This is a genomic window from Streptomyces sp. NRRL S-378 (assembly GCF_000720645.1).
Lineage (GTDB): Bacteria > Actinomycetota > Actinomycetes > Streptomycetales > Streptomycetaceae > Streptomyces.
Genome location: NZ_JOBX01000029.1, coordinates 1 through 55,603 on the forward strand (window position 1 = coordinate 1; position 55,603 = coordinate 55,603).

Consider the following 55,603-nt stretch of genomic DNA (forward strand, 5'->3'; position numbering starts at 1 on the left):
CTCCGGGGCGGGGCCGGAGCGGTGACCGGGGTCCGGGGCGGGGCCGGAGCGGTGACCGGGGTGAGGGCGGGAGCGGGGCCGGGGGAAGGCGCGGGGGAAGGGGCGGGTTCCGTCCCGTCTCCGGCCCTGCCCGCGTCTCCGGCCCTGCCCGCGGCGTCGGCCCTGCCCGCGGCGTGGGCCCCGCCCGTGGCGCCGGCTGCGCCCACGCCCCCGGTGCGCCGGGCGGCGTGCGGCTGCCAGGCGAACATCAGGCCGCCGCCGAGGATGCCGAGGAGGGTGCCGATCAGGAACCCGCCCAGGTTCGACAGGACCAGCGCGGCCGTGGCGATCACGGTGGTGAGGACACCCGCGAGGCCGCGCTGGGGCGGCGAGAACCAGGCGGTGAGACCGAGGACGACCATCACGATGCCCATCAGGACGGACGGGATCCCCGCCACCCCCTGCTGGAGCATGATCTTCAACGGCGCCAGCGGGAGGACGCAGATCCACGCCCCGGCCAGGATCGCGAACAGCCCGCCCCAGAAGGGCCTGCTGCGCCGCCACCGACGCCACCGCTGACGGCGCTTCAGAAGCATTCCTTCTTGCCCTTGCTGACGTTCATGCTGAGGCCGGAGAGCTTGAAGGTGCCGGCGTTCGTCGCCCACGCCGTCTGCTGGAGACCGGTGATGCGGACCGTGTCGGCCTGCTGGGCGAAGAGGTCCTGCATGCCCTGCGCGTCGGCCGGCCCCTTGTCGAGGGTGGAGGCGTCGCGCCCGATCTCGATGTTGCTGAACACGGCGTCGCCGGCGAGCTGGGTCGCGTCGACGAAGAGGTTGCTCGCCTCCACCGGGGTCTTCTTGCCCGCGGTGAGGTTGAGCGAGATGTCCCCGATCACCGGCAGTGTGGTGACCACGGACTGGCAGAGGTTGCTGAGTTTCGCCTCCCGGATGGCGGTGACGGCCACCGGGATGAGCTCCTCGCGGGCGTTGACGTCGACGCCGCCGTACTGGGCGAAGCCCTCGCCCTCCAGGCTGCTCGCCGACACCTTGAACTGCTGTCCCGACACGGCGAACGAGGCGGCCAGCGCGCCCTGGGCGAGGGCGATGCCGAGGCCCGCGGTCACCGCGACGGCGGGGACGGTCAGGACGGCGAACCGGCGCCAGCGGACGCGGCCGGAGTCGCTGTGATCGTCGGATAAGTGGGGGGAACCGGTCATGGGATCGTCCCTAATGTTCGGCTGTGCACCGTTGTTACCGACGAGTTGAATGTAAGAGTGCCAATGGTGGTTGGCAAGGTTGTGCGAGTGCACCCTTTGAGCCGTCTCCTACTGCTCCGTACGCAGCAGTTCGGCGACCTCCGCATCGACCCGCCGGGCCATCGCCCGGGCGAACTCCGTGGCCACGACCTCGCCCGCCACCGGCCGCAGGGCCGTCACCGCCGCCGTGACGTGCTGGATCTGGGTGGCCGAAAGCAGTTCCAGTCCCTCCGCGCCGATCACGTGCCGCCGGAACAGTCCGACGAACCGGTCGGCGAGCGCGGCCGCCTGTGCCTGTACGAACTCCCCGGCGTCCAGGATCTCCGTCAGCGGCACCCCCTGCCGCACCAGCGCCAGCGTCGCCTCCAGCAGCCGCCGGCTCGGGTAGGTGACCAGCTCCCCGTCGACCGTGACGTAGCCGAGCTCCGCGGCCCGCCGGGTGTCCGCCGCGGTCGCGGTCGGGCCGAACAGCTCGCGCAACTCGGCCCGGGTCAGCGTCACCGGCTCCTCCTGCACCCAGTCACGGGTCATCTCTCGCTCCAGGCCGAGAAGTTGCGACAGGCCGCCGCCCTCCTCCCACGCGTTCAGCAGCTCCGCGATGCCGTTGACCGTGTAGCCGCGGCCCAACAGGTCGCTGATCAGCCGTAGCCGGGTCAGGTGGTCGTCGGAGTACCAGGCGATCCGGCCCTCCCGGCGCGGTGGCGGGAGCAGCCCGCGCTCCTGGTAGTAGCGCAGGTTGCGCACCTTGACGCCGGCCGCCCGGGCCACGTCCTCCCGGCGGTAGCGACCGCCACCGCTCGCGTCCTCCACCTGACCGCTTCCGTCCCCCACCTGGCTGCTCACGCGCCAGAGTGTAGGACGTACCGGCAGGTCACATGGGGCGCGTGCCGCGCGGACGATCCTGCTTGACCGCCCGCAGGACCACGAACTTCGGTTCGCTCGCGACGACTTCGCTGTTGCCGAAGAGCCGGCGCAGGTGGGTGTGGTAGCCCATGTGCCGGTTGGCGACCACCCACAGCTCGCCGTGGGGCCGCAGCGCCTTGCGGGACTGGGCGAACATGCGCAGCGCCGTGGCGTCCGTCGTGGCCTGGTGGGAGTGGAAGGGCGGGTTGCACAGGATCAGGTCGACCGAGCCCGGGTCCAGCATCGCGACGCCGTCGCCCACGAGGAAGTCGGCCCGCTCGCGCTCGCGGTGCACGTTGGCGCGGAACGTGGCCTTCGCCGAGGCGACCGCCTGGTACGACTCGTCGGTGAACACGACCTCCGCGCGCGGGTCCGCGACGGCGACGGCGGTGCCGACGATGCCGTTGCCGCACCCCAGGTCCACGACCCGGGCGCCGTTCGTATTGGTCGGGATGCTCTGCAGGAAGAAGCGCGTACCGACGTCGAGCCGGTCCGCGCAGAAGATCCCGGCGTGGTTGACGGCGGTCAGCCCGGCGCCCGAGCCCGCCTCCTGGTCCAGCTTGTACGTCACCGGCCACGGGTCCTCGCCCTCGCTCCGTGCCGCGGTGGCGCCGGGCGTGCAGAAGATCAGCCGGGCCTTCCGCTCGGCGAGCGAGGTCCTGGTCGGCCCGAGGATCTTCTCGAAGAGGTTCAGCGTGGAGGTGTGGATCTCCTTGACCATGCCCGTGCCGACGACGACGGTTCCCGCGTGCACGTGCGGGGCCAGCCGGTACAGCTGGTCCTCCAGCAGCGCCAGGCTCTTGGGCACCCGTACGAGGAGGACGTCGATCCGCTCGGGCGGCGGATCCTGCGTGGTCAGGAGCCGCACCGTCGACTTGGCCGTACCGATCCCGGCCCGGTCCAGGTTCGCCGCGGTACTGGCCCGGGAGAGGTAGGAATCGGTGATCTGCGTCGGGTGGTAGGCGGCCAGTGCCGTCGTCAGCGCACCCCAGCGGTCGCCGAGGATGGTGATCTGCCCGGCGCCGGCCAGGTCCACCGGACCGCGTTCCCCCGTACCGGAGTCGAGGTGGCGCAGCAGGTACTCGTCGGCGGCGTCCCAGGCGCGGAGCCGGTCGCGCGGGTCCTCGGGGAAGCGGGTGAGCTCGTAGGAGCCGAAAGGCGTGGTCAGACGGTTCATCGTGCCCCCAGGCTAACCGAGGCGGCCGCCCGGCCCCGCACGCGCGCGGCTACTCGGGGAACTCGCCCGCCATCGCGGCGGCCATCCGCAGATGGGGGCGGGCCTCGTCGGACCGCCCCAGGCGCTCCAGGGTGCGGCCGAGCATCAGCCGGGCGTAGTCCTCCACCGGCCAGCGCTCCAGCACGGCGCGCAGCTCGCGCTCGGCGCGGGAGAGCTGCGCGGAGTGGTAGTAGGAGCGGGCCAGCAGCAGCCGCGGAGCCAGCTGCTCGGGGACCTCGCCCGCCAGCGGTTCCAGGATCCGGGCGGCCGTCGCGTACTCCCGCGCCTCGAAGAAGAGCCGGGCACGCGCCCAGCGCTCGGCGGCCGTCCCGTGCTCGTAGTACTCCGTCGGCGCCTTCATCGTGCCCCTTCCGCCGTTCAGGTGGTCCCTCCGCCGGCTCCAACACGCTCGGCGGGTGGAACATTCCACTCAACACGGCCGCCCCTGCGGGGCTAGGTTGTGCGCATGAGCAATCTCGATCGCCAGCCCGCTCTCTCCGCCTGCGGCGGCCGCGGATTCGTCGTGGCCGAACCGGTGCGCGAGCTCCTCAGCCCGCGCACGGTCACGCTGGGGGAGTCCACCGAGGTACGCCGACTCCTGCCGAACCTGGGCCGCCGCATGGTGGGCGCCTGGTGCTTCGTGGACCACTACGGTCCGGACGACATCGCCGACGAGCCCGGCATGCAGGTCGCACCGCACCCCCACTCCGGACTCCAGACGGTGAGCTGGCTCCACGAGGGCGAGGTGCTGCACCGCGACAGTGTCGGCAGCCTGGAGACGATCCGTCCGCGCGAGCTGGGCCTGATGACCTCCGGCCGGGGCATCAGCCACTCCGAGGAGAGCCCGCGCCCGCACGCGCGCTTCCTGCACGGCGCCCAGCTGTGGGTGGCCCTGCCGGACGCCCACCGGAACGTGGAACCGCACTTCCAGCACCACGCCGACCTGCCGACGGTGACGGCCCCGGGCCTGACGGCGACGGTCATCCTGGGCACCCTGGACACGGCGACCTCGCCCGGCACCGCGTACACCCCGATCGTGGGCGCCGACCTGGCCCTGGCGGCGGGCACCGAGACCCGGCTCCCGCTCGACCCGGACTTCGAGTACGCCGTCCTGTCCATGTCCGGCGAGGCCCACGTCGACGGCGTCCCGGTCCTCCCGGGCTCGATGCTCTACCTGGGCTGCGGCCGCACGGAACTCCCCCTGCGCGCAGCCTCGGACGCGGGCCTGATGCTCCTGGGCGGCGAACCGTTCGAGGAGGAGATCGTGATGTTCTGGAACTGGATCGGCCGGAGCAACGAGGAGATCGTGCAAGCCCGCAAGGACTGGATGGAAGGCACGAGGTACGGCGAAGTGAAGGGCTACGACGGCCCTCCGATTCCTGCGCCGCAGCTCCCGCCGGGGCCGCTGAAGGCGCGCGGACGGGTGCGCTGACCTGCGGTTTTCTGGGGCAGGTCGACCAGTCGAGATCGGCCGAGGAGAGACCGCTTCCCGTGCGGAGGCCGTTGGTAGCGGAGCGAGGCACGGGGGCTCCCAGCGGCCCTCTCCGGGCTTGCGGCGATTCCCAGGTATGACCAGCTGGGGTCAGCTTTGCCAGGACCAATGCTGACCCAATGCTGACTTTGGTGACAGTTCGCCAGGTCTGTCGGTGCCTTACGGCGATCCTGAAGAAGGCGTGGACTGGGCTCACTGCGTCGGTGCGGCCGTCGAGCGGACCTTGGACCGCTGGATCCCCGGCCGCCTGATGACCGCCGTCCTCGCCCAGCTCGACACCGCCACCGGGCAGCTCTCCTGGTCACCTGCGGGCACCACCGCCGCTGCTGATCAGGGACGGCCACGTACTGCACCAGTACCTCGAGCGCACCCCGCAGCTGCCGCTCGGCCTCGGCTTCCACACCGACGCCCCGCCCGAGCCGAACCACGCCCGGCTACAGTCCGGGGAGCGCGTCCTCCTCTCCAGCGATGGGGTCACGGAAGCCCGCTCCCCCGACGGCGGCCTCTTCGGCGAACAGCGCCTGGGCGACGCCGTCATCCGCTCGCTGGCGGCCGGGGACAACACCCCCGAGGCCCTGCGCCGCCTGGTCCAGGAGGTGCTCACCCACCAGGACCGCCGGCTGAGCGGCGACGCCGCCATCCTCCTCACCGGATGGCACCCCTCCTGGGCCCTGCCGTGCGGCACGGCAGGGCCCACGGGACGCCGCGGGCGGCACCGCGGGGGCGGTGCCCTCCGCGATCGGGCGGTCAGTTGCCGCCCAGGGCCCCGACGTCGTGCGCGTAGCGGCCGGCCGCGTCGGCGATGACGTCGATGTTGACGTCGAAGGAACGCATGTCGATGTTGGCGAGGTCGTCGCCGGGCTTGTGGTGGTTCACGTCGTACGCGGTGCCCGCCTGGCCGCCGAACCTGGCCGCCTGGGCCTCGGTCTTGAGGCCGTCGGAGCCGGTGAAGGTGCCTCCCGAGGGGATGCCTGCCGCGAGGAAGGGCGCGTAGTCCGACAGGCCGACGAAGTCGGTGCCCTCGTGCGGGACGCCCTTCGCGTCGAGGAAGTCGGTGATGCCCTTCTCGAGCTGGGCGGAGCCCTCCGGGCCGGGGCCCGCGCCGACGCGGTCGGAGTCGTCCCCGTCGCTGACGAAGAACGCGCCGTTCGGCGAAGCGATCGTCTCGAAGTTCAGGTAGAGCCGGATCTGCGCGCGCTGCTCCGGCGTCAGGGCGGAGAGGTACGCCTGCGAGCCCGCGACGCCGAACTCCTGCGCCGACCACCAGGCGAACCGCACCTTGTTGCCCACCTTGTCCTGCGACGTGGCGAGTTTCAGCGCGACCTGGAGGAGCCCGGCCGAGCCGGAGCCGTTGCCGTTGATGCCGGGGGTGCCGTGCTGCGAGTCGAGGTAGGAGCCGAGGAGGACCGTGTTGGCGGCGTCCCCGCCGCGGGTCTCCGCGACCACGTTGAAGCTCCGGCGGTTCTCGCGCAGTTCGTGGATGTCGAGGGTGACCGTCACCGGCCCGGCGCCGGCCTCCGCGGTCAGCGCCGCGCCGTCCTCCTGGCTGATCCCGCCGGTGGGGACGCGGGCGAGGGAGGAGTCCCCGATGGTCCCGTTGATCTTGCCGGAGGTGTTGTTGTAGATGATCGCGCCGAGCGCGCCCGCCGCGTGGGCATTGCCCTGCTTGACGGCGAAGGAGCAGCCGCCACGCTTGACCAGGGCGATCCTGCCGGTGAACGCGCCCGCCGCGAAGTCGCCCGGCTCGCAGCCGTGGGTGTTGTCGGCGTCGACGGGGACCACGGCCAGCTCCCCGGTGACCCCGCCCTCGGGGCTGCGGGCGGTGAACGCCATGAGCTGGACGGTGACCTCGCGCGGGGTGGGCGAGTCGACGGTGAGGGATTCGGCGAGGTCCTCGGTGTAGACGAAGCCGAACTCCTGGCGGGAGGTCCGGTAGCCGGCGTTGCGCAGCACCCCCTCCACGTACGCGGCCGAGGCCTCGTGGCCCTTCGAACTCGCGACCCTGTTGCCGCCGTTGTAGTCCGCGGCCGACTGGAACGCCCGCAGGTGCCGGAGGGCGTCCTTGGCCGTGGACTCCCGGACGAGTTGCGCCGCCAGGGCCGCGCCGCGGGCGGCGGCGGCCCGGCCCGGGTCTTCGGCGCCCGCGGCGGCGGGGCCGGCGAGGAGCAGCGGGGAGACGAGTGCGGCGGCGGCCAGGGTGGCGGTCGCCGCGGCGGTACGACGTGCGGACATGGCTGGGGTGCCCTCTCGCGGCAGGTCGAACGGACCGGTCGGCAGGGCCGTGGTCGGCGGTCGACGATCGGGAAGAACGTGCGTGTCGGGAGGAGATCGAGGCACGCTAACCCTGCGGCGGGCCCCTGCCAAGGAGAGGATCCGAGCCGGGCCGGGCGCCCCGATTATTGGCCGAGATGCGGCGGGCATACGGCTGAGGACGGCTGCTGGTTCACAACTCATCTATCTTGATTGGAAGTTGGCCAGTTCGCGCCCCTGACACCCTCTCGCGTGATCCCGTATCCATTGTCGTGAGCGCCGGTGAGCCCCACCGCGTGCCGACAGGACAGTGCGCCCGAGGGCGCCGGTAGCGCGGGGGTGGCAGACCAGTGCTGGCCAGAACCGAAAGATCCTCGTCAGATCCCGTCCACGGTCCTCCGGCGGACCCCGACTTACCCGGTTGTCCCGGGCCCGCCCCAGACCCGACCGGCGGGGGCGGGCCGGCCGACGGGCCGACGTACCGGATCCTGGGGCCCCTGGAGGTCCGCCGGGGCGGGGTGCCGTGCACGCCCAGCTCCCTGAAGCGGCGCGCCCTGCTCACGCTGCTGCTGCTGCACGCCAACCGCCGCTTCCCGATCTGTACCCTGATCGGCGAGTTGTGGGACGACCGGCCGCCGCGCTCGGCCGTGGCGACCGTGCAGATGTACGTGTCCGGGCTGCGGCGTGTGCTCGCCCCCGAGCACAGCCGCGGGGGCGGCGACCCCCGCAGGCACCCGCTGCTGCTCACCTCCGGCAACGGCTACCTGCTGCGCGTACAGCCGGGGGAGCTGGACCTCGACCGGTTCCGCACGCTGGCCGCGCGCGGCCGGGAACTGCGGGCCGCGGGCCACTGCACCACGGCGGCAGAATCGTTTCGCCGGGCCCTGGCCCTCTGGCGGGGCACCCCCTTCGGGGACCTCGGACCGGCCTGCCTGCCCGCGCACTACACCGTCCGGCTCGAAGAGGAGCGGCTCGCCCTCGTCCACGACCGGATCGGCGCCGACATCTGCAGCGGCTGGGCCCGCGAGGTTGTCGGTGAGCTGGAGGAGCTGTGCGCGCGCCACCCGCTGCGCGAGGACTTCCACGAGCAGCTGATGCTCGCCCTGGCCGCCGCGGGCCGCCGCGCCGAGGCCCTGCACGCCTACACCCGGGCCCGGCGCGCCGTGGTGGAGGACACCGGAATCGAACCGGGACCGGGCCTGCGCGCGGCCCAGCAGGCCCTGCTCAGCGGGGCCCGGCCCGACAACACCCGGCACGACGGCTGCCGCCCGGCGGGTGCACTCCACCCCGCGGCGCTCGGCGGCTGAGGGCCGCACGGCCGCGCATCCGCAGGGCCACGGGTACGTACGGCTGCGGGTTCGCACGACCGTACCCGCAGGCAGCCGTACACCAGCTCGCGCAGACAGCAGTACGCCGGTACGCGCGCTCGGCGTACCGGCGTACTCACCCTGCTGACCCGCCTACCCCGCTCAGCCCCCGAGGCTCCAGTCGAGCCGCCGCCGGAAGTACACGAGGGGGTCGTCCTCCGCCACCGCGCAGCCGACCACCTCGCCCACCACGATCACGTGGTCGCCGTGCGGGAGCACCGCCCCCGCACGGCACTTCGCGTACACCGGGACGCCCGCCAGCCGCGGCACCGTCCCGTCCCAGTCCCAGAGCACGTCGGCGAACTTGTCCCCGGAGCTGCCCGCGAAGGTCCTCGCCAGCGCCGTGTGGCTGCGGGCCAGCAGGTGGACGCCGAAGTACGCGTCCGGCCCCGCCGTGATCTCCCGGCAGGTCCGGGAGGCGCGCGCCAGCGCGACGAGCACCGACGGCGGGTCCGCGCTGTACGAGCAGACGGAGGAGACGAGCAGCCCCGAGGGCCGGCCGTCGCCCCGCCGGGCGGAGACCACCGCCACCCCCGAGACCAGCCGCGACATGGCCTCGGTGAACGCGGCCCCGGACACGGCCCCGCCGGTCCCGCGCTCCCGCTGCACCTCCCGCTGGCGCTCCTGCTGCTTCCCCTGCTGACGGAGGTCCATCCCGGCCCCTACGGGTGCGCCCGCTCGGCCGCGCGCAGGCAGGTGTCCCGGCGGCTGCGGGCCTCTTCGTCGTCGGTGACGGCGAGGACCGCCTCGAAGTCGGCCACCGCCTGGACCAGGCTGCCCGCCGCCTCGTGGACCACGCCCCGGTTGAACCGGAACTCGGGCCGGGCCTCCAGCTCCACCGCCCGGTTGAAATCGGCCAGTGCGGCGGTCAGCTCGCCTTCCACATAGGCGAGTTCGCCCTTGATCGCCCAGGCCTCCGCCAGCTCCGGATCGTGGCGCAGGGCCGCGTCGAGGGAGTCGCGGGCCTCGGCCGTACGGCCCTCCTCCCCCCACAACCGGCCCTGGAGGCAGAGCAGATGGGGGTGCTCGGCATCGACCAGCAGTCCGGCCTCGACATCGGCCAGGGCCGCCTTGGCCTCGCCCTGGTCGGCCAGCAGGCCCGCGCGGGCCAGGAGGGCCTCCAGGTTGTCCGGCTCCAGTTCGAGGGCCCGGTCGAAGTCGGCCAGCGCGCCGTCGAGGTCGCCGAGTTCGAGCCGGGCCTCGCCGCGGTTGTAGTGCACCTCGGGGAAGGGCGATTCCAGGGTGATGGCCCGCTCGTAGTCGGCGATGGCCTCCTCGATGCGGCCGAGCCGGCGGAGCATGCTTCCGCGGTTGAAGTAGTGGTCGGCGAAGTCGTGGTCCAGGTCCATGATGGAGGCGTAGTCCTCCAGGGCGTCCTCCAGCCGGCCGCTCATGCCGTTGACCTGGGCGCGGTTGTAGCGCAGGCCGACGCGGTGCCAGGTCCGCTCGCCGATGCCGAGCTCTCGGTCGAGCCGCTCGATGCCCTCGTCCAGCAGCCGCAGGGCCTCGTCGGGGCGGCCGGCGCGGACCTCGACCAGGGCGAGGCCGTTGCGGTTGAACACGGAGAAGAAGGCGCGTTCCTTCAGGTCCGGCAGCAGGTCCGAGATCGCGATGGCCTGGTTGACGTACGCGCGGGCCCTGCGCTCGTCGCGCAGCTCCGGCGGGAAGTGGCGGGCGTACAGCATGCCCGTCTCGTAGGCGAGGCTCATGTGGTGCTTGGGCATGGTGGTCTGCGAGCGCGCCTCCTCCTGGACGGCGGCGGACTCCTCCGGCCGTCCGGCGGCGGCCAGGCACACGCCCGTCTCGCGGGTGAAAGGCCACCACAGGTCGGGCCGGACGTCGGGGCCCGTACGGTGGCGGCCCTCCTCGCCCATTTCGGCCGCCGCGTGATAGAGGCCCAGGTACTTGCAGCGGAGCTGGGCCCAGCGCAGGGCGTCGAGTCCGGCGCCGTCGCCGTCGCTGCCGCGCAGCAGGTGGTAGGGAAGGGTGCCCAGCCGGAGCGAGGGCTCCTCCTCGGCGCGGGCGGCGACCTCCTCGGCCCGGCGGTCGTGCAGGGCAGCGCGCTCGGGGCCGGTGAGTGCCTCGTACGCGGCGCGCAGTGCGGGCTCGTCGCTGATGCAGTCGCCGGCCACGTACCGGGCGGCGGCCTCGGCCAGGCTGCCGGACCCGGCGCCGTCGGGGGCCGGCCCGTCGGGCTCGGCGCCCGCGGGGGCCCCGGGGTGGTGGACGCGGGTGGTGCGCACGGCGAGTTCCGTGGGCAGGGACACGGAGACCATGCCCGGCGGATCTTCGAGCTCCGCGGTGTCGGTGGCGACGACCAGGGTCAGGAGCTCGGCGGGGATCCGGCGCAGGGCGGCGGCGAGGAACTCGTGGTCGGTGACGTCGGCGTGCTGCACGTTCTCCACGACGAGGGTGCGCGGGCCGTCCCCGGCTCCGGGGAGGGCCGCGAGCAGGAAGTCCACGATCCCGTGCGAGACGCGCAGCGAGTGCAGCCGGGCCGGGTAGCGGCTGGCCTCGCCGGGGGCATTGGCCATCTTCTCCAGGGCTCGGATCCTCTGCGGTACGAGGGGCGCCAGTTCCGGGGTGCTCTCCTGGAGCTCGATGTAGTGGCGGGCGGCCAGTTCGGGCATGCGGCGCAGCGCCTCGGGGGCGACCTGGCGCAGCAGGGCGCCCGCCGCGGAGTAGGGGCCGCGCAGCCGCCGGTGCGCGTCGACCACGGCCAGGGGGGCGGGCAGGCCGAGTCCGGCCCGCAGACGGTCGCGTTCGCGGCGCAGGGGCGCCGCGATCCAGTAGTGGCCGGTCATCAGGACTCCTTCGTGGATACCGCGGCCATCTGGCCGGGGAGGATACGGAGCTCCCGCGTTGCGGGACAGGGGGAGCCGGTTCGCCTGCTGGGCGGAGCGGCGTTGTCAGTGGCGGCCGGTAGCCTGCCTGTGCGCATGTGCGGTACTCGTTCCGGATCGATCCCACGCCGGGTCAGCGGGGCAGCGCATCGCGCTGGCCCGTACGTTCGGCTGCACACGGGTGGTCTACAACGACGCGCGCTGGCCGCCCGGAAGGCGGCGTGGCAGGCGGACCGGTCGAGGATCGCGGCCGGAGTCCTGGCGAAGCGGGTGGTCACCGACGCGAAGCGAACGCCCGGGCGGGCGTGGCTCGTCGAGGTGGGGGGCCGAGCCGACGGGGGGCGTCCGTCAGCCGATGACGTGTTGGGTGCGGGAGGTGCGGGCGCGCAGGCGCTCCCGGGCGGCGATCCAGATCGTGAGGGCGGTCTGCCAGAAGGCCATGATGAGGAAGGCCGAGGAGTCCAGCAGCTCGACCCAGCTGGAGCCCTCGCCGCCGAAGCGGCTGACGGCTCCGGAGACCATCTTCACGAAGACGGGGGCGAGGGCCAGCAGGAAGGTGCTGAGGCTGAAGGTGTAGCCGGCCACGATCAGCCAGGAGTACCAGCGGGCGGCCCGGCGGTCGACGGGGTGCCACAGGGATTCGTCCGCCAGCCCCTCGGTGCGCCCGCGCAGCCGCAGGAAGCGGTTGCGCAGCAGGCGTACGGACGTGGTGTGCAGGTCCACGCAGCCGAGCATGGTGGTGATCAGCACGTACACGTCGGTGCGCAGGTAGAGGAAGAACTGCCACAGCACCCGCAGCACGGCGGCGAAGGCCACCGCGAGGCAGACGCGGCTGGCGGTGGTTTCGGCACCGCCGGGGCCGCGGGCGGCGTCGGCGACGGTGATGAGGAGGGAGACGAGGACGACGTCGACGACCATCCCGGCGACGATCGGCAGGTAGCGCTTGCGGCGTTCCACGGCGACGAGCCCGTCCAGGGCCGTTTCGACCACGAGGAAGTAGAAGCGGTGCGACAGCCTGGTCTTGGAGCCGATGCCCAGACGCCGGGCGGCCAAGGCGTGGAAGGCCTCGTGGAGGGCGATCAGAGGTACGGCGGCGACCAGCATGACCAGGCTGATGACGGCGTAGTACTCGCTGAACAGCATGTCTTCCGCGGCCGGTACGAGGTCCGGGGAGCGGATCGTGCGCCAGAGCGCCCAGGCGGTGATCAGCCCGTAGCAGATCCAGGCGGGCGGGGAGAACAGGGCGCGGCCGAGCCGCTGCCAGCGCACCGGGCCCGTCGGCGCGGGCTCCTCGCCCTCCTCGCGGACGAAGCCGAGTTCGCGCAGGGCGCCGATGATGTCGTCGATGTCGACCTGTTCGCCGTACTCGGCGGAGTACCAGTGGGCGGCCTGCGACGGGGTGGCGCCGGCCTCGAGGCGGCGCACGAGGAGGGCGCCGTCGACCGGGAAGATCCCGTAGGAGTCCGTGTCGGGCCGCCCGATGGTGACCTCTTCGCCGTCCTCCAGGTAGACCAGCGGGTGGAACGGCAGGGGCGTGTCTGCCTCACTGCGGATGCCGTGCTCCGGCATGGGGCCTCCCTCGGCTTGCGGTCCGGACCGGCTGCGGGCGGGGCCCGCCGCCCGGGAGGCGCCGTCGTGCCGACGGACGGCCCGAGTCGCCTCGGGCGGTCCGGGGCACGACGGCGCCGGGCCCCGGCCGATCAGGTGCCGGGGCTCAACTGAGCCAGGATCAGCTGGGGTTGGTGTAGACGTCGCACGCCGAGGAGGTCAGACGGACCGGACCGGCCTTGCGGACCTGGATCTTCTTCATGGGAATCTCCTTCACATCAGTGGGTGATGCGGACGTGTCCATCCTGGCGAGGGCCGCCATCGTTTCCCCAAATCTCCGCCAAACGCTTCACGGGGCGCGCACGGGGCGGCGGGCCGGGGGCGCGGCGGGGTAGGCACCGGTCATGGACACCCCCGAACACTGACGTTGACTGCGGCGCCTCGCCGTTGCGCAGACCGCAGCCGCTCATGCGTTCCGCCACGAGCCGGAGCACGTCGTCCCCGGCGCTGCGTAGGGCCTGGAGCTGTGCAGACGCCGCCGTCGACCTCGTTGACGAACCATCCGCAGACGTCGCCGATCACCTGCCGTGCAGGCGGTTCAGGGCGCCTCGGGCGCCGGCGTCGCCGGCGCGGCAGGGACGCCGAGGACGATGCCGGTACCGGCGTGCGGGGCCGGAGCCGATGACGATGACGTCGCGGACGGTGTCGTTGGGGTCGCCTCGGGCGCCTCAGGTGCCTGAGGCCTTCGACTTGGCGTCGATCTCGGCGATCAGGCCCTCGATGAGGGACTTGATCTCGTCGCGGATGGGGCGGACGGCCTCGACGCCCTGGCCGGCCGGGTCTTCTAGCTGCCAGTCCAGGTAGGTCTTGCCCGGGAAGTACGGGCAGGCGTCGCCGCAGCCCATGGTGATGATGTAGTCGGACGCCTGGGCGGCCTCGGGCGTGAGGACCTTCGGCTTCTGGTCGGAGATGTCGATGCCCAGCTCGGCCATGGCGGCCACGGCGGAGGGGTTGATCTGCTCACCGGGCATGGAGCCGGCGGAGCGGACCTCGACGCGGTCGCCCGCGAGGTGCCGCAGGAACCCGGCCGCCATCTGGGAGCGGCCCGCGTTGTGGATGCAGACGAACAGGACGGAGGCGGCGGGAGTGGAGGACATCTGTTCTTCCTTGAGGTGAGGCGACTGCGGTGGGGATCTGCGGGGCTGGGGGGCGAGCCGGGTGAGCAGCTCAGTGGAGTCCGGCCCCGATTGCTACTTCCTGCTCGGTGTGGGCGTCGATGGCGTCGCGGATTTCGCGTACGACGGCGATCGGCGCCCCGTCGGGGTCGGTGACGGGCCGGCCGAGGTGGCGGCGGCCGGGCATGAGGGGGCAGGCGTCACCGCAGGCCGTCGTGATCACGACATCTGCGAGCTGGGGGACCTCTTCGGTCGGTGGCTCGGGGTGGGCGTCGGCCAGGTCCACTCCGGTCTCGGTGAGGGCCTGGGCGATGTGCGGCTCCGGTGCGGCTTCGTGCGTGCTCGGCGGGACGCGCGCAGGAGCCGGCGAGCAGGCCCCATGCGGTTTCCGGCGTGAAGTGGCCGGTACGCCGGGTGGCGAGACGGGCAGCGCCGACGGCCAGGCGTTCGTCCGGCAGGGCAGGCGAGGAAGGCGTGGGCATGGCCATCCCGTTCAAGGAGCCGATATGATCAGTGCAGGCTGGTGTCAGCCTCAGCTGATGTGACAATATCAGTCCATGATGACGTCAGTCGACACTGATCTGATCCGGGTTCTGGCCGACCCGCTCAGGCTCAAGATCGTGACCCTGCTCGCCCGCGAGACGCTCTGTACCACCCACCTGGTGGAGGAGACGGGCGCGAAGCAGACGAACCTCTCCAACCACATGAAGGTGCTGCGGGAGGCGGGGGTCGTGGAGACGGAGCCCTGCGGGAGGTACACCTACTACCGTCTGCGCCCGGAGGTCATCGAAGCCCTCGCCGGTCAGTTCGCCGACCTCGCCCGGACCGCGCGGGCCACCGCCGAAGCGAACCTCAAGCGGTCCTGCCCATAAGCCCTCGCGGCCTTGTCCGCCCTGCCTCACCTGCCCGAGGAGAACCTGCCTTGACCGCCACCGAGTCCGCAGCGGGCGACGCCCCGGCCGCCGACAAGGCGCCGCAGCCTGCGCCCGGCGCGACGCCGCCCCGTACCCCGCTGATCGCCCGCGCGGTCGCCGAGCTGGTCGGCACCGCCGCCCTGGTCGCGATCGTGGTCGGCTCCGGCATCCAGGCCACCGAGCTCACCGACGACGTCGCGCTGCAGCTGCTGGCCAACTCCACCGCAACCGTTTTCGGCCTCGGCGTCCTGATCGTCCTCCTCGGCCCGGTCTCCGGCGCCCACTTCAACCCCGCCGTGACGCTGGCCGAGTGGTGGACCGCCCGCCGCGGCGGCGCCGGGGTGAACGCCCGCGAGTTCGCCGTTTACGTGCCCTCCCAGATCGTCGGCGCCATCGCGGGCGCCGTCCTGGCGGACGCGATGTTCGGTGAGCCGCTGGTGAAGTGGTCCACCCACGACCGCTCCACCGGGAACCTGCTGCTGGGCGAGGTCGTGGCGACCGCCGGTCTGATCCTGCTGATCTTCGGTCTGGCGCGCACCGACCGCCTCCGCTTCGCCCCCGTTGCCGTCGCCTCGTACATCGGCGCCGCGTACTGGTTCACCTCTTCCACCTCCTTCGCCAACCCGGCGGTCACCATAGGCCGCGCCTTCACCGACACCTTCGCGGGCATCGCCCCGGCCTCGGTGCCCGGCTTCATCGCCGTGCAGCTCGTCGGCGCCGTGGTGGGCCTGGCCCTGGTGGCGATCATCTTCATGCGCGGCAAGACCGACTCCGACTCCGGGACGTCCGCAGCATGACGCAACGCACCGGCGTAGTGGTGATCGGCGGCGGCCAGTCCGGGCTCGCCGCCGGGTACCACCTGCGCCGCCTGGGCATCGAGCACGTCATCCTCGACGCCCAGTCGGCGCCCGGCGGAGCGTGGCAGCGGTCCGGCAGATCCGGGACCTGCTGCCCTGACCCCGCGCCGCTTCAGCGGGCAGAAAACAACCGAAGGCCCGGTGACGTCACTCGTGCCGGGCCAGCTTGTAGGCGGAGACGAGAAGGATCACGGCCAGCGCCGGTATCAGGACCAGGTCCGGGAACACCCCGAGGAGCGATCCGCCCAGTAGTGCACCGGCGGTCGAGCCGGTGGCCATGATCGTGGTGAAGCGGAGGCAGGCACCCAGGACGGCGAAGCTGTCGTCGCGGCTGTAGCGGGCGAAGGCGACGAGCATGGTCGGCAAGGACACCAACAGGGAGAGGCTGCCGGCGGTCTTGATGTCCTGTCCGAAGAGCAGCACGATCGTCGGGATCAGCAGTTCCCCGCCGGCGACGCCCATGATCGCTGCGACCACGCCGATACCGAAGCCGGCCGCAATACCCGCGGGAATCCGTGCCCACGGCGACAGGTCGAGCGTGCCGAGCGTGGTGGTGTGCGTGAGGACCAGAGCGGCCGCCATGAGCACCATGAGGGCGGACAGGACCTTGTAGAGGGTGGCGGACCGCATCCGGACGGCCCAGGAAGCGCCGGCCCACGCCCCGAGCAGGCTGCCGGCCAGGAGGTTGACCGCGACGGGCCATCGGGCGGCCACTTCGACGGCCGGGACCGGGGCCAGCCGGGCGGGGAGCGCGACCAGGACGACGACGAGGCTCATCGCCTTGTTCAGGATGACCGCCGAGAGCGCGGCGAACCCGAAGAGGCCGATCAGCAGCGGCAGGCGGAACTCCGCACCGCCCAGCCCGATCATCCCGCCCAGCACGCCGATCGCCGCACCCGTGGCGAACACCGCGGGTGCCGTGTGTGTCGGGCGGAGACCGCCGAGGCTCGGTTCGGTACGCCGGACCGTAGCTTCGGGGAATGCCACCGGTCCGCCGCCCAGGACTCGTCGAGACCTCCGAGCGACAGAACGCGCCGCCGTGCCCGGCCCCCCAGACCTCGGCGCTGCCTGACGAACCCGCGGCGGAGCAAGCCGGCTTACGTCAGGACGGGGCTGCGGCGCTCCAGCAGGATCACGTCCCGCCACACCCCGTGGTGGCGACCGATCCGTTCGCGCGTGCCGATGACACGGAACCCGGCTCGCGCGTGGAGGGCCAGGCTGGCGGTGTTCTCGGGGAAGATCCCGGACTGGATGGTCCAGATGCCCGCGGTCTCGGTCGAAGCGATCAGTGCGTCCAGCAGGGCGCGGGCGACCCCGCGGCCGCGCGCGTCGGGGTGGACGTACACGGAGTGCTCGACCACCCCTGCGTACGCGCACCGGTCCGAGACCGCGCTCGCCGCGACCCAGCCCGACACCCTGCCGTCGTCGACGGCGACGAAGCGGTGGTCGGGCAGCTTGGCCTTGTCGAACGCGGCCCAGTCGGGGGCCTGCGTCTCGAAGGTCGCGTCGCCCTCGTCGATCCCCGACTGGTAGATGCCCAGCACCTGTTCGGCGTGCTCGGGCAGAAGCGTCTCGATCCGCACCGCGCTCACGCCGCCTTCGCGGGGCCGGCCAGCAGTGCGCCCATGGCGGCGAGCACGGACGGCTCGACCCGGTAGTACACCCACGTCCCGCGGCGCTCGGAGGACAGCAGCCCGGCCTCTTTGAGCTTCTTGAGGTGGTGGGAGACGGTCGGCTGGGAGACGCCGACGTCGGAGATGTCGCACACGCACGCCTCCCCGCCCTCGTGGGAGGCGACGGCGGAGAACAGGCGCAGGCGGACGGGGTCACCGAGGGCCTTGAACATCTTCGCCGCGACTTCGGCCTCCTCGGCCGACATGGGGCGCTCGTTCAGCGGCGGACAGCAGGCCGCGACGCCGTCGGACTCCAGCAACGGCAGAACCTTCACATTCGACATACGTCTATGTTGACATACATCGAACTAAGAGGGCAGGGGGCGGCTTCGGGTCAGGTGGGCGGCCGGTCGGCGGGCCGGCCGCGACCCCGCCGCCCGGTCGGATGCCTCCAGTGCCGCCGGCTTCTGTCCTGCCCGGACCGGCGCATGCGCTACGGCCGCCCCGCCTGGGCGCCCATGACGGTGACGGCATCCATCTGCTCCACGCCCACTCCAAGAATTAGATGAACGTCTATGTTGACGTCTATCGATACAAGTGTCATTCTGATCACGCAAGCCATAGACAAACTTCGAAACACGAGGGAGTCGTCATGAACGAGCCGATCACCCCCACCCGCCCGGACCGCGCCGCGACGACGGTCTCCTGTTGCGGCACCACACCGGCTCAGCCCGCCGCCGAGGGTGCGCCCGCCCAGTCCTCACCCTGCTGCGGCACCAACGAGGACGCGGAAGCAGCCGGAGCCTGCTGCGCCCCGCAGGCCAAGCGCGAAGCCGTCGCCACGGGCGCCGGCTGCTGCTGACCACCCGAAGCCCCGCCCATCCGCCACCCGCACGAAGACCCGGAGACATGCCATGAGCGAGACCACCACCGAGCTGCCCGTCGTCGTCATCGGAGCCGGCCCCGCCGGACTCGCGGCCGCCGCCCACCTCCTCGACCGCGACATCACGCCCCTCGTCCTGGAAGCCGGCCCGCTCGCCGGGGCCGCGGTGCGCGAATGGGCTCACGTGCGGCTGTTCTCCCGCTGGGGCGAGCTCGTCGACCCGGCCGCCGAGAAGCTCCTGGCCCCGACCGGCTGGACCACGCCCGCCGAGGACACCTGTCCCTCCGGGGGTGACTGGGCCGAGCGCTACCTCCAGCCGCTGGCCGACGTGCTCGGCGAGCAGGTCCGCTACCGAACTCGCGTCACCGGCGTCTCCCGCACCGGCCGCGACCGCATCGTCGACGCCGACCGCGACACCCAGCCCTTCGTCGTCCACTACGAGAACGCCGACGGCCGGGAGCACCGCCTCTTCGCCCGCGCCGTCATCGACGCCTCCGGCACCTGGTCCACCCCCGGCCCAGCCGGCGGCAGCGGACTCGCCGCCCTCGGCGAGAAGGCAGCCACCGACCGCATCACCTACCGGGTCCCCGACCTGAAGGACCCCGCCGTCCGCGCCCGCTACGCGGGCAAGCGCACCGCGGTCGTCGGCTCAGGCGCCTCCGCCTTCACCGCCCTCGCCTACCTCGCCGATCTCGCCACGTCCGACGACGGCCAGGGGACCCACGCCACGTGGATCCTGCGCCGCGGGATCTCCGGCTCGACCTTCGGCGGCGGCGAGGCCGACCAGCTGCCCGCCCGCGGCGCCCTCGGCCTGGCGGCCAAGGCCGCCGTCGACGGCGGCTACGCCGACGCGGTCACCGGATTCCGCACCGACACCGTCGAGCGCACCGAAGACGGCCGCGTGATCCTCCTCGGTGAGGACGGCCGCCGTCTCGACCCGGTGGACGAGGTCATCGTCCTCACCGGCTTCCGCCCCGACCTGTCCTTCCTGGGCGAGCTGCGCCTCGGCCTCGACGAGCGCCTCCAGGCCCCGACCGCGCTCGCCCCGCTGATCGACCCCAACCAGCACTCCTGCGGCACCGTCTACCCGCACGGCGTGAACGAGCTCTCCCACCCCGAGAAGGACGTCTACCTCGTCGGCATGAAGTCCTACGGCCGCGCACCCACCTTCCTCGCCATGACCGGCTACGAGCAGGTCCGCTCCATCGCCGCCCACCTCGCAGGCGACCGGGAAGCCGCCGAGCGCGTCGAGCTCACCCTCCCGGAGACCGGGGTGTGCGGCGGTGCGGGTCTCTTCGACGAGCCGGAAGCCTCCGAGCAGAACGACGGTGGCGGCTGCTGCGCAGCCCCGGCCACCCTCACCATCGGCGCCGTTCCCACCTCCTCCGGCGGCTGCTGAAGTGAGCGACCTCCAAAGCGGCGTGGCCGCGACCGGGACGGGGATCCGGTCGCGGCCACGCGCCGTCCTGCCCGCCTTCTGCCTCACCCAGATCACGAGCTGGGGCATCGTCTACTACGCCTTCCCCGTCCTCAATCCCGCCATTACCGCCGACACCGGGTGGAGCGCGGGCGCGACCACCGCTGCGTTCTCCGCCGCCCTCGTCGTCTCCGCCATAGCCGGGGTCTACGTCGGCCGGGTACTGGACCACCGCGGGCCCCGCACCGTCATGACCGCAGGCTCGGTCCTGGCGACCCTGAGCCTGCTGGTCATCGCCGCGGCCCCCAACCTGGCCGTCTTCTTCGCCGGATGGCTGCTCGCCGGAGCGGCGATGGCCGCCATCCTCTACCAGCCGGCCTTCGCCGCCCTCACCCGCTGGTGGGGCCCCGAACACATCCGCGCACTCACGATCGTCACCCTCGCCGGCGGACTCGCCTCCACCGTCTTCGCCCCCCTGACCGCGGTCCTCGCCGACCACATGTCCTGGCGCGCCACCTACGTGGTCCTCGCAGGCATCCTCGCCATCCTGACCGTCCCGGCCCACGCGATCGCGCTGAAAGCCCCCTGGCCGCCGGCCCCGCCGAGCCCGCCGCACGTCACCAGCGGCCACGAGCACGTCGTGCGCAGCCGGGCGTTCTGGATGCTGGCCGTCACCTTCACCCTGTCCGCGTTCGCGATGTACGCCGTCGTCATCGGCCTCGTCCCCCTCCTTCTCGAACGCGGCTACACCACCACCCAAGCCGCATGGGCCCTCGGCCTCGGCGGCGCCGGCCAGACCCTCGGCCGCACCCTGTACGCGACCCTCGCCCGCCATCTCGGCGTCACCGCCCGCACCGTCGCCCTGATCGCCCTCGGCGCCCTCACCACCGCAGCCCTCGCCACCGTGGCCGGCCCCTATGCGCTCCTCGTCGCCGTATCCGTCCTCGCCGGCGTGATCCGCGGCAACCTCACCCTCCTCCAGGCCACCGCCGTCACCGACCGCTGGGGCACCACCCATTACGGCCGGCTCTCCGGACTCCTCGGCGCACCCGCCCACGCCGCAGCAGCCCTCGCCCCCTTCGCCGGCGCGGTCCTGGCCGGACCCCTCGGCGGCTACCCCGCACTGTTCGCACTGCTGGCCGCACTGTCGATCACCGCCGCTGCCACAGCATTCGGGACTCGTCCTCGCAACGGCCCGAGCGGCGGATGACCCGCGGATGACCTCCAGCGCTCCTCGGCCCGGCCGCGGGGACACCGGGTCGTCGTCGGGCACGTGCCCGCCCCCGCCTTCCGGGCAGCCCGCAGGGATCGAGCCATGGCCGACGGGCGCCCTTACTGACACGCGTCGCCGTGCCCAGACTGATCGGAGACGGGGAGGTACGGGGTGGCGGTACGCAAGAGGCGCCGGTCGGCATCACGGAAGCGCCGGGAGGCCCGGCTCAAGGCCGGCGCCTGGGCCGGCGTCGTCGTCCTGGCGCTGCTCCTGATGTTCTGGTCGGTCATCTGGCCTTACCTGGTCGCACTGTTGCTGCTCGGGGTCGTCGGCGGTGGCGTTTGGTGGCTGTGGAGGACGGACCGTCTCATCCGGGGCAGTGACCGCCAGTGGCGCCACGAAGACGCGGTTGACGTCGGCCATCGAACGCTTGCCGAGGTGGACCTGATGGACGGCACGCAGTTCGAGGACTTCGTCGCCGACCTCTGCAGGCGGGACGGCTGTACGGAAGTCCGCCGCGTCGGCCGCACGGGGGACGACGGCGCCGACGTACGCGGACGTCTGCCCGACGGCCGCACCATGGTGATCCAGTGCAAGCGCTACCACCCGAAGAGGAGGATCTCCAACGGGGAGGTCCGCAACCTCCTCGGCTCGCAGGTGCACTTCAAAGCCGAGGTCGCCGTCTTCGTCACCACCACGTACTTCAGCGGCCCCGCCGAACGCTGCGCCGTGCAGAACGGTGTCGTAGCCGTCCATCGTGATCACCTCGGCCTGTGGAACAACGGAGCGGCGCTCCCGTCCCTCACCGCGGTGAACGGAGCCGGCCAGGGCGACCGCCGGCACCGCGCCCTGCGCAAGAACACGTACGAGTAGCGCTGCCCGCGTTCCGCCGGCCGTGCCCGGTCTTCGAGACCTTCGACTCGTGCCGGCCGAGCGCCGCCGGCCCACAGAGCAGGGGCGCAGCAGGACGGGGCGAGGATCCAGCCGACGCGATCGGGTGTTGGATTGCCGTCTCGCGGGGGCAGGGTCACAGGTCCTGGCGCCGTGCATCGGTCTGGAACCGGGTCCTCACCTGGGAGCGGAGCGATCGGGCCGCGTCCAGGTCGAAGGGTTCGGTGCTGGGAGTGAGCATCGCTGCGGCGGCCACCGCAACCCCCAGCGCGCAGGCGCTGACGGGATCCACTCCGGAGGCCAACTGCGTGGTGATGGCGGCGACCATGCTGTCTCCCGCCCCGGCATCGCTCAGGGCCTCGCCGGGCAGCGGCGGCGCGTAGAGCTCGGTGTGGCCGTGGCCGGTCGAGCACAGTGCACCCAGCTCTCCGAGGGTGGTGACGGCGATCTCGGCGGCCCCCGTGCCGAGCAGGTGCTCGTTGAGGGCCCGGGCGTCGTCGAAGCCGCATACCGGTTGGCCGGTCAGGCTCTCGGCCTCCGTCCGGTTGCATCTGAACAGGAACACGCCCTCCGCGAGTGCTCCGCGAAGCGCAGGCCCGGAGGTGTCCAGGACCAGTCGGGATCCGGCCTCCCTGATACGGCGGGCGACGGCCGCGTAGAAGTCGTCGGGCAGGCCGCCGGGCAGGCTGCCGCTGGCCACGACGTACGGGCAGCTGCCGACGGCCCTCGCCAGCGCATCCAGACACTGCTGCCCCTCGTGGTCGTGCAGGTGCGGCCCGGGTGGCACGATGTGGTAGCTGCGGCGCGACTGGGCTTCGAACAGCACGAGTGCTTCGCGGGTCTGGTCCTCGATGTCGACTGCGACGTGGTCGATGCCCTCTTCGTCCAGCAGCCGGTTCAGGCGCAGGCCGACCTCGCCTCCGGCGGTGTGGAAGGCAGTGGCTCGTCCTCCGAGCCGCACGACATGGCGGGCGACGTTGATCCCTCCGCCGCCGGCAGCCACCGACCTGACCCGGGCACGGTTCTTGCCGATGTCCTCCAAGAGCCCGACCTCCCAGCAGAGATCGACCGTGGGGTTCATCGTCAAGGTGAGGATCGACTGCCTCGACTGCCCGCCGGCACTCCCCGGTCCCGCTGCGCCGTGGGGACTCCCGGCTGTCGCGGCTGTCGTGGGGTCCGGCGTCGCGGCCGTGCTCATCGCGGTGCCCAGGTGGTCGCGCCGGACCCTGGCCGCCGCACCGCCTGCGGGGCACGGCCCGGCTCGCGGCAGCCTGAGGAGATCAGGTCCTGATCCCCCGTGTTGAGCGCAGGGGGCCCGGCGATGGCCGCTGTCCTCCCGTACCGGCCCCGGGAAGCCGTTCTCCGCCCGGTGCCGTTGGCCCGACTCCGCCCGGGAGGCATCATCGCGTTCACCTCCGTGGACAGCGACACGTCCGACCCGACTTCCATACTGAAACAGCCTGACGTCACCTGCATTCCGGCACACGCCCGCGTCTGTTCCTCGGCATACGGATCTGCAGGAGCCTCGGATGGGTGGTCGCAGCTGGAGGGAGAGAAAAGGGTGGTGCAGGACGGGCCTGTCGGCCCCGGCTGCGACCCCGACCGGCCCATGCCCGGACGACACGGGCCGACGGACAGTGAGGGCAAGGGGGACATGCCCTGTGGGCCGTGTCCCGGACCACCGCAACAGGAGCGTGAACCATGTTCTGGTACGACCACGGAATGGCCGGATGGGGCTGGGTGGTTATGGCGCTCGGCATGGTCCTCCTCGTGGCCCTGGCCGTTGCGGGAGTCGTTCTGCTCCTCCGCAGCGCCGACCGTCCCGCCTCGAGCACGGCGCGGCCCCCGGCTCTGCCTTCCCCCAAGCAGGTGCTCGCGGATCGGTTCGCCCGAGGTGAGATCGACGAAGAAGAGTACGAACAACGTCTGGCCGCACTGCGCGCCCACGGGCGGCAGGCATGAGTTCGTACGTGTACGACTTCGACGAGGGCGGCCGGGGCATGGCCGAGCTGCTCGGAAGCAAGGGCGCGAACCTCGCGGAAATGGCGTCCATGGGCCTGCCCGTACCGCCGGGCTTCACCCTCACCGCCCAAGCCGGCCGTGCCTTCCTGGCCACCGACAAGCCGCCGGAGGGCTTGAAACGCGAGGTCGATGAGCACCTGGCGGCGCTGGAGCGGGCTGCCGGCAAGAGGCTGGGGCAGGTGGACAACCCGCTTCTGCTGTCGGTCAGGGCGGGGGCCATGCGCTCCGTGCCGGGCATGATGGAGACCATCCTGGACATCGGCCTGAATGACCTGTCCGTGCTGGGACTGGCCAGGATGCCCGACCGGGACAGATTCGGCTGGGATTCCTACCGCCGCCTCGTGCAGATGTTCGGCAGCACGGTCATGGGCGTCGAAAGTTCACTGTTCGAAGACGCGCTCCGGCAGATCAAGGTGCAGCACCGCGTCGCAGACGACTCCCAGCTGGACACCTGCGACCTCATCCGGGTCGTCGAAACGTTCAAGGACCTCATTCTCGAACGCACCGGGAGGGCGTTTCCGCAGGACCCCGCCGAACAGCTGTGGCAGGCGATCCTCACCGCATTCCGGTCCGGAACGGCGGTCACCGTCCAGAGCATGGTCTTCGGCAATGTCGGAGCCGACTCCGGCAGCGGTGTCGTGTTCCGCCGTGATCCGGCCGGTGGGCGTCCCGGGCTGTACGGCACGTACCTGCCGAACGCTCAGGGCGAGGAGGTCGTCTCGGGCGTGCGCAAGGGCTTGCCGCTTCAGGAGCTGGCCACGCTGGACCCGGACTCGTTCGATCGCTTGTGCACGTACAGGGAGCGGCTGGAAGAGCACTACGGCGCTGTGTGCGACATCGAATTCACCATCGAACGCGGCACCCTGTGGCTGCTCGAGACCCGTGTCGGCCGACGCACGCCGTAGGCGCGCGCGGTTCAACGAAGCCCCGAGCTCGGCCTCAGGGGGTGCCTGCGACTGCGACCGGGAACGGCCCGCACCCACGATCAGCGCAGCATGTGCCCTCTGCCCCCGAATCGCTGGTACGGGCCCGGCTGAACACCTTCCGGGACCGTACATCGGGTGTCGGCAGACCTTCCTCTCGATGCTTCAGCGGTTCCGCCGCCTGCGGCGCATGAGGAGAAAAACGAGGAGTGCGAACCCCACTGAAAGCAGTGGGGTCCACTTGGACCCTGCTGCGTGCGCCGCGTGAGCAGCCCTTTCACGGACTGCGTCGGGGGTTCTGTCGGCTGCGAGGTGTCCGGCCCGAGATGCGGCGTCACGGACGTGCTCTGCGGTTTGGGCGGCCGTGTGCAGGAGCGGTTCGGGTGTCCTGTTCTTCGCCAGCTCAGCCGTATGGCCGGCCTTTTCACGGACCTGGGCCGTGGCCTGTTTGGCTTTGGCGATGGTGTGTTCCTTGGCCGCGGCGGCCTTTTCCTTGGCCTTGGACCTGCCGTCGGCCCCGGCCGACGGACCGTCAGCCTCATCGGCTCCGTTCTGTGTGCTCCCGCCTTCTGTCGGCTCTCCTGAGGGGGAAGAGGACTCGTTACCGTCGTGCCGGCTGGTCATCGGTGTGCTCTCCATCCCGGCCATCGCGGCCGCGGCTTCGTTGCTGGCGCGTTCGAGAACGTCGGCGATCCGGCTCCCATCCGCGGAGCGGGCCGGCGGTCGAAGGACTCCTGCTGTGATGGTCGCGCGTCGAACGGTGGGATGCCCGGCGCCGAGCTGTTGCCCTACTCCACTTGGGCGCAGCAAAGGACACGGTGAGCCCTACGGTCGCGCGTCCCTGCAGTCGCGCCTGCGGCCGCCGAACGGGTGGCGTTGCCCATTCGCCCGCGGGAAAGGGCCGGGGGCGGCCGGGAGGCGTGCTGTGCTGCCTGTGTGGCCCGACGGCCGTCGGCGGGACTGGCCGGAGACACAGGACCGGACCGTCCGCCGGACAGCGAAGGAGGACTGATGTCTCGTTTCCAGGACAGCCAGCGAACCGGAAGCACCATTCTGGCCCTGCTCTGCGCAGCGCTCCTGTGCCAGGCGGCACTGCCCCATTCCGCCGATGCGGCCGCCCGCTCTTCGAAACCTCGCGTGGACTGGGACGCGATCGCCCAATGCGAGTCGGGCGGCAACTGGCGTGCCAATACAGGCAATGGGCACTACGGCGGTCTGCAGTTCACCCGGTCGAGCTGGAAGGCCGCGGGTGGCCGCAGGTACGCGGCCCGAGCCGACCTGGCCACGAAATCGGAGCAGATCGCCACGGCCAGAAGGCTGGCTGCGCTGCAGGGCATGGGTGCTTGGAGCTGTGCCCGCCGGTAGGGAACGGGTAGAAGGCCGCACCGTCCTCGCGCCGGTGCTGAACCGCGGCGCGCACGCGGGGGCGGCCGACGGTGGCCAGTCGCAGGGGAAGGACCTTCGTGTGGGCGGAGGACGCCTGCACGACGTCGTGATGGGTGCGGGCGACATCCTCGAGCCACGGCAGTCTCCGTGAGCGGAGCTGCGGCGTCGGCGTAGGCCTGGATGCTGCCGGTGTGGCGCGAGGGGAGCGTTGGCGGCCCCGACCGCGGCCGGGTCGGGCCTGCTCCCACCGGTCCATGCCCATCTCTTTCGCCTTGCCCACGGAGTCGACCCACTGCGCACAGGGTTCCCCCGGCTACGGTGCGCACCGTGAGGGGTGGCAGCTGACCTTGTAGCCGGCCGTCCCGCTGGTCGTGCCGACGATGCGTTCCGGTTCCACGACCTCCGTCTGTGCCTCCCAGCCGTCCTCGGTCGGCTCGGGCGACGCGACAGGATCGGGGGCTTCCCGAGCCGCTGGGTCCGTTCCTCGGTGTCCTCGGCCGGGCGGGGCCGGACTCTCCTCGGGCGTGCCGTTTTGCTGCGGCCGGGAGGTGACTCCACTGGGGGAACACCGCTCGCTGAACCTACAATGTCATCGTATAGGGACATATATCCCGTATCGGGGGTAGGCGGTGTACAGGCCGCCTGAGCGGGGCCGTTTCTTCGGCCGCCGGCGCAGAACCAGCCAGCGCAGCCCACGGGCTCGGACCGTATTCCTGGGCAGGCGGCGACGTGCAACCCGCAAACGCCCTGATGGAGGGTTACAGCTCATGGAGGACACGACCAAACTCACGCTCGCGGCCGCTGTGGCCGGGGGCTACGTACTGGGGCGTACGAAGAAGGGCCGCCTCGCATTCTCGGTGGCCACCTACCTTGCAGGCCGCCGCTTCGGCCTGGAACCGGGTCAGCTCATGGCGCAGGGCCTCACCAAGCTCAAGGAGACGCCCCAGTTCGCGGAAATCACCGACCAGCTGCGGGGCGAGGCCCTGGACGCGGGCAAGAAGGCGCTGGGAGCCGCAGCAAATCGCAAGCTCGGCGACCTCGCCGAATCGCTGCACCACCGCACCCTCGAACTGACCCGCGGCGGCGAGAGCGAGGACGAAGAGGAGTCCGACGAGTACGAGGACGAGGACGAGGAAGGCTACGCGGAGCCGGAGGCTGAGGAGGAAGAAGAGGAGGAGGAAGAAGAGGAACCGGAGGAGGAAGAGGAACCGGAGGAGGAAGAGGAGCCAGAGGAGGAAGAGGAACCGGAGCCGGAAGAGGAAGAAGCGGAGGAAGCGTACGAGCCGGAGGAAGAAGAAGAGGAGGAAGAGGAAGAACCTCAGGAAGAGCCCCCGCCCGGCAGGCGCAGTCGCCCCCCGGCCCGCGCCCGTGGCGGCTCCGAGGCTCCCGCACGAAGGACGCGGCGACCGAGCACCTCCAAACCAGCGGCACCCGCGAAGCGGCCGACGGCAAAGAAGACCGCGGCGAAGAAGAGTTCAGCGGAGAAGACGTCAGCGCGCCCTGCAGCCGCCAAGAAGGCAGCGCCGACCAAAAAGGCAGCGCCGGCCAAGAAGGCCGCGCCGACCAAAAAGGCTGCGCCGGCCAAGAAGGCAGCGCCGGCCAAGAAGGCAGCGCAGGCCAAGAAGGCCGCGCCTTCCAAGACCGCCGCCAAGAAGACGTCCAAGACGGCGTCGGCGAAGAAGAGCGCAGCGCGCACACCTGCACGCAAGACGGCGCCGGCGAAGAAGACCGCAGCGCGCGCACCCGCACGCAAGACGGCGGCCAGGAAGACGGCGGCGAAGAAGACGTCAGGCCGCAAGCCGTCCACGCGGAGGTAGGTCATGGCACAGTCAGAACGCGCCAGCGAGCAAGAACAGAAGTCGGGGATGGACCAGCTGCTCGAAGAGCTGACCTCGTTCCTGGGAGCCCAAGCCGGGAAGCTTGCCGACAAGGCGTCGGACAAGCTGGGGGAAGTGACCGATCAGCTCACGGACGTGGCGCAGGGCAACGGCAAACTCTCTGACGTCGCCGGTATCGGGGGGCGGATGCTCCAGGGCGACTCGCCCATGAAGGCGATGATGGGGCAGGGCTTCAGTGGCATCAAGGACAAGGTGACCGACGCCGCCTCCCAGATTTTCGGCAAGGGCAAGAAGGGCCGTAAGAGCGGCGGCAAGGTCGTCAACATCGTCGAGTTCATTGACGTGGGCCTTCCGCTGCGGACCGTGTACGACCACTGGGCGCAGTACGAGGACTTCAGCAGCTTCGCCAAGGGCGTTCGCGACGTCTCGCGCAACGATGACACCACCAGCGACTGGAAGGTCAAGGTCGGACCTTCGACGCGTGGCTGGAAGGCCACCGTTCAGGAGCAGATACCCGACGAGCGGATCGTATGGACTTCCGAAGGCGCCAAGGGAAGCACCCGGGGCTGCGTCAGCTTCCACGAGCTCGCTCCGTCGCTGACCCGCATAGTCGTGGTCGTTGAGTACTACCCCTCCGGACTGTTCGAGAAGACCGGGAACCTGTGGCGCGCTCAAGGCCGCAGACTGCGCCTGGACCTCAAACATTTCCTGAGGCATGTCTCGCTCACCACCGATGAGCCAGAGGGCTGGCGCGGCGAGATCCGAGACGGCGAAGTGGTCCGCACCCACGAAGAGGCGATGGAAGAGGAAGGCGAGTACGAAGAAGACGAGGGCGAGGAGGAAGGCGAATACGAAGGCGACGAGGACCAGGGTGAGGGGGAAGCGAGGGACGAAGCAGCAGAAGACGCAGGCGAGGCGGAAGGAGAGTACGAGGAAGACGAAGAGGGAGACGAGTTCGAGGAAGGCGAAGAGCCCGAGGAGGGAGAGCCTGAGGAAGACGAGGAGGCATCCGAGGACGGCTACGCCAACGGCGGGGAGGAATACGCCGAGGAGGACGTCCCTGAAGAGGAAGACGAGGAAGACGAGTACGACGAGGACGAGGAGGACGAGGAGGACGGGGAGGACGGGGACGAAGCCGATGAAGCAAGCCGTCCTCGCCGTCGACAGCGACGGTAGGGGCGTGCACGGCCTCGTTCATGGGGGTCAACGCCGACGACGAGGACGAAGCCGATGGGGCGCTTCGTCCTCGTCGTCGACTCCGACGATTGTCCTGTTCACGGTCTCGGTCGTCGGGGTCAATGCTTCAGTGTGTCCTTGGCTTTTTGTATGGTCTGCTTCGCATCGCCCGCCATTTGTTCGCGGGCCCCCTTGGCCTCCAGGCTTTCGTTGCCGAGAACCTGGCCGGTGGTTTCCTTCACCTTGCCCTTGGTTTTCTTGGCTACGTTCTTGACCTTCTTGCCTGCCGCCATTGTGTTCACCTCCCACGCCACAGCATCGCGCGGTCCCGGTATGGACTTCCCCTGCCCCTACCCCCCTACGGCGCACCCAATCGGGATGGTCTCCCGAGCTGATCCCCAGCTGATGACCTACTCGGCGCGGTGGGCCTTGTGCGGGCTCACCCGCAGTTGCACCAGCGCGGGGAGGTGGGTCTGGCCGGTGGACCGGCGGGCGCGTTCCAGAGGGCCGTCGCCCAGTGCTCGCAGGACGGGTCCGGGCTCGCCGTCGGACGTGAGGGTGAGGTCGAGATGGGCCTCCGGGTGCTTGGCCGAGCCGTCCATCCGCGCCCGAGCCTTGCGGACGCCGGGCTGTAGCTGGGCGTCGGCGGCCAGAGCGTCGCTGAGGGCGCGCTCACGAAGTTCCACACCCTCCACGGCGGAGGGGCCTCCCAGGGGTATGTGCCCGGGGTGCGTGCGGCGCAGTTGTGCCAGCAGCCACACCAGGGCGAGCACGACGACGATGGCCAGGACCGCGATGACCACGGGCCACCACCATCCGTCATCCGCCCAGCGGTCGCGGTCGGCGGCGTCGAGCAGGACGTCCCGGGGAGCGGTGAGGGGCCAGCCGGAGGGCGACGTCACTGCCCAGCGCCGGTACAGGTCGAAGCTGCCCGCCAGCACCAGGAGGCCTGAGCCGAGCAGCACGATGCCCGTCAGGGCCAGAAGGACTCGGTTGACTGCGGATTTCCTCTTCATGGGATCCGTTTCCTGTCTCTTGCTCGGCCGTGGTCCTTCACGGACGTCACTTCCGACGGGCGCGTACCCGTACCGACAGCCTGGGAGGGCGGGCAAGGGCGAGCCGGTCGAGTTCCTCACCCAGGGCGGCCAAGAGATCGGCCTTGACGTCGGCGGGGGCGCGGAAACGCACGTCCGCCCGGGCTCGGATGCGGTTCCGGAGGACTCGGATCCTGGCACTACTGACCCCGGGGACGCGCATGGCGGCATCCCGCAGAAGGAGTGCCGCGGTGTCGCGATCCAGCACGGCGCGCATGTCCCCGTCGGAGGTCTTGAGGGGCATTTCGTGACGCAAGCCGGGGGTGAGTGCCAAGACGACCAGCCAGAGGCCGATGAGGACGATGGCGCCTGCACCGATCCGTATCCAGACGTCGTCCAGCGGACGGGTGGCCAGTTCGTCGGCCAGGTGCGTGCGCCACGCCGCGGCGGACTGGCCCGCGCGAACCCTGACGACGTCGACCAGAAGCGTCCCGGCGGCGGCCCCGATGAGCAGGGCGGTCAGTGCGGCGGGTATCCGGCGAGCGGACCACCGGCGCCCGGTCGGCCGCGGACCAGCCGCAGGCTGCTTTTCCAGCTGCCCCACCGTGCGGGAGGTGACCCCGCCGGTGACCGTGGGCTGCTCCGGCTCAGCCGGGGCGTCTTGGTCCCGTTTCATATCGGCTCTCCTTCCCGGTGTGCCCGCGGACCGGTTCACTGCACGCGTCGGTCTTCCAGGCCACCGGAGGGAACCAGGTGCTCGATGGCGAGGGTGACTTCAGTGACGCGCATCCCGGTCAGCTGGGCGACCCGCTCGCTGACGTACTGCTGCACCTGGCGGGAGGCACGGGTGAGGTCCAGCGGGTAGGGCAGGTCCAGTCTCAGTCCCAGCCGGGCCGTGCCGCTCCCGACGGTGACCGAGGCGTGCGGGGCGGCCAGCTTCGCTCGAGCGGCTGACGTGGCCGTGTGGGTGGCCAAGGCCTCCCGCGCAGCGCGGGCCGCGATGCGGGCCACCACCTTCTCCGGGATCACCGTGGCGCCGCGTTCGCCAGCCGGCAGGACCGGCCCGGTGGCTGCTGCTCCGCCGGGCGAAGCACTGGCAGACTGCGAGGTCACTGCCGGTCCCGGGAACGCGTGAAGTCGGACAGCTCCAGGTCACCCTGCAGCATGCGGCCGATCACCAGGCCCACCAACCCCAGAAAGGCAACAAGCAGGAACGCCCAGAAGCCGCCGAAGAATGCGGCGAAGCCCAGAGCCATGCCGGCCAGCAGACCCGTGGTTGCTGCGCTCATCTCACTCACCTGAATTTCACGTCGATCGCTTCTGCGCCCGTCGGCGGAACGCCGCGGGCTGCGAGGTCACTGCACGCGGCCCTCGACTTCCTCGTCGTCCTCCTCGTCGGGCAGGTGGACGTCGTCGACGGTGATGTTCACTTCGACGACCTCCAGACCGGTCATGCGTTCCACAGCTGTGATGACACTGGTCCGGACCTCGGCAGCGAGGTCCACGATGGCAACGCCGTACTCCACGACCACGTCGAGATCGACGGCGGCCTGCCGTTCGCCCACCTCGACCTTCACTCCGCGACTCACACTGGGACGTCCGCCCGGGACCTTGTCCGTCACCGCCCCGAGCGTGCGCGCCATGCCGGAGCCGAGGCTGTGGATGCCCGGCACGTCGCGGGTGGCCATTCCTGCGATCTTTTCGACGACGCTGTCGGCAATGGTCGTCCGGCCCCGGGTCTCGGGAGCCGTCCCAACGCCGGCCTGGCCCGTGAGGGCCTTCCCGGCAGGCCCTGCCTCACTCCCGCCGGCAGGAGGCTTGATGGTGTCCGACATGAGGACCTCCCCAGAGTTCCGTCCGGGCGCCGGTGCGGTGCCCTCATGCGTTAGACACGCCGCCGGGGCATTCCTCACCCGGCCCGCGGGATGCACCCCGCTTACCATCGAAGTGTGCGTACGCAGGCCGTGACCACCGTCTTCGGCAGAAAGCGAGCGGCGGATGCGCAATCGGACCAGACCCCCGCCCCCGTACGGCGCGGACCTCCCGATGCGGTCGGCGCCGCGTCCGACCGCCGACGTCGCCGCGCACAGGGACACTCCCAGCGACCTGGTGGACGACAGCGTCCTGGCGGTACGGGCTTCCGAAGGGGATGAAGAAGCCTTCGCCGTCCTGGTCCGTCGGCACGGCGGCCGCCTGCTCGCCCTGGCCCAGCACCTGCTCGGCAACCGGGCGGACGCCGAGGATGCCGTCCAGGAGTCCTTCCTCAGCGCCTGGAGGCGGCTACCGGAATTCCGGCACGGTGCCTCGTTCGGCACGTGGATGTACCGCATTGTCACCAACCGCTGCCTCAATACGCTGCGTCACCGCCCCCGTCCTCTGCCCCTGGACGTCATCCCCGAACCCGCTGCCGCGGATGCGGGCAGCTCACCGCCGCGCGTGGCCGAGTCGGACGCAGCCACAGCCGCCCTGGCGCGAGCGCTTCTGGAACTGCGGCCCGAGCTGCGGGCGTGCTGGATCCTGCGGGAGCTGCAGGGCCTGCACTACGAAGAGATAGCCCATGTGGTGGGCAGCAGCGAACAGACGGTACGCGGCAGACTCTTTCGTGCACGACGCGCTCTGATGGAGGCGATGCGCCCATGGCGCTGAACGACCCGCACCTCACCTCCCCTGAAGAGCCCAAGCACGAGGGCGCCACGAGGCTCGGAGTACGGCCGATTCCCGACGCCGAGTTGCCGGCCGGGGAAGAACTGCTGCCCTGCGGACGCACCCTCGGGCACGCCTGGGAGCAGGCCCGCGACCTCGCCGGCGCTTCAGACCCCCACAGCAGCAGCTGCCGCTACTGCCAGGAGGCAGTCGAAGGGCTGGCAGCCCTGGACAGGGCCACCCGTGCTCTGCGCGCCCGGGAACAGCCCGACAGCCACAGGCTCGTCAACCGTGTCATCACCGCGGTACGAGCCGAGGCACGGCTGGGGACGATGCTGTTGCTGGACGATCCCGATCATGATTTGCGCATCGCCGAGAGCGCGGCCGCGAAAGTGTTGCGCCGGGCGGCTGACACCGTCCGCGGCGCCCGGGCCGCCAGCTGTCGCCTGACCCCCGTACAGGGCGGCCACTCCATCGCCATCACGGTTGCGGCCGCGCTTGACAAGCCGTTGCGGGAGCGGGCCGACAGGGTGCGCCAAGCCGTCCTCAACGCAGCTGAGGACACGCTCGGTCTCGCCGTCACCGTGGTCGACCTGGAGATCAATGCCGTGCTGGAACTCCCTCGTGTGCCGGGTGGCGAGCGGCTCGGGCTGGGCGAACGATGACCGCCTTCCACCGTGAGGACATCCAGCAGGCGGCAGCGGCAGCAGCCCTCGCCGCTCCTGGTGTCGCAGGCCTTCAGCCCGCGCTCGCCGACCGGCTGGCTCTGGCGGCCTCCCGCGTCCACCACGCCATGACGGCAGGCGCCGCCTCGCACCACGAGGTGGCCGGCATCCGCTGCCGGCACACCCCGGAAGGAGGGTGGGCCGTGGAAGTGCGCTGCATCCTGCACGCCGACCGTCGCGTGGTCGATGTCGCCCGGCAGGTGCGCGAAGACGTTCGGAATGCGGTCACGGCCTGCCTGACCCAGCGGGGTGCAATCAGGCCGGTCACTGTTCAGGTCACCGTCACCCGCACCGTTTAGGCCCCCGCTCGCGCACCCACGCCGGACGAGCCTGCCGCTCCCTACGCGCCCAGGTTGCGCCGTCCGGTCCTCGACGGTCGTGAGGCGTCGGCGAGGTCGGCGCCGGTGGCCGCGTCGCGCTGCGAGTTGCCGACGCCACGCCAGTCCAGGCACATGACGGTCGCATCGTCGTCCAGATGGCCGTCACCGGTGTCCACGATCGCCCCGATGAGGGTGCGGGCGGCTTCCCGGGGATGCAGGGCGCGGGTGCGGACGATCAGGTCCGACAGGTCGAGGTGTTCGGCGTTGCGCTCCAGCATGCCGTCCGTCAGCATCACCAGCCGGTCACCCGGCCGCAAGTCCAGCGTCTGCACCCGGTAGCTGCCGGCCGGCGAGGCATAGACATGGAGGCCGAACGGTCGATCGACCTCGGGAACGATCTCCTCTACCTGCCCGTTGCGCATCCGCAGCGGCCAGGGATGCCCGGCGTTGACGAACTCGGCCCGGCCGTCGAGCAGACTGATGCGCAGGAGCTGACCGGTGACGTAACCGCCACGGCCGTGATCGCGCATGGCCTGATCGGCCTGGCGGGCCTGTTCCTCGAGACCGGCACCCGCCCGCCGCGCCCGCCGCAGGGCACCCACGACCAGGGTGGCCAGCAGCGCGGCGTCGACGTCGTGGCCCATGGCGTCGGTGACGGACAGCTGAACCGTATCCCGGTCGATCACATAGTCGAAGGTGTCGCCCCCGACGTGGTCAGCGGGTTCCAGGGCACCTGCGACCGCGAACTGTGCCGCCTCACACGCGAGCGACGCCGGGAGCAGCCGGTGCTGGATCTCCGCGGCCAGACTCAGCGGTTTGGTGAGCCGGCCCCACTGGTACACATCGGTGTGCGACCGGTTGGCGATGACGATGTACGCCAGTGCGTGCGCGGTCTCACTGATCGCCCGCATCATTTCGTCGCCCGGAGCCGCAGGCAGGGACAGCTCCAGGAGCCCGATGGCATCCCCGCGATTGGTCACCGGGGCGACGACCCGCACCAGCTCGCCGTCGCCCCGGTCCTCCACCTGTGGCCGCTGGCTGCGGATCACGTCGTCGTACAGGGTCCCCCGCAGCCGGATGCGCGCGGCCGGCTCGTCCGTATCGAAGCTGCCCGCAGCCCCCAGCCGTACGACCGAACCGCCCGTGAAGTCAGCGATCAGGAACGATACCGAAGCTGCCCCGAGGTGCTCCTTGAGCATGCGCGCGACCACATCGAGCGACTCCACGGGCGCCGCGGCCTCAGCAGCCTCCAACGTCCCCGCCAACGTCATCGCCCTGCCCGGGCGGTCCCGGCTGATGGGGTGCCGAGGGGCCTGCACCTCGTCCGGCTCTCCTGCGGTCACAACGACCCCTTATGGCGTGATGGCGGCCGGGACTCAGCCCCGGATCGGCAAGACCCGCGCCAAGGCGGCGTCGCACAGTCACATTGCATCACGGAACTCCAGGAGGCCGGGGATCCCGCAGCCGCGCGGCAACGAGTCCAGGCGTCGGTTCGGCTCCGGGTCGCCCCTGCCCCTCCTACCAGGGGAGTCTCGCGCAGATGTTGCCGCCGCCGACTGACCCGTCCTCACGTCCCCGGCCGCGGCAGGCGGCCGGGAGCCCCGCCGGTCCCGGACCAGGCGGTCTGGTGCTCCCGGGCCCGGCGTGACATGCTCAAGCCGAACCAGCCTGGTCTGGTGGGAGACCCCGCACGCTTGAAGATGACCGGCGGTACGGGTGGTCTCGCTCGGCTGTGAGCGGCCTTCCGACGGCTGCACGCTTGACGGCCTCCTCCGCGCACGCCGGGAGCCGACCGTAATGGGCTTCGATCCCGAACGGCGGACCAGCCATGCCCCCCTTCAAGCTCGACCTCGACGTCAGCGCACAACCCGACGTGACGATCATGACCGTGGCAGGCGAACTCGACATGACCACCTGCCGCTACGTCACCCGGGCCACCGACTACCTGATCCTGCAGGGGCGGACCCTCGCCCTCGACCTGTCGGCCTTGACCTACATGGACTCCAGCGGCCTCGACATGCTCCTCACCCTGCGCAACCGCGCACGTACCGAGTACGGCGTGCTGCACTTGTACGGCGTCCCGCGCCAGGCGCTGCGCATCCTCGACCTCACCGGCACCCGCGGTCTCTTCACCCTGCGCCCCTGCCTCACCCCATGAGGTCCGCGCTTGCAGCCGGGTGGGCCGCTGTACCGAGGAGCTGCGCACGCGGCAGTCACTCCGGCGCTGCGCCCCTGACCTTCCGGCACGTGGTGCCCCCCCCTGAGCCGCCGGTCGGTGCCCCGGGCCGGAGGCGGGTCGCCCGAGGCCGGAATGATGGCGCGGGCAGTGAGTACGTCGATGCCGGAATCCCGGGTATGCGCAGTACGACGGGGAGCGTCACCGGCGAGCCGGAGGTGCCCCGGAACAGGGCGTTCGCGGGTTCCGTGGCCGCTCCTCCGAGCATGACTACGGAAAGCGAATCCTGATCATGAATGCCTCCCAGACGGTACGTCCCCCTCCCGCACGGGCGGATTCGGGGAGCGACTTCGCCCGACTCTCCCGGAAGATCCAAGAGGCGGGTCTCATGGCCCGGCGCCCCGGGTACTACGCACTGCGCATCGCGGCCGTGACGGCCCTGTACGCCGCCGGGTGGACTGCCTTCTTCCTGATCGGCGACAGCTGGTGGACGCTGTCGGCGGCTGCCTTCCTCGCCGTCGTGTTCGGGCAGGTGGCCCTGCTCGCGCACGACCTGGCCCACCGGCAGGTGTTCCGACTGCGCAAGGCCAGCGAGCTGTCCGGGCGCATCGCCGGCAACTTCGGCATCGGCATGGGATACGGCTGGTGGCAGGACAAGCACACCCGTCACCACGCCAACCCCAACCACGAGGAGCTCGACCCCGACCTCGACCCGGACATCCTCGTCTGGACGCAGGACCAGGCCCGCGTGGCCAGGGGACTCCCGCGGCTGCTCGGCCGCTCGCAGGCGTACCTCTTCTTCCCGCTGCTCACGCTGGAGGGGTTCAACCTGCACGTGTCCGGCGTGCGGTCGCTGTTCGACCGCTCGCTGAAGCACCGCATGTGGGAGGGCGCGCTGCTCGCCGCGCACATCGCCGCCTATCTCGGCGCGCTGTTGCTGGTGCTGCCGCCCGGCAAGGCGGTGGTGTTCCTCCTGGTCCACCAGTGCCTCTTCGGTGTCTACCTCGGCTCGATCTTCGCCCCGAACCACAAAGGCATGCCGGTCCTGCGGGGCGACGAGCGGCCCGACTTCCTGAGGCGCCAGGTCCTCACCTCCCGCGACGTGCGCGGAGGCCGGTTCACTGACGTCCTCCTGGGCGGTCTCAACTACCAGATCGAGCACCACCTCTTCCCGAGCATGCCCAGCCCGCACCTGCGGAGGGCCCAGACCATCGTCCGCGCGTACTGCCAGGAGCTCGGAGTCAGCTACCTGGAGACCGGTCTGGTCGACTCCTACCGGCAGACCCTTGCCAGCCTCCACGCGGCCGGAGCCCCCCTCAGAGCGGCGGGGACCACCTGACTGCGGCCACGGAGAATGGATGTCGCGGAGGTGAGGAGGTGAGATCTCGCCGGAGTGTGCGCCGGTGCCGGCGGGGGCGCCGTGTCCACGGTGAGGTGGAGGCGTCCACAGCGAGGCGCAGGCGGGTGGTGCCGTCGCGGCCGGGACCGTGTGGTCGGCTCAAGACCGCTGATCGGAGCACGAGTTGTTCCCGGTGGTCGGCACCCGTGTGGCGGGCTTCTGACCAGGGGTATTCACCGGTGGGCGGGTCGCCGGGAGCGGGAGCGCCGCGAAAGGACGACAGGTCCCACACCTCGCCCGGCCGGCACCGCACCGGTGCCGACGAGTGACGCGGTACGGCCCCACCCCTGATTCCGGGACGGACGACGGCCCGGCCGCCGCGCGGCCCTCGAAATCGAGCCGCTTGACGGGCAGTTCGTGCCCCTCATCTTCACGGCGGGGGAGGATCTTGCCGCTCCGACCTACTTCCCGATGTCGTTACCGGCGTCGCCGTCGAGGGTGTCGTTGCCCTCGTTTCCGTTGAGGGTGTCGATCCCCGGTCCGCCGCTGACGGCGTGGGTTCCGCGGGGGAGGCGCCGGAAGCGAAAGCGCGTCGGGGCCGTGTGGCCTGCCGGGCCGACGGGGCGCATTCTTGAGGGTGAGACCCCCGGAAAGGGCTCGGGAGGTGCCTGACCGGTGCCGGCACGGGGTGGGGGCGTGGGTGCCTGCCCTCGCGCCACGGCCGTGGGTGCCCGCCCTCGCGCCACGGCGGTGCCGGACCAGGGTTGCGGAGCCCCGCCCGGTGGGAGGCACCTGATGGCAGCGGCACAGCGTAGGGATCCGGATCGCTCCGAGAGTTTCGGGGAGGAGCTGTTGGGCGGGCTCCTGGACCTCGCCCCACACCTGCCGCCCCATATGGTCGGTCCGGCAGTCGCCGGCGCACTGGCCCGCCTGGGAGGGCGGCAGGTACAGCTCCTTCTCCAGGACTACGGGCAGGAGAAGCTGGTTCCGCTGGAGGGCGAGGGGCTGGCGGGTGGTGCACCGCTGTGCATCGACCGCTCGGATGCGGGTCGGTGCTTTCTCGGCTCCCGACCGGTCGAGGTGGTGCTGGGCGACGGGGTGCGCGTCTTCGTGCCGTTGTGGGACGGCGGCGACCAGGCGGGCGTCCTGGCCGTCACACTGGACCGGCTCGATGACGAAGACCGCCGGATCCTGCGCAGGATCGCAGGTCTGGTCGCCGACGTGATAGAGACCAAGAGCGGCTATACCGACCTGTTCTTCCGCACCCGTCGCGGCCGGCCGATGAGCGTTGCAGCGGAGATCCAGTGGTCCCTGATGCCGCCCCTTTCCATGGTGACGCCGCGCGTCGCCATCGCGGGAGTCCTGGAGCCCGCCTACGACGTGGCGGGCGACAGCTTCGACTACGCACTGAACGGTGACACCTTCCACCTCGCCATGATCGACGCCATGGGCCACGGCCTGAACGCGGCCACCATGGCGACTGTGGCGATCGGCGCATACCGGCACGCCCGCCGGATCAGCATCGAGCTCTCCGAGATCTACCTCTTCATGGACCGGGCAGTGGCGGAGCAGTTCGCGCCCGACCATTTCGTCACCGCCCAGATGATGCGCATCGATACGGACACGGGCCGTCTGCAGTGGGTCAATGCCGGGCACCCCGCCCCCATGCTGGTCCGCGGGCACCGCGTCGTGCGCCGCCTGGACAGTCCCACGACCCTGCCCGTCGGTTTCGGAGGAGCGCAGCCGCAGGTCAGCGAGGTGACGCTCGAACCAGGGGACCACATCCTCTGCTTCACCGACGGGCTGATCGAAGAACACCAAAGCGGGCAGGATCAGTTCGGCGAGGATCAGCTGATCCAATGGGTGAACCAACTGGAGGGCACGGACCGAGCGGTCCGCGCAGTCGCACGGGACCTTTCCCACACGCTGAAACGGGCACGCGGCGACGTGACATCGGACGACGCCACCCTCGTCCTGGTCGAATGGCGCGGGTGACGGAGGGCGGGATGGCCGCCGGTACTCCTGAAACCCCTGTCATGTCCCGCCGCGGAGTACGCTGGAGATACCGGGAGTACCTCGTGCACCCGCACCCACGCGGACGTCGTTTCCGGCGATCAAGCCATTGCCCCGCCCGGCAGGGCGGTCCGGAAATGAGTCCACGATCATGACTGCCACCCCTTTCCTGATCCCTGCGCGCTTGGCCCTGACGCCGGCAACCGCCCTCGCGGGCCTGTTGGACGGCGCCTGGTGGCCCAGGTCGCGTGATCTCGCAGCCGAACTCCCGCCGCTGGCCGAAGCGCTGGAACACCGCTTCGGCCGCATCACCCGCATCACGGGCAACCCCACCTGCTGGCCCCTGGTTCCGCACAAGGTCGCCGTTCAAGGACACACCGTGCACGTGGGATGGTTCACGGAACAGGATGCCGACAAGATGATCCTGCTCTCCTACGCCGTCGGCCGCTGCGACCTGTTGGTGATCCCGCCGGAGACCGAGCCGGACGCGGCGGCCCGGCTCATGAGCGCCGCTGCCCTCCCGGGCAACGTCCGGGCCGTCGGCGCCCTGATGACCGACGAAGCCGAAATCGGCCTCCGCATCCGAAACGCGGACAGGAGTGAGGACGCCCGCCAAGCGGAAGGCCGGACTGCCGCCACGCCCCCTCAGCACCCGGTCGTCGGCGCGCGGATGATCGAGCTCCCGTGGTACCTGCGGAGGTGACGGGGAGACGTCCTCTGCGGTCCGAGCCTCTGCGGCCCGAGCGTCTGGATGCCCGGCTTCGGCCGTGCTGCGCGCAGATTCCCTGTCGCCGCGGTGGGGGATGGGTCCTGGTGCGTCCCCTCCTGACCGCTTGTCCGCGGCGACCGCGACCGGCCACCTGACCCCGAGACCGAGGGGTGTGCGCCCTTCCGTGCGCCCCCGCGCCTCCGCGCGCCCCTGCGGGAGGTGCTGACCGCGGCGTCTCGCGCCCCGACCATGGCCGTCACCACCACGGTCCGAAAGCGGCTCAACTGTCACGGGGGAACGATGGGACGACGACGCTGGCTGATCACCGGATGCTCCTCCGGGCTCGGGCACGCGCTGGCCGAGGCCGCGGCGCGGGCCGGGCACGAGGTGGCGGTCACCGCACGCAAGACCGCGGACCTGGAGGACCTCGCCGCCACCCGGCTGGGCCGCATCGTGCCGATCCCGCTCGAACTGCGGGACGCAGCCTCCTGCGAAGAGGCCGTGCGGCGCGCCGCTGACCGTCTGGGCGGCATCGACGTCCTGGTCAACAACGCCGGTGCCGGGCTGTTCGGCGCGGTCGAGGAGGTCTCGGACGCCGAGCTGCGCGACCAGTTGGAGACCCTGGTGGTGGGCCCGTGGCGGCTCACCCGGCTCGTCCTGCCGCTGATGCGGGCCCAGGGCCACGGGCACGTCGTCAACGTCTCCTCCGTGGTCGGCCGCATGGCGTTCCCGGGGCTGGCCGCCTACGTCGCCGGCAAGCACGCTCTGGAGGGCATGAGCCAGGCCCTGGCCGTCGAGGGCTCCCCGCACGGCATCCGCGTGACGGTGATCGAGCCGGGCATGTTCGCCACGCGGTACAGCACCTCCATGACGCAGGCGCACCGGCGGATCCCGGCCTACGACGTCACCAACCGCGAGATGCTCGACGGGGCACGGGGCCTGGCGGACAACCCGGAGACCGGTCGCCCAGAGGACTTCGCCGCGCGGGTCCTGGGCGTCGTCGAGGCCGAGGGCCCCACTCCGCTGCGCGTCCCGGTCGGTGAGGACGCGTACGGCTACCTGGAGGTGGCCGACGAGGCCTGGCACGAGGAGTTCGCCGCGGCCCGGACCCTCACCCAGGGAACTCCTCCGTCGTCGGCGTGAGTACGGCGGCCCGGCGGCGTCGATGACGAGCTGCGGAAAACCAGTCGGCCACGACGCGGGAGCGCTGCCACTGTCTGGCCGCGACCATGATCAAAACGATTCTCCCGTACTGGTGCCCTGCGGCCGGGGTGCCGCGGTGGCGGCGGCGGTCATTCCGCCGAAAGTGCTATTGGGGCCGCCCGGCGGAAAGGGTGTTGAGGAGCGCCGCCCCTCGCTCGGCGTCGTCGACGCTCACGGCGAACTCGGCTCCCTTGCGCGGGTGGACGACCAGGCACTCGCCGGCCCGGAGCATCACGGTGGTGCCCAGACCGCTCAGCCGGTACCCCCAGCCGCCGGCCTGGGCCGGAGTCCGCGACTCGGCGCGCGAGGACTCGATGTCCTGCGGCGCCCAGCGGCGCGCCGGCCAGCCAAGGGGGCCGAACGCCACCTCCAGGCCCTTCTGTGTCACCCGTGCCTGTACCGAGGAGAAGGCCAGGGTCAGGACCGAGGCGAGCGCGAAGGGGGTGACGACCGCCCACTGCATGCCGGTGAGCAGGCCTCCGGCGGCGGCGAGGGCGGCGGCGAGCGCCGCGACGCCGGTGACGGCCGCGACGAGGTGCAGCCAGGGGTTGGTGGTGCGGGAGAGCCAGACGAGACGCTGCCCCGCAGGGATCTCCAGGGATGCGCCCGCGTCGGGTTCGGCGGCGGGGGCAGGGAGTTCGCCACGGCGCCCGGCGATCCAGCCGAGCGCGCCTGCGGCCAGCGCGGCCACGAAGGTAAGGGTGATGCCCAGACCCACGGAACCCGCCTCCCGCCAGTCGGCGCGGTCCAGGTTCGCGCGGACGATCGACGCCTGGGTACCCGCCATGAAGACGCCGGTGAACGCCAGTGCCGCCCCGGTCCACGACGGGGTCGGTGCGTGCGTGCGCCGCGTCATGAGGACGGTGCCGAGCGCCAGTGCGGCCCATATGAGGGCCGGGAACGCGGAAGCCGCCCACACCGGCATCGACCCGTCCGGCGCCGCGCCGCCCCAGTGCGTGGCCACCCGCTCGGGCAGTCGGCCGCTCGTGGCCAGGGGCAGTGCGGCCAGCAGGGCGAGGACGCCTGCGATCCACACGGCCGCCCCCCATGCGCCGCCGCCCGGTCGCTTCATACGGTCAGTCACGAAAGCCCCCTGATCATTTCAATGAGATCGGTCTTGCTGTAGCCCAGTCGTGCCGCGTCGGCCACCAACTCCCGTGCCCGCTCGAGCAGCTCGGACCGTTGTCCCGCGCCCTGGGCCACGGTGACGCCGCGACCCCGGCGGAACTCCAGTACCCCTTCGTCCCGCAGGGCCCGCAGACCTCGGAGCACGGTGTTGGCGTTCACGCCCAGTGCCAGGGAGAGGTCCCGGGCCGGTGGTAGCCGATCTCCCGGCGCGCACTCTCCTTCGGCGATGGCGCGACGGATGGCTCCCGCCACCTGTTCGTGGAGGGGCCGGCTGTCTGTGGTGTCCAGTCTCAGCAGCATGATGCTAGTGAGAGTAGCACCAGGTTCGTCATGTCGCTGGGGTGGGAGATGCGGCGGGACTCGATGTGGGTGTCATCTTCGAACCCGCCCCGGAAGGGGCCGCTCCTCGTCCCGGCACTGAGCCGCCCGCAGGAGCACATGCACGACCCGGCCGGCCTGGCGCCGCCCCGCATGAGTACATTGACGCCCCGGCCGGCCTGGCTGCGCCGGCTGCGAGGGCGTCCGGGGGCGATCTACCATGAGAGCGATGTCTTCTCGATCCCCGCGCCTGCCCGCAGCCCGACGGCAGGGGCGGTAGGGAGGCCGGTATGGCATTCGGGAACGGATCCGGCGGCGACGCGGACGGCTCGCGCTACCTGCCGATCTCCGAGCACGGCCTGATCGGTGATCTTCGGACCGCCGCGCTCGTGGGGACGAACGGCACGATCGACTGGTACTGCTGTCCGCGTTTCGACGCCCCGAGCGTGTTCGCGTCGATCCTCGACGCCGACCGGGGTGGATCGTGGGAGCTGGCCGCCGAGGTGCCGGCGCGGAGGCGGCAGTTCTACTTCCCCGACACCAACGTGCTGATCACCCGGTTCTACGCGGCCGACGGGGTCGCGGAGATCCAGGACTTCATGCCGGTCGTGGACGAGTCGCGCGAAGCGGCCCGGCACCGGCTGATCCGGCGGGTGGTCTGCGTCCGCGGCACCCTTCCGTTCCGAGCGAGGGTGGCTCCCCGCTTCGGCTACGGCGCCGAAGCGCACACCGTGCACGCGCAGGCCCACGAGGCCGTCTTCACGTGCCCGTCGATCTCACTGGCACTGACCTCCACCGCACCGCTCGAAACCGACGGCACGGACGTGTGGTCGCACTTCAAACTCCTCGAAGGCGAGTCCGTGGTGTTCGCCCTCGACGAGATCGGTGACGGCGTGCGCCCGCGAGCCTGCCCGCGTGCCGAGGCGCAGGAGCAGTTCGAGGCGACCGTCCGCTTCTGGTCGAGCTGGCTGAGCCGCTCCCGTTACCGCGGCCGGTGGCGGGAGATGGTGAACCGTTCCGCCCTGACGCTGAAGCTGCTGACCTACGTGCCGACCGGTGCGATCGTCGCCGCACCGACGACGAGCCTTCCCGAGCGGATCGGCGGTGAACGCAACTGGGACTACCGGTACGTGTGGGTTCGCGACGCAGCCTTCTGCGTCTACGCCATGCTCCGGCTCGGCTTCACCGCGGAGGCCGAGGCTTTCATGGGCTTCCTGTCCGAACGGTGCATCGCACCGGGCGCCGGCCCCGCCGGCCCGCTGCAGATCATGTACGGCATCGACGGGCGCAGCGACCTGCCCGAGGCCGAGCTGTCCCACCTGGAGGGGTACCTGGGATCCGCTCCGGTGCGGGTCGGCAACGCCGCCACCGGACAGCTCCAACTGGACATCTACGGAGCGCTGATCGACTCCGTCTACCTGTACGACAAGTGGGGGCGGCCCATCAGCAGCGACCACTGGGACGAGGTCGGCGTCGTGGTGGACTGGCTCTGCGACAACTGGGACCAGCCCGACGAGGGCGTCTGGGAGACCAGGGGAGGCCGGAAGGACTTCGTCTACTCACGACTGATGTGCTGGGTGGCGATCGAACGGGCCATCCGGATGGCCAACCGGCGCGGCCTGCCGGGCGATCTGCCGCGCTGGCAGCGGAGCCGGGACGCGATCTACCGGCAGATCATGCGGGAAGGCTGGTCGGCCGAGCGCGGGGCGTTCGTCCAGGGGCTGGGCGACGACGTGCTCGACGCTTCCGTACTGATGATGCCGATGGCCAAGTTCATCGCGCCCACCGACCCCAAGTGGCTCTCGACGCTCGACGCCCTGACCAGCGAACTGGTCTCCGACTCGCTGGTCTACCGTTACGATCCCGGGGCCAGCCCGGACGGTCTGCGCGGCTCCGAGGGCACGTTCTCGATCTGCTCCTTCTGGTACGTCGAGGCGCTCACCCGCGCCGGACGCCTGGACGAAGCCCGGCTGGCCTTCGAGAAGATGCTCACCTACGCCAATCACGTGGGCCTCTACGCGGAGGAGATCGGCCGGAGCGGGGAGCAACTCGGCAACTTCCCGCAGGCGTTCACCCACCTTTCGCTGATCAGTGCCGCCTTCAACCTCGACCGTGCCCTTGGCTGAGTCGTGCGCGGGACCGGCCGGCGCACGAACTCACCCCACCCGCCCGGCCCGCCGCGTCGGGGAGAGGTGCGCTTCCAGGCCGCTCGGTGTCGGGTAGACGCGCTCCGTGGGCAGGAGGCGCTGAGCCTGGGCGGTGCGTCCGCCGCGTACGAGCGCCGCGGCCTTGCGGACCTGCGGGGTGAGGTCCGTGATGCCGACGACCCAGTCCTCGGCGAAGGTGCGGATCAGGTGGCGGCCGATGCCGACCTGGATGCTGTAGTGGTTCAGAGCCGCTCCGCGCACCGAACGCTCGGGATCCCACTGGAGGTGCACGGCGGCCTGTGCCACCGCGGTCGGGTCCGCGGTCGTCCGTACGGACCGGGAAAGAGCCTCTTCCCAGCCCTCTCGCGTCATCCGCACGGCGAGGACACGCTCCTGCCCCGGCTTGTGGGCCCAGTTGCTGCGATGCATCAGCCACAGGAACGAGGGCTTGATCCACGTCATCCGCCGGAACGAGAACGGCGGGACGAAACGTCCCGCCCGCAGCGCGGCATCGGCGATCGCGTCCGCATATGCCTGGTAGACCACGATGGTGCGGGCATCGTAGTCGGCGCGGACCTGGTACTGCGGCGTCATGCACCGCACCTTGTCACCCGCCCCGCCGGTGCCGCCAACGGTTTCCATGGGCCGGGCGGCCGGGGCGGCCGGGGCGGCCGGGGCGGCGCCGTCGGGGCGGCTACGTGATGCGGACGGTTCCGTGCACGGTGACCTGGTCGATGTCGGTCGTACGCACCACGATGTCGAGGTTCCACTCGCCGGCCATGGGCAGTCGCAGGTCGTAGGTGGCCCAATACCCCTTCTGGTTCTTCAGCTTGGCGTCGAGGGGGCCGATGCCCGACGCGCGCTGGGTGAGCGTGAGGCGGAGCTCGGGAACGGTCGCGAGGCCGCCGTCCTCGCTGAACACCACCGCCTCGACCGTGTTCTCGCCGACGCGGCCGGGCGCCAGGGTGATCTGGACCTGGCCGCGGTGGTTGGCGGTTCCCATGTCGAACGGGACGGTGACCACCTTGGCCTGCGGTTCCTGCCCGACGGCGACCGAGGCGGACTCGGAGGCCGCGGCGCGGCTGGGCTGGGTACCCGTGAGCAGGGTCGTGATCGCCAGGACCACCACACCGAGTACCGCCTCGGCCGCGACGGTGCGGCGCAGGCCGCGCCGGTACTGCTCGGGCTGTTCCACGGGCGAGGGCCCGGCACTGTCGCCGTCGCGGTCGATGCCGCCGTCGCCGTCGCCGCCGTCGCGGTCGATGCCGCCGATGCCGTCGGCCCGGCCTTCCGCGGCGGCATCGGGGCCGCCGCTCCCGCCCGTCACCTCCCGGGGACCGGAGCCGCCGACCAACTGCGCCACGCAAACCACTTCGGGCTCGGGCGTCCGCTGCGCCGCCCCGGCGGGTTCGCGCTCCTGGAGGAGGCGGGCAGCCGCCCGGCGGGAGTACGACGCCACGTACAGCACGAGGACCACGGCGGCGACCTTCACCACGAGGGTCCTGCCGTACGAGGTACCGGTCAGCGCCTCCCACGAACCGACCTGCCGCCAGGACTGGTACAGCCCCGTGCCGACCAGCACGGCGACCGCGCGGAAGGCCAGCGTCGCGAAGCGCGCCACCGCGGGCGCGGGGAGCACGTGGCCGCCCGGCCCCCGGTCCCGCAGGGCGATCACCAGGGTGATCAGACCGCCCAACCAGACGCCCATGGCCACCAGATGGAGCGCGGCGACCGGTATGGCCAGCGGCACCTGCAGCCCGGCGGAGGCGTGTTCGGCGGTGGCCCAGGTGAGGGCCAGGCCCAGGGCGAGCGCCGTCCCGGCCATACGGAACCGGACGCCGAAGTCCGGCGGTTGTGATCCGTCGCCCTCGCGGACGGGTCGCACGGCCGGGTGCCACCGCATCGCGGCGGCGGCCGCGAGCAGCAGGGCGAGCCGGACGAGGAACGCGATCCCGGGCTTCCCGGTGGCGGTCCGGGCCAGCCGGGCCAGGTCGAACGCCGATGCCAGCGAGCCCGCCGCCTCGTACGGGCCGCGGAGCAGGAGCAGGGCCACGGTGGCCACGACCAGGGTCGCCCACCCGGCGACGACCAGCCGCCGTACCGGGCGCAGCGCGACCGCCGCCGGCCAGCACAGGAGGATGAACGCGGCCGCTCCCACGAGGAGGGCGAGACCGCTGTAGGCGAGGTAGCGGAAGAAGCCGTAGAGGCGACCGACCGCCGTGTCGTCCGGCGAGTCGGTGGTCACCGTGGCGGCGGTCTGCGAGGGCCGGCCGAGGGAGAAGGTGAATGCGCCGGAGATCGGGTGCCCGTCGGCGGAGATGACCCGCCAGGCCACGGTGTAGGTGCCCTCGGGCAGTTCGCCGGACAGGTCCACGCGGGCCGTGTTCGCCTTGCCGTCGGCGTGCTGCGCCGGGCGGGGGTTGACGCGTTCGTTCGCCGGTGACAGCACCCTCAGCGCCTCGTCGGGGAAGCTGATGGACTCGGTGAAGGTGAGCGTGACCTGGCGGGGCGGTGTCTGCAGGACGCTGCCGTCGGCGGGATCGGAGCCGCTGAGCGCGGTGTGCGCGAGGGCGGGGGCGGCCCCGCCGAACAGCAGGGTCAGTACGGCGGCGACCAGTACCAGGACGGTCGGCTTCCTGCGAGGCGGTGATCCTGGTGATCCTGTGTGCATGACGGGCGGTCTCCGGGGTGGCGGTCGTGAGCGGGCGGCCATCGCCACCCGGGACTCGGCTCCGGCAGGGCGGGGACTGACGACGGGATGTGGACGATAGTGCTGCCGGACGGAGCACCGGGGCGGGTGCGCAACTTCGGCTAAAGCCCGGGCACGGGAGACCCGGTTCGGGCGTTCTCCCTGTACCTTGCACCCGCCGTCCGGGGCCGGCCTCCGGCGGGTACGGCGGGGGGTGGGTGCACGGCGCGGGCCGCCCGCACACCCGCTCTGCCTCGCCCCGCCCCGCTGCTGAGGACAGGCGGTCGGGCGGTCAGGCCTGGTTCCGGCTCTGACTGCGGCGCAGCCACCAGAAGGCGCCGACGGCCGCCGCCACCAGGACGGCCGCGACCGCACCGAGCACCGTTCCGGTGCCGCCGCTGCCCGTCTCCTCCGCGTCCGTGGCCTCCGCGTTCGAGGCCGCGGCCAGAGCGGACGGGTCCGCCGCCGACGGCTGTTCGGACGGGACCGCGCTCGGCGTCGTCGCCGGTGTCGGTGTCGGCGTCGGTGAGGGGCTGGGGGCGACCGGTTCGGCCCCGGGGGCCGGCGCCTTCAGCTCGAGTACGGGCGCCGGGTTGTCGACCTTCTCGCCGCCCGTGGGAACCTCGATCCAGCGGGAGACCTTGCCGTCGCCGTAGGTCTCCAGGGTCTTGAACGCCAGGGACTTCTCGTCGGGCAGCTGGCGCACGGTGATGCTGTACTCGGCATCGGTACCGATGGCCAGGGCCGCGCCACCGATGCTGTAGCCGTCCGGCGTGGCCGTCAGCTTCCACCCCTCGGGGGCGTCCTTCAGCGTCACGGCGTCCGGGGCGATGCCCTTCGGGAGCACGACCCGCAGCTCCGCGATCCCCGCGGAGTCAGACTCCGCCTCGGACGTGAAGGAGAGCGTGACGTTCTCGGCGAGGGCGCGCGGGTCGGAGGCGGTGACCCCGGCGTGCGCGGCGGCCGGACCGGCGCTCACGCCGAGGACCACCAGGGCGCCGAGGGCGGCCAGTCCCAGGCCGCGCGGACGGGGAAGGCTCTGTGTTCCGGTCATAAGGAAGAGCAACCTCTCGGTACGAGGGGATCGGGGGCCGTCTCCTGCGTACGCGGCCGGAGGTCCCCGACGCACCACCGAGTGACAGAGCGTCGTCGCGACCGCCTGCCGGACGGCCGGAACGCCGCGCGGCACGGGGGCGGTCCGCGGCCGGGGCCACGGCCGCGGCCGGTGGAGGGCGCCGAAGCCCGCGGCGGCGGCTGCGACGGCCCGCTGGATCCACCGGCCCACCGTCGCCGGCAGCCGGCTGAGCACCTGATCAGCCCGGTGCATGAGCAGGGCCATCGCGCAGGTGGCCACGCCATGGGCCGCCGCCATCGTCCACGTTCCGTGGTGTGCGGCGGCCTGCACAACGGCCAGATGATGGCCCGCGACGGCCAGTACCGAACTGAGCAGGGTGAACACGGCAGCCCGCAGCCACCGTCCGCCCTGCCGCCCGGGCTGCGGACACGGACGCGTCCTTGCACGGGCTCCGGCCATGTCCGGTCATCATCACCCGGCTTCGCCGCAGGCGGGCTCCAACTGTCAATTGTGGAGCACCTTTCGGCAGCGATGCCCGCTCGGCGCCCTGGCGGAGGCCGCCGTCAGGCCTTGGGGACGGTGTTGATGTGGTGGGTGCCGGCGCTGTAGAAGCCGTCCACCGCCTTCTGGACGTCCGCCGGGGACACGGCCTCGTCGGCCTTGTAGTAGACCCAGTTGACCTTCATCTCCCAGGTGCGCGCACCGCCGGCGAAGGGGAGGTCGATGAACCAGTTGCTGAAGTGGATGTCCATCTTCTCGCGCGGGACGTACTTGCCGGAGCTGCTGAACACCTCCTTGCCGTCCAGGGAGTACGTGACCTTGCCGTCCATGGCCGTGATCATCAGGGTGTGCCAGCCCCCGAGGCGCTGCTTGAGGGTGTTGTTGACCCGGTCCGGCGGGTCGGCCTTGTACCAGCTGACGTTGTCGAGCCGCGGCCCCGTCGAACCCCAGCCGCCGTTCGGCAGGTACTCGAAGTCGAGTTCGCTGTACTTGTCCGAGGCGTCGGAGGGCGAGATCGGGAAGAAGGTCTGCACGACGTGATCGCCGTTGCGGCCGCTCGTGGGCTTGTCGCTGAAGTGGACCCGGGCGGCGTACGTGCCCGTGAAGAGGTTCTTGCCGGTGCCCTGGATCTCGACCTGCTTGGTCCCCGGCTTGGTGCCGTCGGTGGAGGACCGCAGCTGCAGGACCCTGCCTCCCTGGGCGGTCGGGTCGGCGGGGAAGGCGGCGCCGGCGGCGGACCAGCTGTCCTTGATGCCTGGGCCGCCCCCGCCCGTACGGATCTCCCAGCCGTGGGCGGCGAGCGCGGGGTCGTCGGCGCCGTCGTACTGGAAGTCGTCGAACAGGGTTCCCGGCGGTCCGGACGGGGTCGGCGAGGCACTGCCCGCGGGGGCGGCGGCATCGTCGGCGGGGCCGCCGCCGGAACACGCTGCGAGGACGCACAGGAGGGCGGGCAGGGCGAGCGCGGCCCACGCGCGGCGACGAGAGGTGCGGCGAGGCTGGCTCACACGGGCTCCTTGGGGGCGTAGAGGCGGTATCCGGACACGCCCTCTTGCGTGGGGATCAGCAGCTGATCCGATGAGGGCGTCATCCTAAGGCTCCGGGCGGGGGTCGGAGCGACCGTAGTGGCGGCCCCTCGCGCCCTTCGGAAGCTACGGTTCCGGCGAAACGTTTTGGCTGAAACGCGCTCCCGCCTGCACTCGGCGACCGTGGACGTCGGTCTACCGGCCGGTACCACCCATTGGCGTTTCGATCCGATTACGACCCAGGAGTAGATCGGGTCAAACATGAACATCGGGGTCAAGTCTCTGGAGGCCGGTGCACTAGCGTTCGCCCTGCGGTCCAGCGGTCCCGGTCTACGTACCCTGCAATGAAAGGCCTCGCAAGGTGCGCCCTACAGCCAAATCCAGCCAGCGTGGATCTGTGTACCCGAGCGGGTTCGACATGTTCGAGTCGGGCTTCGAGGCTCCTGCTCCCGCACCCGTGTTCGTCGACCAGTCGGGTCTGCGCGGCCGGCTGCTGCGCGGCTTCGGCTGGCCGGTTTCCGTCGTCGGCGCGATCCTGGCGGTCGCGATGGCCAGCAGCCTGATCGGTGTGCAGGCGGACGCCCCGGCGATGGGCATACCCGCGCAGCCCTCCAGGACGCCCGTCCCGTCGCACACCCCCGCGCCGTCGCTGTCGCCCGCCCCGTCGTCCGCCTCGTCCGCACCCCGGACGGTCGCACGGTCCGCGACACCCCAGCCGAAGAACCCGGCCGCCACGTCGAAGAACGCGGCCACCACCCCGAAGACCGCTGCCACCACGTCGAAGACCGGGGCGACCTCGAAGCCCGGCGCCACCGCGCCGCGCGGGGTGAAGCCGTCGGGCCAGCCGGCCAAACAGCCGTGACACCCGCGCCGCCGTAGCCCGGCCGCGCAGCCCAGCCCCGATCACCCGCACCACCATCTCCAGGAGCGTCATTGTCCCGCCACCAGCGCCGCCGGCAGTCCCTGCTGAGGCCGCGCCGACTGGCCGCGCCACCGCTGCGCTTCTTCATGCCGCTCTCCCTGCTGGCCTGCCTGCTCGCCCTCCTCGTCCTGCGCGGCCTCGCCACGAACGAGGCGTTCCACGACTCCCGGATCGCGATCTCGGTCGACAAGACGACCGTGCCGAACCACCTGCTCAAGGGCGGCCCGGTCATTGACGCGCGTGGCGCCAAGAACGAAAACCCCGTCAGCTACCACATCCCCGACCGGACCGCGGTGCTGAGTTTCGACGACGGTCCCTCCCCCGAGTGGACGCCGAAGATCCTCGAGGTGCTCGCCGCCCGCAACGTCCGGGCCGACTTCTTCGTCACCGGTGCGATGACCACCCGCAACCCGGACCTGATCCGCCAGATCGTCGCGGGCGGCCACGAGCTCGGCGTGCACACCTTCACCCACCCCGACCTGGTGTACCAGTCCCACGCGCGGATCAGCTGGGAGCTGGCGCAGACACAGCTCGCGCTGGCCGGCGTCGCGGGCGTCCACTCCGCGCTGTTCCGTCCGCCGTACTCCTCCGACGCCACGGCGATGGACGACTGGAACTACCCGGTGATCAAGTACGTGGGCGCGCGCGGCTACCTCACCGCGTTCATCGACCGCGACACCGACGACTGGAAGCGCCCCGGCGTGGACGCGATCGTCAAGGCGGCGATGCCGGCCAAGCCCGGCGCGGGCGCGCTGATCCTGCTGCACGACGCGGGCGGCGACCGTACCCAGACCCTTGCCGCGCTCGTCCAGATCATCGACAAGCTGCAGGCCCAGGGCTACCGCTTCACCACCATCTCCGACGCACTCGGCGCCTCCAGCGCGACCGTCCCGGTGGACGGATTCCAGCTGTGGGCGGGCAAGGGATTCATCTGGGCCACCCAGGCCGCGGTGCACACCCTGCCGGTGCTGGTCGGGCTCCTGGCCCTGGTGGGCTTCCTCAACTTCGGCCGCTTCGCGCTGATGCTCGTCCTCGCACCGATCCACGCCCGCCGCTCCAAACGGCGGGACGCCTGGGGAGCGCCCGTCACCGAACGGGTCACCGTACTGGTCCCCGCCTACAACGAACGCGAGTGCATAGCCAACACCCTGCACTCCCTGGCCGCGAGCGACCATCCGATCGAGGTGATCGTCATCGACGACGGCTCCACGGACGGCACCGCGGACATCGTCGAGGAGATGAACCTGCCGTTCGTGCGGTTGATCCGCCAGGTCAACGGCGGCAAGTCCAGCGCGCTCAACACCGGAATCGCGGCCGCCTCGCACGACATCATCGTGATGATGGACGGCGACACCGTCTTCGAGCCGTCCACCGTGCGCGAGCTGGTCCAGCCCTTCGGGGACCCGTCCATCGGCGCCGTCGCGGGCAACGCCAAGGTCGGCAACCGCGAGAGCCTGATCGGCGCCTGGCAGCACATCGAGTACGTCCTCGGTCACAACCTGGACCGCCGGATGTACGACATGCTCGGCGTCATCCCGACCATCCCCGGCGCGGTCGGCGCCTTCCGCAAGGAGGCCCTGCGGCGGGTCGGCGGGATGAGCGACGACACGCTCGCCGAGGACACCGACATCACCATCGCGGTGCTCTGCGACGGCTGGCGGATCGTCTACGCCGAGTACGCCCGCGCCTGGACCGAGGCTCCCGCCAGCCTCCAGCAGCTCTGGTCCCAGCGGTACCGCTGGAGCTACGGCAGCATGCAGGCGATGTGGAAGCACCGCCGCGCCGTGACCTCCCGGGGCCCGGCAGGGCGCTTCGGGCGGCTCGGGCTGCCGCTGATCGTGCTGTTCGGAGTGGTCGCCCCGCTGCTCGCGCCGCTGGTCGACATGTTCCTGCTGTACGGCGTGCTGTTCGGTGACGCCCCGATCACCCTCACCAGCTGGGGCGGCTTCATCCTGCTCCAGGCCGCGCTGTCCTGGTACGCCTTCCGGCTCGACCGCGAGAAGCCCTGGCACCTGATCAGCCTGCCGATCCAGCAACTGGTCTACCGCCAGCTCATGTACATCGTCCTGCTGCAGTCCGCGATCACGGCGCTGACCGGTGGCCGACTGCGCTGGCAGAAGCTCCGGCGCACCGGCGAGGTCGCTGTTCCGGTGGAGGCCTGACCGTGACCGCACCCCTCGACCTCGGGCGCGCCCGGGGCAACCGGAACACCCCCTATGCCCGGGACACGCGTGACACCCGGGACACCATGCAGTTGAGGGTTCCCGCCGCACTGCGGGCCCGGCCGGAGCGGGAGCCGGAGCCGGGACCGGAGCTGGGGTCGGAGCATGAGCCCGAGGCTGCGCCGTCCTCCCGGAGCAAGGGCGGCCGGGACCGCTACCTCGACCTGCTGCGCGCGCTGGCGCTGGCCCGCGTGGTGCTCTACCACAACTTCGGCTGGTTCTGGCTGCCCCTCGTCTTCCCGTCGATGGGCGTGATGTTCGCCCTGGCCGGCTCGCTGATGGCGCGTTCGCTCAGCCGACCCGCCCTCGGCGTGATCCGCGGCCGACTGCGCCGGCTCCTGCCGCCGATGTGGCTGTTCGGCGCTGCCATGATCGCCCTCCAGATCGTCGCCGGCTGGGGCCCGCAGTCCGACGGCCACCCCACCTGGTGGTGGTCGAAGCTGGCCTTCTGGCTCCTGCCGCTGAGCACCCCGCCGTACGCGGACGAGCTGTCCGGCTTCGGGCTCGTGGAACCCACCTGGGCGGCGCAGATCATCGTCCCGCTCTGGTACCTCCGGGCCTACCTCTGGTACGTCCTGTTCTCGCCGCTGCTGCTGCGGGCACTGCGGCGCTTCCCGGTGGTGACGCTGTCCGCGCCCCTGGCGATGGTGATCGTCATGAACGCGTTCTTCGCCGACCAGGAGTTCGTCTACGGCCGGGTCTGGGAGTCCGCCAACGACTTCGCCACCTTCGGCGCGTGCTGGATCCTCGGCATGGCCCACCAGGAGGGGTTGCTCAAGAAGATCCCGCAGTACGTGCTGCCGTCCGTCGCGCCACTGATCATGGTGGCCGGCTTCTGGTACCTGCAGACCCGCCCGGTCGACCCGACCGTGGCGACCGACATCGAGTCCTGGCCGATCGCCCAGGCCCTGTGGTCCTTCGGCTTCGTCGCCATCCTGCTCCACGTCAGCCCGTCCTGGGACCGGTGGCCCAGGCCGCTGGAACGCTGGAACGGCCTGATCAGCCTGCTCAACGCGCGCGCCGTCAGCTTCTACCTGTGGCACCAGGTCGCCCTGGTGGCCGCCATCCCGCTGATCGATCCGCTCTGGAGCGTCCCCTTCGTCTACGCGCACTTCCAGTGGCTGCTGTCCAGCCAATGGTTCACGCTGCTGGTGGCGATCCCGCTGGTCGGGCTGCTGGTGCTGACCTTCGGCTGGGTCGAGGACGTGGCCGCCAAACGCTCGCCGCGACTCCTGCCGTACGCGCGCCGCCAACGGGGCAGACGCCGCGCCGACTGACGCGACCCGCCGACCGCGGGGGCCGTATGGCCGAATGACAGCGTCGGGTTTGCGGAAAATCGACACAACCCTCTCAGCTGGTGACACAACTCACCAGCAACGCGGTGGTAATGCGCACTATGCCGGTTAATTTCGCTTGGCGCGATCTTGGTGCAGCTGCTTCCATTCGGCATATCGGCAGTGCTGAGCGATCAAGCGGACGGCATATCCCGACGGGCTGGGGCCACCGAGGGATTGCCGTTCGGTTGATTCCAGAAGGGCCGGCGCCTTCGGGCACATTCCAGGAATCCCTCAGCGCCAGCCGAATCCGGCACTCTCGTCCCTAAGGAAAAGGCATGTTCGCACGACGTTTACGCCCGGCGCGGATCGGCGGCCTCCTGGCCGCCTCCGCGGCGACGGCCCTCGCGCTGCTCCCCGCCACTGCGGCCACGGCGGTCACCGGGCCGGCCGCCACCGCCGGGGCGCACCCCTACGCGGTGCGGCTCCAGCTCGGCGGTGAGGCCGACGCCCGCAGCTGCACGGGCACGCTGGTCGACCAGTTCTGGATCATGACCGCCGCCAGCTGTTTCGCCGCCACCCCGGGCACCCCGGTCGCCGCCGGCAAGCCGGCCCTCAAGGCCACGGCCACCCTCGGCGACGGCAGACCCGTCGACATCACCGAGGTGACCCCGCGCACCGACCGTGACGTCGTCCTCGTGCGTCTGGCCACTCCGGTCGCCGACGCCAAGCCCGTCGAGCTCGCCGCCGCGGCCCCGGCCCCCGACGCAGATCTGACGGCCGCCGGGTTCGGCCGTACCAAGACCGAATGGGTACCGGGCGCACCGCACACCGGCACGTTCAGCGTGAACTCGGTCGATGCCACCACCCTCACCATCACCGGCAAGGGCGCCGACGCCCTCTGCAAGGGCGACACCGGCGGCCCGCTGCTGAACGGGGCGGGCAAGCTGGTCGGGGTGAACTCCCGGTCCTGGCAGGGCGG

General features: G+C 71.3%; 55 protein-coding genes and 4 pseudogenes (1 of these 59 cut by a window edge). 29 read left to right on the plus strand and 30 right to left on the minus strand.

Going from position 1 to position 55,603, the window contains the following annotated elements:
• The 5 genes from IH80_RS46895 to IH80_RS0120795 all read right to left on the minus strand — a co-directional run.
• A partial coding sequence (locus tag IH80_RS46895) for a DUF6114 domain-containing protein (RefSeq protein ID WP_267883522.1) occupies window positions 1-575 on the minus strand: 575 nt, incomplete at its 3' end.
• A complete protein-coding gene (locus IH80_RS0120780) occupies window positions 566-1,195 on the minus strand; it encodes a DUF6230 family protein (RefSeq protein WP_051809650.1) in 630 nt (209 codons plus the stop codon). The genes IH80_RS46895 and IH80_RS0120780, both read right to left, overlap by 10 nt.
• Window positions 1,196-1,303: 108 nt before the next feature.
• Complete coding sequence (locus IH80_RS0120785; protein ID WP_234432324.1) at window positions 1,304-2,077, minus strand: MerR family transcriptional regulator; 774 nt, start codon at window positions 2,075-2,077, stop codon at window positions 1,304-1,306.
• A 28-nt stretch (window positions 2,078-2,105) separates the two neighbouring features.
• The gene (locus IH80_RS0120790; protein WP_030962384.1) at window positions 2,106-3,305 is read right to left on the minus strand and encodes a methyltransferase; all 1,200 of its coding nucleotides are present in this window, start codon (window positions 3,303-3,305) and stop codon (window positions 2,106-2,108) included.
• A gap of 58 nt (window positions 3,306-3,363) precedes the next feature.
• Complete coding sequence (locus IH80_RS0120795) at window positions 3,364-3,714, minus strand: tetratricopeptide repeat protein (RefSeq protein ID WP_030962386.1); 351 nt, start codon at window positions 3,712-3,714, stop codon at window positions 3,364-3,366.
• Window positions 3,715-3,819: 105 nt separating this feature from the next.
• On the opposite strand from IH80_RS0120795, the gene IH80_RS0120800 reads away from it, so the two are divergent.
• Both IH80_RS0120800 and IH80_RS43915 read left to right on the plus strand, forming a co-directional pair.
• Complete coding sequence (locus IH80_RS0120800) at window positions 3,820-4,785, plus strand: pirin family protein (RefSeq protein ID WP_030962388.1); 966 nt, start codon at window positions 3,820-3,822, stop codon at window positions 4,783-4,785.
• Window positions 4,786-5,192: 407 nt separating this feature from the next.
• Entirely contained in the window at window positions 5,193-5,651 is a 459-nt protein-coding gene (locus tag IH80_RS43915; protein WP_234432327.1) for a SpoIIE family protein phosphatase, read from the plus strand.
• Here the strand turns inward: IH80_RS43915 and IH80_RS0120810 are convergent.
• Window positions 5,593-7,077, minus strand: a complete 1,485-nt coding sequence (locus IH80_RS0120810; RefSeq protein WP_051809652.1) for a M28 family peptidase — start codon at window positions 7,075-7,077, stop codon at window positions 5,593-5,595. The two genes, IH80_RS43915 and IH80_RS0120810, sit on opposite strands and share 59 nt — an antisense overlap.
• Before the next feature lie 536 nt (window positions 7,078-7,613).
• On the opposite strand from IH80_RS0120810, the gene IH80_RS0120820 reads away from it, so the two are divergent.
• Entirely contained in the window at window positions 7,614-8,402 is a 789-nt protein-coding gene (locus IH80_RS0120820) for an AfsR/SARP family transcriptional regulator (RefSeq protein ID WP_051809654.1), read from the plus strand.
• A gap of 162 nt (window positions 8,403-8,564) precedes the next feature.
• On the opposite strand, the gene IH80_RS0120825 is transcribed toward IH80_RS0120820, so the two are convergent.
• On the minus strand, window positions 8,565-9,116 hold the full coding sequence (locus IH80_RS0120825; protein WP_051809656.1) for a flavin reductase family protein: 552 nt from the start codon (window positions 9,114-9,116) through the stop codon (window positions 8,565-8,567).
• A gap of 8 nt (window positions 9,117-9,124) precedes the next feature.
• Entirely contained in the window at window positions 9,125-11,266 is a 2,142-nt protein-coding gene (locus IH80_RS0120830; RefSeq protein ID WP_030962394.1) for a tetratricopeptide repeat protein, read from the minus strand.
• 58 nt (window positions 11,267-11,324) lie between these two features.
• Here IH80_RS0120830 and IH80_RS47390 point away from each other — a divergent pair.
• Window positions 11,325-11,501: pseudogene (locus IH80_RS47390) on the plus strand (helix-turn-helix domain-containing protein); the annotation flags it as partial.
• Window positions 11,502-11,653: 152 nt separating this feature from the next.
• Here IH80_RS47390 and IH80_RS46125 read toward each other — a convergent pair.
• From IH80_RS46125 to IH80_RS46130, 3 genes are all read right to left on the minus strand, one after another.
• Window positions 11,654-12,874, minus strand: a complete 1,221-nt coding sequence (locus tag IH80_RS46125) for a hypothetical protein (protein WP_037880638.1) — start codon at window positions 12,872-12,874, stop codon at window positions 11,654-11,656.
• 707 nt (window positions 12,875-13,581) lie between these two features.
• The gene (locus IH80_RS0120845; RefSeq protein ID WP_030962398.1) at window positions 13,582-14,010 is read right to left on the minus strand and encodes an arsenate reductase ArsC; all 429 of its coding nucleotides are present in this window, start codon (window positions 14,008-14,010) and stop codon (window positions 13,582-13,584) included.
• Window positions 14,011-14,080: 70 nt separating this feature from the next.
• A complete protein-coding gene (locus tag IH80_RS46130) occupies window positions 14,081-14,314 on the minus strand; it encodes a hypothetical protein (RefSeq protein ID WP_051809657.1) in 234 nt (77 codons plus the stop codon).
• A 271-nt stretch (window positions 14,315-14,585) separates the two neighbouring features.
• Between IH80_RS46130 and IH80_RS0120855 the strand changes: the two genes are divergently transcribed.
• From IH80_RS0120855 to IH80_RS47395, 3 genes and pseudogenes are all read left to right on the plus strand, one after another.
• Window positions 14,586-14,900 (plus strand): ArsR/SmtB family transcription factor, encoded by a 315-nt coding sequence (locus tag IH80_RS0120855; protein WP_030962400.1) that lies wholly within the window; start codon window positions 14,586-14,588, stop codon window positions 14,898-14,900.
• Between the two features lie 50 nt (window positions 14,901-14,950).
• Complete coding sequence (locus IH80_RS0120860) at window positions 14,951-15,739, plus strand: aquaporin (protein ID WP_030962402.1); 789 nt, start codon at window positions 14,951-14,953, stop codon at window positions 15,737-15,739.
• A pseudogene (locus IH80_RS47395) lies at window positions 15,736-15,882 on the plus strand (FAD-dependent oxidoreductase); the annotation flags it as partial. The gene IH80_RS0120860 and the pseudogene IH80_RS47395, both read left to right, overlap by 4 nt.
• 64 nt (window positions 15,883-15,946) lie before the next feature.
• On the opposite strand, the gene IH80_RS0120865 reads toward IH80_RS47395, so the two are convergent.
• The 3 genes from IH80_RS0120865 to IH80_RS0120875 all read right to left on the minus strand — a co-directional run bounded on the left by IH80_RS0120865 (window position 15,947) and on the right by IH80_RS0120875 (window position 17,756).
• The gene (locus tag IH80_RS0120865; RefSeq protein ID WP_030962403.1) at window positions 15,947-16,786 is read right to left on the minus strand and encodes a sulfite exporter TauE/SafE family protein; all 840 of its coding nucleotides are present in this window, start codon (window positions 16,784-16,786) and stop codon (window positions 15,947-15,949) included.
• A gap of 110 nt (window positions 16,787-16,896) precedes the next feature.
• Window positions 16,897-17,391 carry a GNAT family N-acetyltransferase gene (locus tag IH80_RS0120870; RefSeq protein ID WP_030962404.1) on the minus strand — a complete coding sequence of 165 codons (495 nt, stop codon included), beginning with the start codon at window positions 17,389-17,391 and terminating at the stop codon, window positions 16,897-16,899.
• Window positions 17,388-17,756 (minus strand): ArsR/SmtB family transcription factor, encoded by a 369-nt coding sequence (locus IH80_RS0120875; protein ID WP_030962405.1) that lies wholly within the window; start codon window positions 17,754-17,756, stop codon window positions 17,388-17,390. Before IH80_RS0120875 ends, IH80_RS0120870 begins: the two co-directional genes overlap by 4 nt.
• A gap of 308 nt (window positions 17,757-18,064) precedes the next feature.
• Between IH80_RS0120875 and IH80_RS39535 the strand changes: the two genes are divergently transcribed.
• From IH80_RS39535 to IH80_RS0120895, 4 genes are all read left to right on the plus strand, one after another.
• Window positions 18,065-18,274 (plus strand): hypothetical protein, encoded by a 210-nt coding sequence (locus tag IH80_RS39535; protein ID WP_037880641.1) that lies wholly within the window; start codon window positions 18,065-18,067, stop codon window positions 18,272-18,274.
• 52 nt (window positions 18,275-18,326) lie between these two features.
• A complete protein-coding gene (locus IH80_RS0120885; RefSeq protein ID WP_030962406.1) occupies window positions 18,327-19,694 on the plus strand; it encodes an NAD(P)-binding domain-containing protein in 1,368 nt (455 codons plus the stop codon).
• 1 nt (window position 19,695) lies between these two features.
• A complete protein-coding gene (locus IH80_RS0120890; RefSeq protein WP_030962407.1) occupies window positions 19,696-20,922 on the plus strand; it encodes an MFS transporter in 1,227 nt (408 codons plus the stop codon).
• Window positions 20,923-21,096: 174 nt separating this feature from the next.
• A complete protein-coding gene (locus tag IH80_RS0120895; protein ID WP_030962409.1) occupies window positions 21,097-21,798 on the plus strand; it encodes a restriction endonuclease in 702 nt (233 codons plus the stop codon).
• A gap of 154 nt (window positions 21,799-21,952) precedes the next feature.
• Here IH80_RS0120895 and IH80_RS0120900 read toward each other — a convergent pair whose 3' ends face one another.
• Window positions 21,953-22,903, minus strand: a complete 951-nt coding sequence (locus IH80_RS0120900; protein ID WP_158943536.1) for a 1-phosphofructokinase family hexose kinase — start codon at window positions 22,901-22,903, stop codon at window positions 21,953-21,955.
• A gap of 614 nt (window positions 22,904-23,517) precedes the next feature.
• On the opposite strand from IH80_RS0120900, the gene IH80_RS0120905 reads away from it, so the two are divergent.
• The 3 genes and pseudogenes from IH80_RS0120905 to IH80_RS0120915 all read left to right on the plus strand — a co-directional run bounded on the left by IH80_RS0120905 (window position 23,518) and on the right by IH80_RS0120915 (window position 26,126).
• On the plus strand, window positions 23,518-23,778 hold the full coding sequence (locus tag IH80_RS0120905; protein WP_030962413.1) for an SHOCT domain-containing protein: 261 nt from the start codon (window positions 23,518-23,520) through the stop codon (window positions 23,776-23,778).
• Window positions 23,775-24,737 (plus strand): annotated as a pseudogene (locus tag IH80_RS0120910) (PEP/pyruvate-binding domain-containing protein); the annotation flags it as partial. The gene IH80_RS0120905 and the pseudogene IH80_RS0120910, both read left to right, overlap by 4 nt.
• A gap of 1,035 nt (window positions 24,738-25,772) precedes the next feature.
• A complete protein-coding gene (locus IH80_RS0120915; protein ID WP_051809661.1) occupies window positions 25,773-26,126 on the plus strand; it encodes a transglycosylase family protein in 354 nt (117 codons plus the stop codon).
• Window positions 26,127-26,460: 334 nt separating this feature from the next.
• Here IH80_RS0120915 and IH80_RS46135 read toward each other — a convergent pair.
• Window positions 26,461-26,553: pseudogene (locus IH80_RS46135) on the minus strand (hypothetical protein); the annotation flags it as partial.
• Window positions 26,554-26,914: 361 nt separating this feature from the next.
• Between IH80_RS46135 and IH80_RS44825 the strand changes: the two are divergent.
• Window positions 26,915-27,964, plus strand: coding sequence for a hypothetical protein (locus IH80_RS44825; protein WP_030962421.1), 1,050 nt, complete (start codon window positions 26,915-26,917; stop codon window positions 27,962-27,964).
• 3 nt (window positions 27,965-27,967) lie between these two features.
• Window positions 27,968-29,161: an SRPBCC family protein gene (locus IH80_RS0120925; protein ID WP_030962423.1), complete on the plus strand. Its 1,194-nt coding sequence runs from the start codon at window positions 27,968-27,970 to the stop codon at window positions 29,159-29,161.
• A gap of 119 nt (window positions 29,162-29,280) precedes the next feature.
• Here the strand turns inward: IH80_RS0120925 and IH80_RS0120930 are convergent, their stop codons facing one another.
• The 6 genes from IH80_RS0120930 to IH80_RS0120955 all read right to left on the minus strand — a co-directional run bounded on the left by IH80_RS0120930 (window position 29,281) and on the right by IH80_RS0120955 (window position 32,030).
• On the minus strand, window positions 29,281-29,454 hold the full coding sequence (locus IH80_RS0120930; RefSeq protein WP_030962424.1) for a CsbD family protein: 174 nt from the start codon (window positions 29,452-29,454) through the stop codon (window positions 29,281-29,283).
• A 117-nt stretch (window positions 29,455-29,571) separates the two neighbouring features.
• On the minus strand, window positions 29,572-30,177 hold the full coding sequence (locus IH80_RS0120935) for a hypothetical protein (RefSeq protein ID WP_030962425.1): 606 nt from the start codon (window positions 30,175-30,177) through the stop codon (window positions 29,572-29,574).
• A 46-nt stretch (window positions 30,178-30,223) separates the two neighbouring features.
• A complete protein-coding gene (locus IH80_RS39540) occupies window positions 30,224-30,871 on the minus strand; it encodes a DUF6286 domain-containing protein (RefSeq protein WP_030962426.1) in 648 nt (215 codons plus the stop codon).
• Window positions 30,872-30,906: 35 nt separating this feature from the next.
• The gene (locus IH80_RS0120945; RefSeq protein WP_051809663.1) at window positions 30,907-31,308 is read right to left on the minus strand and encodes an Asp23/Gls24 family envelope stress response protein; all 402 of its coding nucleotides are present in this window, start codon (window positions 31,306-31,308) and stop codon (window positions 30,907-30,909) included.
• Window positions 31,305-31,484 (minus strand): hypothetical protein, encoded by a 180-nt coding sequence (locus tag IH80_RS0120950; RefSeq protein WP_030722688.1) that lies wholly within the window; start codon window positions 31,482-31,484, stop codon window positions 31,305-31,307. Before IH80_RS0120950 ends, IH80_RS0120945 begins: the two co-directional genes overlap by 4 nt.
• A 66-nt stretch (window positions 31,485-31,550) precedes the next feature.
• The gene (locus IH80_RS0120955; RefSeq protein WP_030962428.1) at window positions 31,551-32,030 is read right to left on the minus strand and encodes an Asp23/Gls24 family envelope stress response protein; all 480 of its coding nucleotides are present in this window, start codon (window positions 32,028-32,030) and stop codon (window positions 31,551-31,553) included.
• A 274-nt stretch (window positions 32,031-32,304) separates the two neighbouring features.
• On the opposite strand from IH80_RS0120955, the gene IH80_RS0120960 reads away from it, so the two are divergent.
• Genes IH80_RS0120960 through IH80_RS0120970 form a run of 3 tightly spaced genes read left to right on the plus strand, consistent with a single transcriptional unit; the run spans window position 32,305 to window position 33,862 of the window.
• The gene (locus IH80_RS0120960) at window positions 32,305-32,841 is read left to right on the plus strand and encodes an RNA polymerase sigma factor (RefSeq protein ID WP_030962430.1); all 537 of its coding nucleotides are present in this window, start codon (window positions 32,305-32,307) and stop codon (window positions 32,839-32,841) included.
• A complete protein-coding gene (locus IH80_RS0120965) occupies window positions 32,832-33,503 on the plus strand; it encodes a hypothetical protein (RefSeq protein ID WP_030962432.1) in 672 nt (223 codons plus the stop codon). The genes IH80_RS0120960 and IH80_RS0120965 overlap by 10 nt, the downstream gene beginning before the upstream one ends.
• A complete protein-coding gene (locus tag IH80_RS0120970) occupies window positions 33,500-33,862 on the plus strand; it encodes a hypothetical protein (RefSeq protein WP_030962433.1) in 363 nt (120 codons plus the stop codon). Before IH80_RS0120965 ends, IH80_RS0120970 begins: the two co-directional genes overlap by 4 nt.
• A 41-nt stretch (window positions 33,863-33,903) precedes the next feature.
• Here the strand turns inward: IH80_RS0120970 and IH80_RS0120975 are convergent, their stop codons facing one another.
• On the minus strand, window positions 33,904-35,154 hold the full coding sequence (locus tag IH80_RS0120975; protein WP_030962434.1) for a PP2C family protein-serine/threonine phosphatase: 1,251 nt from the start codon (window positions 35,152-35,154) through the stop codon (window positions 33,904-33,906).
• Between the two features lie 557 nt (window positions 35,155-35,711).
• Between IH80_RS0120975 and IH80_RS40935 the strand changes: the two genes are divergently transcribed.
• Entirely contained in the window at window positions 35,712-36,041 is a 330-nt protein-coding gene (locus IH80_RS40935; protein ID WP_051809665.1) for an STAS domain-containing protein, read from the plus strand.
• A 310-nt stretch (window positions 36,042-36,351) separates the two neighbouring features.
• On the plus strand, window positions 36,352-37,398 hold the full coding sequence (locus IH80_RS0120985) for a fatty acid desaturase family protein (protein ID WP_030962438.1): 1,047 nt from the start codon (window positions 36,352-36,354) through the stop codon (window positions 37,396-37,398).
• Window positions 37,399-37,859: 461 nt separating this feature from the next.
• On the opposite strand, the gene IH80_RS47400 is transcribed toward IH80_RS0120985, so the two are convergent.
• Window positions 37,860-38,027: a hypothetical protein gene (locus IH80_RS47400; protein ID WP_158943538.1), complete on the minus strand. Its 168-nt coding sequence runs from the start codon at window positions 38,025-38,027 to the stop codon at window positions 37,860-37,862.
• A 166-nt stretch (window positions 38,028-38,193) separates the two neighbouring features.
• Between IH80_RS47400 and IH80_RS0120995 the strand changes: the two genes are divergently transcribed.
• The 3 genes from IH80_RS0120995 to IH80_RS0121005 all read left to right on the plus strand — a co-directional run bounded on the left by IH80_RS0120995 (window position 38,194) and on the right by IH80_RS0121005 (window position 41,263).
• The gene (locus tag IH80_RS0120995; protein ID WP_030962439.1) at window positions 38,194-39,393 is read left to right on the plus strand and encodes a PP2C family protein-serine/threonine phosphatase; all 1,200 of its coding nucleotides are present in this window, start codon (window positions 38,194-38,196) and stop codon (window positions 39,391-39,393) included.
• Between the two features lie 169 nt (window positions 39,394-39,562).
• The gene (locus tag IH80_RS0121000; protein ID WP_037880649.1) at window positions 39,563-40,114 is read left to right on the plus strand and encodes a DUF5994 family protein; all 552 of its coding nucleotides are present in this window, start codon (window positions 39,563-39,565) and stop codon (window positions 40,112-40,114) included.
• A 306-nt stretch (window positions 40,115-40,420) separates the two neighbouring features.
• A complete protein-coding gene (locus IH80_RS0121005) occupies window positions 40,421-41,263 on the plus strand; it encodes an SDR family oxidoreductase (RefSeq protein WP_030962443.1) in 843 nt (280 codons plus the stop codon).
• Window positions 41,264-41,429: 166 nt separating this feature from the next.
• Here the strand turns inward: IH80_RS0121005 and IH80_RS0121010 are convergent, their stop codons facing one another.
• Window positions 41,430-42,407 (minus strand): DUF1648 domain-containing protein, encoded by a 978-nt coding sequence (locus IH80_RS0121010; RefSeq protein ID WP_234432325.1) that lies wholly within the window; start codon window positions 42,405-42,407, stop codon window positions 41,430-41,432.
• Window positions 42,404-42,751, minus strand: a complete 348-nt coding sequence (locus IH80_RS0121015; protein ID WP_030962445.1) for a GntR family transcriptional regulator — start codon at window positions 42,749-42,751, stop codon at window positions 42,404-42,406. The genes IH80_RS0121010 and IH80_RS0121015 overlap by 4 nt, the downstream gene beginning before the upstream one ends.
• A gap of 308 nt (window positions 42,752-43,059) precedes the next feature.
• On the opposite strand from IH80_RS0121015, the gene IH80_RS0121020 reads away from it, so the two are divergent.
• Entirely contained in the window at window positions 43,060-44,895 is a 1,836-nt protein-coding gene (locus IH80_RS0121020; protein ID WP_030962447.1) for a glycoside hydrolase family 15 protein, read from the plus strand.
• A 30-nt stretch (window positions 44,896-44,925) separates the two neighbouring features.
• On the opposite strand, the gene IH80_RS0121025 is transcribed toward IH80_RS0121020, so the two are convergent.
• The 4 genes from IH80_RS0121025 to IH80_RS0121040 all read right to left on the minus strand — a co-directional run bounded on the left by IH80_RS0121025 (window position 44,926) and on the right by IH80_RS0121040 (window position 50,185).
• Entirely contained in the window at window positions 44,926-45,510 is a 585-nt protein-coding gene (locus IH80_RS0121025) for a DUF4291 domain-containing protein (protein WP_030962449.1), read from the minus strand.
• 100 nt (window positions 45,511-45,610) lie between these two features.
• Window positions 45,611-47,587, minus strand: a complete 1,977-nt coding sequence (locus tag IH80_RS0121030) for a copper resistance CopC/CopD family protein (RefSeq protein ID WP_063757319.1) — start codon at window positions 47,585-47,587, stop codon at window positions 45,611-45,613.
• Window positions 47,588-47,897: 310 nt separating this feature from the next.
• Window positions 47,898-48,659 (minus strand): DUF1775 domain-containing protein, encoded by a 762-nt coding sequence (locus IH80_RS0121035; RefSeq protein ID WP_037880676.1) that lies wholly within the window; start codon window positions 48,657-48,659, stop codon window positions 47,898-47,900.
• 584 nt (window positions 48,660-49,243) lie between these two features.
• On the minus strand, window positions 49,244-50,185 hold the full coding sequence (locus IH80_RS0121040) for a glycoside hydrolase family 16 protein (RefSeq protein WP_051809667.1): 942 nt from the start codon (window positions 50,183-50,185) through the stop codon (window positions 49,244-49,246).
• 415 nt (window positions 50,186-50,600) lie between these two features.
• On the opposite strand from IH80_RS0121040, the gene IH80_RS0121050 reads away from it, so the two are divergent.
• The 4 genes from IH80_RS0121050 to IH80_RS40940 all read left to right on the plus strand — a co-directional run.
• Window positions 50,601-51,065 carry a hypothetical protein gene (locus tag IH80_RS0121050; protein ID WP_030962457.1) on the plus strand — a complete coding sequence of 155 codons (465 nt, stop codon included), beginning with the start codon at window positions 50,601-50,603 and terminating at the stop codon, window positions 51,063-51,065.
• 134 nt (window positions 51,066-51,199) lie between these two features.
• On the plus strand, window positions 51,200-53,287 hold the full coding sequence (locus IH80_RS0121055) for a glycosyltransferase (protein WP_078906667.1): 2,088 nt from the start codon (window positions 51,200-51,202) through the stop codon (window positions 53,285-53,287).
• 2 nt (window positions 53,288-53,289) lie between these two features.
• On the plus strand, window positions 53,290-54,624 hold the full coding sequence (locus IH80_RS0121060) for an acyltransferase family protein (protein WP_234432326.1): 1,335 nt from the start codon (window positions 53,290-53,292) through the stop codon (window positions 54,622-54,624).
• Window positions 54,625-54,959: 335 nt separating this feature from the next.
• A protein-coding gene (locus tag IH80_RS40940) for a trypsin-like serine protease (RefSeq protein ID WP_051809671.1) crosses the window boundary here: on the plus strand, window positions 54,960-55,603 show its 5' portion. The gene runs 517 nt beyond the window's last position; 644 of the gene's 1,161 nt are visible here — the first part of the coding sequence; its start codon is at window positions 54,960-54,962; its stop codon lies beyond the right edge, outside the window.

Coding starts and splice junctions, on each gene's coding strand:
- IH80_RS0120810 (WP_051809652.1), bottom strand. CDS start 7,077: ATGTCCGCACGTCGTACCGCCGCGGCGACCGCCACCCTGGCCGCCGCC.
- IH80_RS0121025 (WP_030962449.1), bottom strand. CDS start 45,510: ATGACGCCGCAGTACCAGGTCCGCGCCGACTACGATGCCCGCACCATC.
- IH80_RS0121035 (WP_037880676.1), bottom strand. CDS start 48,659: ATGACCGGAACACAGAGCCTTCCCCGTCCGCGCGGCCTGGGACTGGCC.
- IH80_RS0120965 (WP_030962432.1), top strand. CDS start 32,832: ATGGCGCTGAACGACCCGCACCTCACCTCCCCTGAAGAGCCCAAGCAC.
- IH80_RS0120930 (WP_030962424.1), bottom strand. CDS start 29,454: ATGGCGGCAGGCAAGAAGGTCAAGAACGTAGCCAAGAAAACCAAGGGC.
- IH80_RS40935 (WP_051809665.1), top strand. CDS start 35,712: ATGCCCCCCTTCAAGCTCGACCTCGACGTCAGCGCACAACCCGACGTG.
- IH80_RS0121005 (WP_030962443.1), top strand. CDS start 40,421: ATGGGACGACGACGCTGGCTGATCACCGGATGCTCCTCCGGGCTCGGG.
- IH80_RS0120985 (WP_030962438.1), top strand. CDS start 36,352: ATGAATGCCTCCCAGACGGTACGTCCCCCTCCCGCACGGGCGGATTCG.
- IH80_RS0120875 (WP_030962405.1), bottom strand. CDS start 17,756: ATGTCGAATGTGAAGGTTCTGCCGTTGCTGGAGTCCGACGGCGTCGCG.
- IH80_RS0120800 (WP_030962388.1), top strand. CDS start 3,820: ATGAGCAATCTCGATCGCCAGCCCGCTCTCTCCGCCTGCGGCGGCCGC.
- IH80_RS0121020 (WP_030962447.1), top strand. CDS start 43,060: ATGGCATTCGGGAACGGATCCGGCGGCGACGCGGACGGCTCGCGCTAC.
- IH80_RS0120830 (WP_030962394.1), bottom strand. CDS start 11,266: ATGACCGGCCACTACTGGATCGCGGCGCCCCTGCGCCGCGAACGCGAC.
- IH80_RS46125 (WP_037880638.1), bottom strand. CDS start 12,874: ATGCCGGAGCACGGCATCCGCAGTGAGGCAGACACGCCCCTGCCGTTC.
- IH80_RS39535 (WP_037880641.1), top strand. CDS start 18,065: ATGAACGAGCCGATCACCCCCACCCGCCCGGACCGCGCCGCGACGACG.
- IH80_RS0121015 (WP_030962445.1), bottom strand. CDS start 42,751: ATGCTGCTGAGACTGGACACCACAGACAGCCGGCCCCTCCACGAACAG.
- IH80_RS0121000 (WP_037880649.1), top strand. CDS start 39,563: ATGACTGCCACCCCTTTCCTGATCCCTGCGCGCTTGGCCCTGACGCCG.
- IH80_RS47400 (WP_158943538.1), bottom strand. CDS start 38,027: ATGCGCCCCGTCGGCCCGGCAGGCCACACGGCCCCGACGCGCTTTCGC.
- IH80_RS0120925 (WP_030962423.1), top strand. CDS start 27,968: ATGGCACAGTCAGAACGCGCCAGCGAGCAAGAACAGAAGTCGGGGATG.
- IH80_RS0120825 (WP_051809656.1), bottom strand. CDS start 9,116: ATGGACCTCCGTCAGCAGGGGAAGCAGCAGGAGCGCCAGCGGGAGGTG.
- IH80_RS0120950 (WP_030722688.1), bottom strand. CDS start 31,484: ATGAGCGCAGCAACCACGGGTCTGCTGGCCGGCATGGCTCTGGGCTTC.
- IH80_RS0120780 (WP_051809650.1), bottom strand. CDS start 1,195: ATGACCGGTTCCCCCCACTTATCCGACGATCACAGCGACTCCGGCCGC.
- IH80_RS0120955 (WP_030962428.1), bottom strand. CDS start 32,030: ATGTCGGACACCATCAAGCCTCCTGCCGGCGGGAGTGAGGCAGGGCCT.
- IH80_RS0120905 (WP_030962413.1), top strand. CDS start 23,518: ATGTTCTGGTACGACCACGGAATGGCCGGATGGGGCTGGGTGGTTATG.
- IH80_RS0120855 (WP_030962400.1), top strand. CDS start 14,586: ATGATGACGTCAGTCGACACTGATCTGATCCGGGTTCTGGCCGACCCG.
- IH80_RS0120995 (WP_030962439.1), top strand. CDS start 38,194: ATGGCAGCGGCACAGCGTAGGGATCCGGATCGCTCCGAGAGTTTCGGG.
- IH80_RS44825 (WP_030962421.1), top strand. CDS start 26,915: ATGGAGGACACGACCAAACTCACGCTCGCGGCCGCTGTGGCCGGGGGC.
- IH80_RS0120975 (WP_030962434.1), bottom strand. CDS start 35,154: ATGACGTTGGCGGGGACGTTGGAGGCTGCTGAGGCCGCGGCGCCCGTG.
- IH80_RS0120970 (WP_030962433.1), top strand. CDS start 33,500: ATGACCGCCTTCCACCGTGAGGACATCCAGCAGGCGGCAGCGGCAGCA.
- IH80_RS39540 (WP_030962426.1), bottom strand. CDS start 30,871: ATGAAACGGGACCAAGACGCCCCGGCTGAGCCGGAGCAGCCCACGGTC.
- IH80_RS0120915 (WP_051809661.1), top strand. CDS start 25,773: ATGTCTCGTTTCCAGGACAGCCAGCGAACCGGAAGCACCATTCTGGCC.
- IH80_RS0121030 (WP_063757319.1), bottom strand. CDS start 47,587: ATGCACACAGGATCACCAGGATCACCGCCTCGCAGGAAGCCGACCGTC.
- IH80_RS0120795 (WP_030962386.1), bottom strand. CDS start 3,714: ATGAAGGCGCCGACGGAGTACTACGAGCACGGGACGGCCGCCGAGCGC.
- IH80_RS0120885 (WP_030962406.1), top strand. CDS start 18,327: ATGAGCGAGACCACCACCGAGCTGCCCGTCGTCGTCATCGGAGCCGGC.
- IH80_RS0120935 (WP_030962425.1), bottom strand. CDS start 30,177: ATGAAGAGGAAATCCGCAGTCAACCGAGTCCTTCTGGCCCTGACGGGC.
- IH80_RS0120845 (WP_030962398.1), bottom strand. CDS start 14,010: ATGTCCTCCACTCCCGCCGCCTCCGTCCTGTTCGTCTGCATCCACAAC.